This window comes from Paraliobacillus sp. PM-2 (genome assembly GCF_001368815.1).
Lineage (GTDB): Bacteria > Bacillota > Bacilli > Bacillales > Amphibacillaceae > Paraliobacillus.
On record NZ_CTEI01000001.1, the window covers coordinates 980,411 to 1,037,959 of the forward strand.

69 protein-coding genes and 1 riboswitch (1 of these 70 running past the window's edge) are annotated in these 57,549 nt (G+C 34.2%); of the genes, 5 read left to right on the forward strand and 64 right to left on the reverse strand.

The window, feature by feature from the left end; genetic code table 11:
- The 31 genes from BN1058_RS04515 to prsW form a co-directional block, all read right to left on the reverse strand.
- On the reverse strand, window positions 1-206 hold the 5' end (the start) of the coding sequence (locus tag BN1058_RS04515) for a sporulation protein YpjB (RefSeq protein WP_090853468.1). 550 nt of this gene lie to the left of the window's left edge; the window shows 206 of its 756 coding nt (coding positions 1-206); the start codon lies at window positions 204-206; its stop codon lies beyond the left edge, outside the window.
- A 69-nt stretch (window positions 207-275) separates the two neighbouring features.
- On the reverse strand, window positions 276-866 hold the full coding sequence (locus BN1058_RS04520; RefSeq protein WP_090853471.1) for a lipoprotein heptaprenylglyceryl N-acetyltransferase LhaT: 591 nt from the start codon (window positions 864-866) through the stop codon (window positions 276-278).
- A 105-nt stretch (window positions 867-971) separates the two neighbouring features.
- Window positions 972-1,526: a ReoY family proteolytic degradation factor gene (locus tag BN1058_RS04525; protein WP_090853474.1), complete on the reverse strand. Its 555-nt coding sequence runs from the start codon at window positions 1,524-1,526 to the stop codon at window positions 972-974.
- 81 nt (window positions 1,527-1,607) lie between these two features.
- Complete coding sequence (locus tag BN1058_RS04530; RefSeq protein WP_090853477.1) at window positions 1,608-2,870, reverse strand: tetratricopeptide repeat protein; 1,263 nt, start codon at window positions 2,868-2,870, stop codon at window positions 1,608-1,610.
- A 173-nt stretch (window positions 2,871-3,043) separates the two neighbouring features.
- The gene (gene aroA, locus BN1058_RS04535) at window positions 3,044-4,333 is read right to left on the reverse strand and encodes a 3-phosphoshikimate 1-carboxyvinyltransferase (protein ID WP_090853480.1); all 1,290 of its coding nucleotides are present in this window, start codon (window positions 4,331-4,333) and stop codon (window positions 3,044-3,046) included.
- A 15-nt stretch (window positions 4,334-4,348) separates the two neighbouring features.
- Window positions 4,349-5,449 (reverse strand): prephenate dehydrogenase, encoded by a 1,101-nt coding sequence (locus tag BN1058_RS04540; RefSeq protein WP_176694446.1) that lies wholly within the window; start codon window positions 5,447-5,449, stop codon window positions 4,349-4,351.
- On the reverse strand, window positions 5,446-6,552 hold the full coding sequence (hisC, locus tag BN1058_RS04545; RefSeq protein ID WP_090853486.1) for a histidinol-phosphate transaminase: 1,107 nt from the start codon (window positions 6,550-6,552) through the stop codon (window positions 5,446-5,448). The genes BN1058_RS04540 and hisC overlap by 4 nt, the downstream gene beginning before the upstream one ends.
- Window positions 6,553-6,566: 14 nt before the next feature.
- Entirely contained in the window at window positions 6,567-6,932 is a 366-nt protein-coding gene (gene aroH, locus BN1058_RS04550; protein ID WP_090853489.1) for a chorismate mutase, read from the reverse strand.
- Window positions 6,929-8,008 (reverse strand): 3-dehydroquinate synthase, encoded by a 1,080-nt coding sequence (gene aroB / locus BN1058_RS04555; RefSeq protein ID WP_090853491.1) that lies wholly within the window; start codon window positions 8,006-8,008, stop codon window positions 6,929-6,931. Before aroB ends, aroH begins: the two co-directional genes overlap by 4 nt.
- On the reverse strand, window positions 8,008-9,171 hold the full coding sequence (gene aroC, locus BN1058_RS04560; protein ID WP_090853495.1) for a chorismate synthase: 1,164 nt from the start codon (window positions 9,169-9,171) through the stop codon (window positions 8,008-8,010). The genes aroB and aroC overlap by 1 nt, the downstream gene beginning before the upstream one ends.
- 97 nt (window positions 9,172-9,268) lie before the next feature.
- Entirely contained in the window at window positions 9,269-10,054 is a 786-nt protein-coding gene (locus BN1058_RS04565) for a CheR family methyltransferase (protein ID WP_090853498.1), read from the reverse strand.
- Between the two features lie 162 nt (window positions 10,055-10,216).
- The gene (gene ndk / locus BN1058_RS04570) at window positions 10,217-10,618 is read right to left on the reverse strand and encodes a nucleoside-diphosphate kinase (RefSeq protein WP_090853501.1); all 402 of its coding nucleotides are present in this window, start codon (window positions 10,616-10,618) and stop codon (window positions 10,217-10,219) included.
- A gap of 23 nt (window positions 10,619-10,641) precedes the next feature.
- The gene (gene hepT, locus BN1058_RS04575) at window positions 10,642-11,610 is read right to left on the reverse strand and encodes a heptaprenyl diphosphate synthase component II (protein WP_090853504.1); all 969 of its coding nucleotides are present in this window, start codon (window positions 11,608-11,610) and stop codon (window positions 10,642-10,644) included.
- A gap of 53 nt (window positions 11,611-11,663) precedes the next feature.
- Window positions 11,664-12,374, reverse strand: coding sequence for a demethylmenaquinone methyltransferase (locus tag BN1058_RS04580; protein ID WP_090853507.1), 711 nt, complete (start codon window positions 12,372-12,374; stop codon window positions 11,664-11,666).
- Between the two features lie 3 nt (window positions 12,375-12,377).
- A complete protein-coding gene (locus BN1058_RS04585) occupies window positions 12,378-13,172 on the reverse strand; it encodes a heptaprenyl diphosphate synthase component 1 (protein WP_090853511.1) in 795 nt (264 codons plus the stop codon).
- Window positions 13,173-13,283: 111 nt separating this feature from the next.
- A complete protein-coding gene (gene mtrB / locus BN1058_RS04590; RefSeq protein WP_090855986.1) occupies window positions 13,284-13,499 on the reverse strand; it encodes a trp RNA-binding attenuation protein MtrB in 216 nt (71 codons plus the stop codon).
- A 94-nt stretch (window positions 13,500-13,593) separates the two neighbouring features.
- Entirely contained in the window at window positions 13,594-13,866 is a 273-nt protein-coding gene (locus BN1058_RS04595) for an HU family DNA-binding protein (protein WP_090853514.1), read from the reverse strand.
- 327 nt (window positions 13,867-14,193) lie between these two features.
- Window positions 14,194-15,672 carry a stage IV sporulation protein A gene (gene spoIVA, locus BN1058_RS04600; RefSeq protein ID WP_090853517.1) on the reverse strand — a complete coding sequence of 493 codons (1,479 nt, stop codon included), beginning with the start codon at window positions 15,670-15,672 and terminating at the stop codon, window positions 14,194-14,196.
- A 357-nt stretch (window positions 15,673-16,029) separates the two neighbouring features.
- The gene (locus tag BN1058_RS04605; RefSeq protein ID WP_090853520.1) at window positions 16,030-16,290 is read right to left on the reverse strand and encodes a stage VI sporulation protein F; all 261 of its coding nucleotides are present in this window, start codon (window positions 16,288-16,290) and stop codon (window positions 16,030-16,032) included.
- A 63-nt stretch (window positions 16,291-16,353) separates the two neighbouring features.
- The gene (locus BN1058_RS04610) at window positions 16,354-17,394 is read right to left on the reverse strand and encodes an NAD(P)H-dependent glycerol-3-phosphate dehydrogenase (protein ID WP_090853523.1); all 1,041 of its coding nucleotides are present in this window, start codon (window positions 17,392-17,394) and stop codon (window positions 16,354-16,356) included.
- A 12-nt stretch (window positions 17,395-17,406) separates the two neighbouring features.
- Window positions 17,407-18,717, reverse strand: a complete 1,311-nt coding sequence (gene der, locus BN1058_RS04615) for a ribosome biogenesis GTPase Der (protein ID WP_090853526.1) — start codon at window positions 18,715-18,717, stop codon at window positions 17,407-17,409.
- 127 nt (window positions 18,718-18,844) lie between these two features.
- Complete coding sequence (locus BN1058_RS04620) at window positions 18,845-19,030, reverse strand: capping complex subunit for YIEGIA (protein ID WP_090853528.1); 186 nt, start codon at window positions 19,028-19,030, stop codon at window positions 18,845-18,847.
- Complete coding sequence (locus BN1058_RS04625; RefSeq protein WP_090853531.1) at window positions 19,027-19,926, reverse strand: YIEGIA family protein; 900 nt, start codon at window positions 19,924-19,926, stop codon at window positions 19,027-19,029. The genes BN1058_RS04620 and BN1058_RS04625 overlap by 4 nt, the downstream gene beginning before the upstream one ends.
- On the reverse strand, window positions 19,919-20,518 hold the full coding sequence (locus tag BN1058_RS04630; protein ID WP_090853534.1) for a YphA family membrane protein: 600 nt from the start codon (window positions 20,516-20,518) through the stop codon (window positions 19,919-19,921). The genes BN1058_RS04625 and BN1058_RS04630 overlap by 8 nt, the downstream gene beginning before the upstream one ends.
- A 110-nt stretch (window positions 20,519-20,628) precedes the next feature.
- Window positions 20,629-21,768, reverse strand: coding sequence for a 30S ribosomal protein S1 (gene rpsA, locus BN1058_RS04635; protein ID WP_090853536.1), 1,140 nt, complete (start codon window positions 21,766-21,768; stop codon window positions 20,629-20,631).
- A gap of 101 nt (window positions 21,769-21,869) precedes the next feature.
- Window positions 21,870-22,451 carry a lysophospholipid acyltransferase family protein gene (locus tag BN1058_RS04640; protein ID WP_090853539.1) on the reverse strand — a complete coding sequence of 194 codons (582 nt, stop codon included), beginning with the start codon at window positions 22,449-22,451 and terminating at the stop codon, window positions 21,870-21,872.
- Entirely contained in the window at window positions 22,448-23,134 is a 687-nt protein-coding gene (cmk, locus tag BN1058_RS04645; protein WP_090853541.1) for a (d)CMP kinase, read from the reverse strand. The genes BN1058_RS04640 and cmk overlap by 4 nt, the downstream gene beginning before the upstream one ends.
- Before the next feature lie 109 nt (window positions 23,135-23,243).
- The gene (locus BN1058_RS04650; RefSeq protein WP_141652119.1) at window positions 23,244-23,897 is read right to left on the reverse strand and encodes a flagellar brake protein; all 654 of its coding nucleotides are present in this window, start codon (window positions 23,895-23,897) and stop codon (window positions 23,244-23,246) included.
- Window positions 23,898-24,026: 129 nt separating this feature from the next.
- Complete coding sequence (gene ypeB / locus BN1058_RS04655; RefSeq protein ID WP_090853547.1) at window positions 24,027-25,367, reverse strand: germination protein YpeB; 1,341 nt, start codon at window positions 25,365-25,367, stop codon at window positions 24,027-24,029.
- An 18-nt stretch (window positions 25,368-25,385) separates the two neighbouring features.
- A complete protein-coding gene (sleB, locus tag BN1058_RS04660) occupies window positions 25,386-26,141 on the reverse strand; it encodes a spore cortex-lytic enzyme (protein ID WP_255307039.1) in 756 nt (251 codons plus the stop codon).
- 254 nt (window positions 26,142-26,395) lie between these two features.
- Window positions 26,396-27,085: a glutamic-type intramembrane protease PrsW gene (prsW, locus tag BN1058_RS04665; protein WP_090853553.1), complete on the reverse strand. Its 690-nt coding sequence runs from the start codon at window positions 27,083-27,085 to the stop codon at window positions 26,396-26,398.
- An 84-nt stretch (window positions 27,086-27,169) separates the two neighbouring features.
- Here prsW and BN1058_RS04670 point away from each other — a divergent pair, with 84 nt between their 5' ends.
- Window positions 27,170-28,129: an asparaginase gene (locus BN1058_RS04670; RefSeq protein WP_090853556.1), complete on the forward strand. Its 960-nt coding sequence runs from the start codon at window positions 27,170-27,172 to the stop codon at window positions 28,127-28,129.
- Window positions 28,130-28,151: 22 nt separating this feature from the next.
- On the opposite strand, the gene BN1058_RS04675 is transcribed toward BN1058_RS04670, so the two are convergent.
- The 3 genes from BN1058_RS04675 to BN1058_RS04685 form a co-directional block, all read right to left on the reverse strand.
- The gene (locus tag BN1058_RS04675) at window positions 28,152-29,147 is read right to left on the reverse strand and encodes a YpdA family putative bacillithiol disulfide reductase (RefSeq protein ID WP_090853560.1); all 996 of its coding nucleotides are present in this window, start codon (window positions 29,145-29,147) and stop codon (window positions 28,152-28,154) included.
- A gap of 34 nt (window positions 29,148-29,181) precedes the next feature.
- Complete coding sequence (locus BN1058_RS04680; RefSeq protein WP_090853563.1) at window positions 29,182-29,760, reverse strand: genetic competence negative regulator; 579 nt, start codon at window positions 29,758-29,760, stop codon at window positions 29,182-29,184.
- A gap of 226 nt (window positions 29,761-29,986) precedes the next feature.
- On the reverse strand, window positions 29,987-30,622 hold the full coding sequence (locus tag BN1058_RS04685; RefSeq protein ID WP_090853566.1) for a CBS domain-containing protein: 636 nt from the start codon (window positions 30,620-30,622) through the stop codon (window positions 29,987-29,989).
- 158 nt (window positions 30,623-30,780) lie between these two features.
- Between BN1058_RS04685 and BN1058_RS04690 the strand changes: the two genes are divergently transcribed.
- From BN1058_RS04690 to BN1058_RS04700, 3 genes are read left to right on the forward strand one after another with little or no spacing between them, the layout of a single operon-like run.
- Window positions 30,781-31,005: a spore coat associated protein CotJA gene (locus BN1058_RS04690; RefSeq protein ID WP_090853569.1), complete on the forward strand. Its 225-nt coding sequence runs from the start codon at window positions 30,781-30,783 to the stop codon at window positions 31,003-31,005.
- The gene (locus tag BN1058_RS04695) at window positions 31,002-31,271 is read left to right on the forward strand and encodes a spore coat protein CotJB (protein ID WP_176694447.1); all 270 of its coding nucleotides are present in this window, start codon (window positions 31,002-31,004) and stop codon (window positions 31,269-31,271) included. Before BN1058_RS04690 ends, BN1058_RS04695 begins: the two co-directional genes overlap by 4 nt.
- A 15-nt stretch (window positions 31,272-31,286) precedes the next feature.
- Window positions 31,287-31,856, forward strand: coding sequence for a manganese catalase family protein (locus tag BN1058_RS04700; protein WP_090853572.1), 570 nt, complete (start codon window positions 31,287-31,289; stop codon window positions 31,854-31,856).
- 106 nt (window positions 31,857-31,962) lie between these two features.
- On the opposite strand, the gene BN1058_RS04705 is transcribed toward BN1058_RS04700, so the two are convergent.
- Genes BN1058_RS04705 through BN1058_RS04715 form a run of 3 tightly spaced genes read right to left on the reverse strand, consistent with a single transcriptional unit; the run spans window position 31,963 to window position 35,176 of the window.
- The gene (locus BN1058_RS04705; RefSeq protein ID WP_090853575.1) at window positions 31,963-32,523 is read right to left on the reverse strand and encodes a LysM peptidoglycan-binding domain-containing protein; all 561 of its coding nucleotides are present in this window, start codon (window positions 32,521-32,523) and stop codon (window positions 31,963-31,965) included.
- Between the two features lie 59 nt (window positions 32,524-32,582).
- On the reverse strand, window positions 32,583-34,112 hold the full coding sequence (locus BN1058_RS04710) for a RecQ family ATP-dependent DNA helicase (protein WP_090853578.1): 1,530 nt from the start codon (window positions 34,110-34,112) through the stop codon (window positions 32,583-32,585).
- Window positions 34,109-35,176, reverse strand: coding sequence for a YpbB family protein (locus BN1058_RS04715; protein ID WP_090853581.1), 1,068 nt, complete (start codon window positions 35,174-35,176; stop codon window positions 34,109-34,111). The genes BN1058_RS04710 and BN1058_RS04715 overlap by 4 nt, the downstream gene beginning before the upstream one ends.
- A gap of 171 nt (window positions 35,177-35,347) precedes the next feature.
- Here BN1058_RS04715 and BN1058_RS04720 point away from each other — a divergent pair, with 171 nt between their 5' ends.
- Window positions 35,348-35,596, forward strand: coding sequence for a ferredoxin (locus BN1058_RS04720; RefSeq protein ID WP_090853584.1), 249 nt, complete (start codon window positions 35,348-35,350; stop codon window positions 35,594-35,596).
- Between the two features lie 66 nt (window positions 35,597-35,662).
- On the opposite strand, the gene BN1058_RS04725 is transcribed toward BN1058_RS04720, so the two are convergent.
- From BN1058_RS04725 to BN1058_RS04855, 27 genes are all read right to left on the reverse strand, one after another.
- Window positions 35,663-36,874 carry an adenine nucleotide alpha hydrolase family protein gene (locus BN1058_RS04725; protein ID WP_090853587.1) on the reverse strand — a complete coding sequence of 404 codons (1,212 nt, stop codon included), beginning with the start codon at window positions 36,872-36,874 and terminating at the stop codon, window positions 35,663-35,665.
- Between the two features lie 16 nt (window positions 36,875-36,890).
- A complete protein-coding gene (locus BN1058_RS04730; RefSeq protein WP_090853590.1) occupies window positions 36,891-37,403 on the reverse strand; it encodes an RNA polymerase sigma factor SigX in 513 nt (170 codons plus the stop codon).
- Window positions 37,404-37,465: 62 nt separating this feature from the next.
- Window positions 37,466-37,969 carry an ECF transporter S component gene (locus tag BN1058_RS04735; protein ID WP_090853593.1) on the reverse strand — a complete coding sequence of 168 codons (504 nt, stop codon included), beginning with the start codon at window positions 37,967-37,969 and terminating at the stop codon, window positions 37,466-37,468.
- On the reverse strand, window positions 37,969-38,349 hold the full coding sequence (locus BN1058_RS04740) for a DUF4430 domain-containing protein (protein ID WP_090853595.1): 381 nt from the start codon (window positions 38,347-38,349) through the stop codon (window positions 37,969-37,971). Before BN1058_RS04740 ends, BN1058_RS04735 begins: the two co-directional genes overlap by 1 nt.
- Window positions 38,350-38,437: 88 nt before the next feature.
- A riboswitch (cobalamin riboswitch) is annotated at window positions 38,438-38,613 on the reverse strand.
- A 2-nt stretch (window positions 38,614-38,615) separates the two neighbouring features.
- Entirely contained in the window at window positions 38,616-40,367 is a 1,752-nt protein-coding gene (locus tag BN1058_RS04745; protein ID WP_141652120.1) for an ATP-binding protein, read from the reverse strand.
- Window positions 40,364-41,080, reverse strand: coding sequence for a response regulator transcription factor (locus BN1058_RS04750; RefSeq protein ID WP_090853599.1), 717 nt, complete (start codon window positions 41,078-41,080; stop codon window positions 40,364-40,366). The genes BN1058_RS04745 and BN1058_RS04750 overlap by 4 nt, the downstream gene beginning before the upstream one ends.
- A gap of 243 nt (window positions 41,081-41,323) precedes the next feature.
- On the reverse strand, window positions 41,324-42,061 hold the full coding sequence (locus BN1058_RS04755) for a pseudouridine synthase (protein WP_090853602.1): 738 nt from the start codon (window positions 42,059-42,061) through the stop codon (window positions 41,324-41,326).
- Window positions 42,062-42,151: 90 nt separating this feature from the next.
- Complete coding sequence (locus tag BN1058_RS04760; RefSeq protein ID WP_090853605.1) at window positions 42,152-42,685, reverse strand: spore maturation protein; 534 nt, start codon at window positions 42,683-42,685, stop codon at window positions 42,152-42,154.
- Window positions 42,682-43,272, reverse strand: coding sequence for a nucleoside recognition domain-containing protein (locus BN1058_RS04765; RefSeq protein ID WP_090853608.1), 591 nt, complete (start codon window positions 43,270-43,272; stop codon window positions 42,682-42,684). The genes BN1058_RS04760 and BN1058_RS04765 overlap by 4 nt, the downstream gene beginning before the upstream one ends.
- A 1-nt stretch (window position 43,273) precedes the next feature.
- Window positions 43,274-44,293, reverse strand: coding sequence for a D-alanyl-D-alanine carboxypeptidase family protein (locus BN1058_RS04770; protein WP_090853611.1), 1,020 nt, complete (start codon window positions 44,291-44,293; stop codon window positions 43,274-43,276).
- Window positions 44,294-44,493: 200 nt separating this feature from the next.
- On the reverse strand, window positions 44,494-45,351 hold the full coding sequence (locus tag BN1058_RS04775; protein WP_090853614.1) for a superoxide dismutase: 858 nt from the start codon (window positions 45,349-45,351) through the stop codon (window positions 44,494-44,496).
- 85 nt (window positions 45,352-45,436) lie between these two features.
- Window positions 45,437-46,012, reverse strand: a complete 576-nt coding sequence (scpB, locus tag BN1058_RS04780; RefSeq protein WP_090853617.1) for an SMC-Scp complex subunit ScpB — start codon at window positions 46,010-46,012, stop codon at window positions 45,437-45,439.
- Between the two features lie 97 nt (window positions 46,013-46,109).
- Window positions 46,110-46,844, reverse strand: coding sequence for a segregation/condensation protein A (locus tag BN1058_RS04785; protein ID WP_090853619.1), 735 nt, complete (start codon window positions 46,842-46,844; stop codon window positions 46,110-46,112).
- Window positions 46,845-46,975: 131 nt separating this feature from the next.
- Entirely contained in the window at window positions 46,976-47,341 is a 366-nt protein-coding gene (locus BN1058_RS04790; RefSeq protein WP_090853621.1) for a GNAT family N-acetyltransferase, read from the reverse strand.
- Window positions 47,342-47,557: 216 nt separating this feature from the next.
- Window positions 47,558-47,995, reverse strand: coding sequence for a peptidylprolyl isomerase (locus BN1058_RS04795; protein ID WP_090853624.1), 438 nt, complete (start codon window positions 47,993-47,995; stop codon window positions 47,558-47,560).
- A 17-nt stretch (window positions 47,996-48,012) separates the two neighbouring features.
- Complete coding sequence (lysA, locus tag BN1058_RS04800) at window positions 48,013-49,311, reverse strand: diaminopimelate decarboxylase (protein ID WP_090853627.1); 1,299 nt, start codon at window positions 49,309-49,311, stop codon at window positions 48,013-48,015.
- Between the two features lie 237 nt (window positions 49,312-49,548).
- On the reverse strand, window positions 49,549-51,009 hold the full coding sequence (locus BN1058_RS04805; RefSeq protein WP_090853630.1) for a spore germination protein: 1,461 nt from the start codon (window positions 51,007-51,009) through the stop codon (window positions 49,549-49,551).
- Entirely contained in the window at window positions 50,975-51,571 is a 597-nt protein-coding gene (locus BN1058_RS04810) for a stage V sporulation protein SpoVABEA (protein ID WP_090853633.1), read from the reverse strand. Before BN1058_RS04810 ends, BN1058_RS04805 begins: the two co-directional genes overlap by 35 nt.
- A gap of 30 nt (window positions 51,572-51,601) precedes the next feature.
- Window positions 51,602-52,021 carry a stage V sporulation protein AB gene (locus tag BN1058_RS04815; RefSeq protein WP_090853637.1) on the reverse strand — a complete coding sequence of 140 codons (420 nt, stop codon included), beginning with the start codon at window positions 52,019-52,021 and terminating at the stop codon, window positions 51,602-51,604.
- Entirely contained in the window at window positions 52,008-52,628 is a 621-nt protein-coding gene (locus BN1058_RS04820) for a stage V sporulation protein AA (protein WP_255306993.1), read from the reverse strand. Before BN1058_RS04820 ends, BN1058_RS04815 begins: the two co-directional genes overlap by 14 nt.
- A gap of 141 nt (window positions 52,629-52,769) precedes the next feature.
- Complete coding sequence (gene sigF, locus BN1058_RS04825) at window positions 52,770-53,525, reverse strand: RNA polymerase sporulation sigma factor SigF (RefSeq protein WP_090853641.1); 756 nt, start codon at window positions 53,523-53,525, stop codon at window positions 52,770-52,772.
- A gap of 12 nt (window positions 53,526-53,537) precedes the next feature.
- Window positions 53,538-53,978 carry an anti-sigma F factor gene (spoIIAB, locus tag BN1058_RS04830; RefSeq protein WP_090853644.1) on the reverse strand — a complete coding sequence of 147 codons (441 nt, stop codon included), beginning with the start codon at window positions 53,976-53,978 and terminating at the stop codon, window positions 53,538-53,540.
- Window positions 53,975-54,328, reverse strand: a complete 354-nt coding sequence (gene spoIIAA / locus BN1058_RS04835; RefSeq protein ID WP_090853647.1) for an anti-sigma F factor antagonist — start codon at window positions 54,326-54,328, stop codon at window positions 53,975-53,977. Before spoIIAA ends, spoIIAB begins: the two co-directional genes overlap by 4 nt.
- Window positions 54,329-54,501: 173 nt before the next feature.
- Window positions 54,502-55,668, reverse strand: coding sequence for a D-alanyl-D-alanine carboxypeptidase family protein (locus tag BN1058_RS04840; RefSeq protein ID WP_090853650.1), 1,167 nt, complete (start codon window positions 55,666-55,668; stop codon window positions 54,502-54,504).
- Between the two features lie 90 nt (window positions 55,669-55,758).
- On the reverse strand, window positions 55,759-56,646 hold the full coding sequence (gene xerD, locus BN1058_RS04845; RefSeq protein ID WP_090853653.1) for a site-specific tyrosine recombinase XerD: 888 nt from the start codon (window positions 56,644-56,646) through the stop codon (window positions 55,759-55,761).
- Window positions 56,647-56,648: 2 nt separating this feature from the next.
- The gene (locus BN1058_RS04850) at window positions 56,649-56,867 is read right to left on the reverse strand and encodes a DUF4227 family protein (protein ID WP_090853657.1); all 219 of its coding nucleotides are present in this window, start codon (window positions 56,865-56,867) and stop codon (window positions 56,649-56,651) included.
- A 137-nt stretch (window positions 56,868-57,004) separates the two neighbouring features.
- A complete protein-coding gene (locus BN1058_RS04855) occupies window positions 57,005-57,463 on the reverse strand; it encodes a ferric iron uptake transcriptional regulator (protein ID WP_090853660.1) in 459 nt (152 codons plus the stop codon).
- Window positions 57,464-57,549: the final 86 nt, after the last annotated feature.

Sequence of the window (57,549 nt, forward strand, 5' to 3'; positions counted from 1 at the left end):
ATTAACGCTTCTATTTCTGAAGTATGATTTTCTAGCCACTGTTCTGCTCTGTCATATCTTTTTTCAGACACGTATCGTTCATATGAATAAGAAACAGAAGAACTCTCCATAGCATTTGTTACAGCAACAAATCCAAGTCCAATCAGAGTTGTGGCAATGACGATAAAAATTAAACGATAAAATTGACTATTTAAATACCTATTCATAGAGATCCCCTTCTCTCATCAGTTCTTTAATAAATGTATGAGAAAAAGGACAAGCATATAACTAGTAATTCAATAAGTAATGAAAGTATTTTTACGTACACTTAAAAAATAGGTGAGACTTATCGCACAAACACTTAGCCAAAAGGTAAAATAACCAATTTCGTTCATATAAATATTTAAAGATCCGTAATGCGGCATCATCTCAAACACGTAATCAATCACGTCATTATGTAACGTCCAAATAGCGGCAACAAGCAAGTGTTTCATCTTAATTTTATAAAAAGGGGCATATAATAATCCTTGAATCGCCATCGCACCGTGTGAGACAATTAACATATAACCTGCCCATGAAAGGGTTCCATTAAAAATCAATAGTAAGAAATTCATCACAACAGCCCATATACCATATTTAACTAATGTTACCATGGCGAGTGCTTCAATATAGGGCACGTGACGTTTAAAAATAAAAAAAGCTAAAAAAATAGTAAAAAAGAGACTAGCAGTCGGACTATCAGGAACAAATAATAAGAACTTAGTTGGTGTTCCTGCTAATTGATCCCCATACCAAATATAACCATATATTGTCCCTAGTAAATTAACAAAAAACAAGATTAGCAAAAAGGTTTTATCTAGTAAAAGTTGTCTTAGATTAAGTATCATTGTATTCTCTCCACTCACAATAAGAAATCCCTGATAACAGTGTCACAGGGATCTTCTTTCATCTTTATTTAAGATTAGCATTTGTTTTAAAAATTAACAAGTGTCTTAATTATCAGACGGATAGGTTAGTCTTTGCAATTGATCAACGTATTGATGAAATAGCGTTTCATCTTTCCAATCCAATGCCTGGTTAATTTTCGCTTGCAAATACTTTTTTTGCGCTTGATATAAGGTATATTCTAGCACTTCTCTTGCTATTTCTTTTTCGCGTTTTGTAATAAAAAAATCATCGGGTAAATATGGATTATCTTCTAATACAGCCACATAATTAGCAGTTTGATGTGCATTTTCAAAGCTTAATTGAATATAAATTGGATCGCTTCGATTTAAGCGTATATCGTGAAATGATTTTTCCGCATCCGTTGTAACGATATGATTTTTATAGAAACGAAATGGAACGTCATTCGAGCAATGAGTTGATATGACGATACCTCTTGGACAATATCTGGCCTCACGAATAAAATGAACTTGAGAAAGTAGTGCATCATGATTGGTTAAATAATTTAAAATCCAAACACTTTCTCTCTTTTTTAATTGGTAATGTTGTAAAAACCATTTTATAAACGTTTTTTTATCTTGCACTGAAACAGACGTATTCAAATTGTTCCCTCCTAAACGAACAATAGGAAAGCAATACACAAGATGTTTATACTAAGTTAAGTTAAGTATCCCATTAAATCTCTAATCGTCAAATGTTTCTTTTAATCGTTCAACATATTCTTCTATTTCAATATCACTCGGGTCAATCATTAAGTATCTTTCAAATACTTCAATTGCTTCCTTACGCCTCCCTTCTTCTACAAGGAAATAACCATATTCTTTTAAGAAGTCCTGATCGTCTTTAAAGGTAGTATATGCTTCTTGGTAGGATTTTAATGCTTGTGCAAATGATTCTTCTTCTTCATATGCTTTAGCAAGTTCCCACAGGTAATAACCATCTTCTTCACCTAGTTCTATAATATGTGTAAGCAAATCAATTATTGCCAGAAAATTTTGATCTTGCTTATAATTTTGAACTAAAAATAGAACACCTTCTTTAAAACCTGGATCGATACTGACCGCTTCTTTGACGAATTGATAACCTTCATCCACATTACCCACTTTTCTAGCTAGTGAACCAGCTAATAAAAATAAGTCTTTATTTAATTCATCAACTGCTAGTCCATTTTTAGCCGTTTTATATGCTTCTTGTACCCTACCTTCTGTGTCATACGTTTCAGCTAAATAGAAATAGACAGATTGAAAATCGGGATCCATCTCAACAACTTGTTCCCATGCTTGGATCGCAATATCTGCTCGGTCTGCTTTTTTGGCGATAAAACCATAGCGGAACAATACTTCTACATTATCCGTTTCAATTTTTTCGTAGTATGCTAGTGCTTGTTCAAATTCACCTACTGCTGCTAAACATTCCCCTAAGCGAACTGGTATTTCTACTTCTGCATAGACTTCTTGTTGTTGATACACTTTTTCATAATACGGGATAGCCTTTTGATATTCTCCATTTGATAAGGCTAATTCACCTAGTGCAAAGTCGATCAATACTTCTGATGGGTCTAATTGCTTTGCTTCTAACAATTTTTGTTCTGACACCTCAAATAATCCTTGCGTCTGATATAAGTCAGCTAGTTGAACTAATACTGCTAAATAATCTTCGTCATTTGGATCAAAACGATTTAATAATTCAATTGCTTCTTGGTCTTCATCTAAATCAATATGAATATCGGCTAGCATTAACTTCAATTCCGACTCCTCTGGATATTGTTGTACCAAGCCTAATAGAATCATTTTTGCTTCTTCTAACATTCCCCATTGTTGATATAGTTCTGCAATTGTATATTTCTCTTCTTCATTAGCTAATGGTAAGTAACTTTCTAATACTTCAATTGCTTCTTCTGTCTTTTGCTCTTCCATAAGTGTAACGGCCCGAGATATTTCTTCCATTTATTAAGACATCCTTTCAAAATACTTTCCAATAACAAAATACAATATTTCTATCATATCTAACTTTTTTTCATACTTCAATTTTAATGCAAAAATTATATAGACCAAATAATAGTTAAAAAACACCTTTCTATTCAATTTTACATGGTTTGAATGAAAGGTGTTTCGTTTGATTATGTTTGTATGCTGGCTAAATCTTCAAAGAATGATGGATAAGAAATATTGATACATTCAGGATTAACCAAATGGGTATCATGCTTAGCAATTAAAGAAGCAATTGCAATCATCATCCCAATACGGTGATCACCAAATGAATTCACAACTCCTCCTGATATAGTAGAATTACCTTCAATAATCATGCCATCTTTTGTAGCATGTATGGAGGCTCCTAGTTCTTTAAGTGTATCTACGACGGATTGAATTCGATCTGATTCTTTATATCGTAGTTCTTCTGCATCACGAATAACCGTTTTTCCATTCGCTTGTGTAGCTAATAATGCCACAATAGGGATTTCATCAATCATTCGTGGAATAAGATCGCCGCCTATCTCGATTCCGTTTAGTTTCGATGACTCGATTGTAATCGAACCAATGATTTCTCCACCAATATGTCGTTCCTCTACAACTTCAATCGAAGCTCCCATGTTTCTTAAGACATCAATAATACCTGTTCGTGTATGATTTAATCCTACATCACGCAGTATCAATTTACTATTTGGTACCATTGCAGCAGCAACTAAGAAAAAGGCAGCAGAAGAAATATCACCCGGAACATCAATTGTCGTTCCTTTCAATTCTTGTTTAGGTGATACGGTAATGTTTTTTTGATTAATTGCTATGGTTCCACCAAATGCCTGCAGCATATTCTCCGTGTGGTCCCGAGTGGTTGTTGGTTCAATAACTGTTGTATCACCATCTCCAAAGAGCCCTGCTAGAAGCACGGCTGATTTAACTTGGGCACTTTTAACTGGTGGAATAAAAGTTATCGATTGTAAATCGCCACCTCTAATAGAGATAGGTAAATAGTTACCATTTTCACGGCCATCAATTTGTGCGCCCATTTGTCTTAACGGTCGTACCACGCGATCCATCGGGCGATTAGTAAGCGAACTATCACCAAACACGGTCGTATGAAAAGGCAGTCCTGCTAAAACACCTAACAATAATCGAGCAGTTGTACCAGAATTACCTAAATCAATTGGTTGTGTTGGTTCTTTCAAACCATTTACGCCTTCACTATCAATCATTACATGCTGCCCATCTTTTTGTATAGAAACTCCCATTGCTTTAAAAGCATCTATGGTTCGCAGACAATCTTCACCGTCTAAGAAATGAGATATAACCGTTCTTCCTTTAGATAGAGATCCAAAAATAATGGCACGGTGAGAGATTGATTTATCTCCTGGCACCGTTAGCTTCCCTTGTAACCCTGATTGAATAGATTGTAATAGCTTTTTAGTCAATACATCAAACCTCCCTTACTCTTGAAGCATGGTCTCATAACCATTTTTAATTAATAGACGATGGGCTTGTAATTGCTGCTCTTGTGTTACTAAGCTTAAACGAAGCACACCGGTAATACCTTCACGAATCTCTAAAATTTCAATATTCTTTATACTAATATCCTTTTCAGCCAATAAGGACACAACTTTTAATAAAGCTCCTGTTTGGTCAAAAATATCAACATACACATCGTAAAAAGAGGGAATAGCCCCTTTTTTCTTTGCATCTAAACCATCTCGATATTCTCGTGCTTGCTCTAAATAATGATACATGGATATTTTGTCATTGGTTACAAGAAGGTTTTGCAACTCTGTCATTTCGCTAATCCAATCACTCAATAATCGATTGATAATTTCTTTATTTTGAAAAAAAATATCCTGCCACATAGAGGGATTACTAGATGCAATACGTGTGATATCGCGAAAACCACCAGCAGCTAAATTGGGAATTCGATCATGCTTTTTTTGCCACTTTTTTGCTTGATGCACTAAAGACGATGCAATAAGATGTGGAAAATGAGAAATGACACTTGTCATCTCATCATGTTCTGTAGGATCTAATTCTAAAAATGAACATTTCGTTTCAGCTAATAATTGTTTTAATTCCTCTACTTGCTCCGTTTTCACGTCTGATTCAGGTGTAAGAATATATATAGCATTTTCAAATAAATGACCTTTTGCCGCTTGAATCCCTTTTTTATGAGAGCCAGCCATTGGGTGACCCCCAATAAATGTAATATTCGGCTGTTTAATTTCTTGTGCCGCTTGCATTATTGGTTGTTTTACAGAAGAGACATCTGTAATAATTAGCTGTTTGCTAACAGATACATGTTTTAGTTGATCAATCAATTGAATCGTTTTTGAAACAGGTGCAGCTAAAATACAAAAATCCGCATCGGATAAGGCTTCCGTGAAATTAGTAGTAACCTCATCGACGATACCATGTAATAACGCATAATCTAATGTTTTAGGATTCGTATCATAACCAATAAGTTTGGTATTTGACTGTTTTTTTATATTTATCGCTAAAGAACCACCTATTAAACCTAATCCGACAATGACTACTCTTTTACTCACGATTTTCCCTCATCTATCACTGGTCTAAGATACGTATCCATTAATTCTTGTAATTCTTTCATATCTTGCTCGTGCCCAATGGTAATACGAACCCCGTAAGGATGACCTAATGCTTCGCCTGATCGAACAATGAAACCTTTTGTTAGCAGATGTTCAAATAGCTCGTCTCCTGTAATTGGGAGCTTTACAAATACAAAATTAGCTTCAGAATCATAATAAGACAGTCCTAAATCCTCTAAAAAGGTTAAAAACTGTTTTTTGTTTGTTGTTGTTTTATTTACAGAATTCTGTAAAAATTCTCGATCTCTTAATGCGATCACAGCAGCCTGTTGTGCGACAGTCGTTGTATTAAATGGGCCTCTAGTAATATTAAGTAAGTTTGCAATTTCTTCTGTTGCGACACCATATCCTACACGTAATGCAGCAAGACCATAAGCTTTTGAAAAAGTCCTTAAAACAACTAGATTAGGATACTTATTAATCCATTTAATTGTCTCTGGTGCATCTGTTGCTGTAACGTATTCATAATACGCTTCATCTACAACGACTAATACATCTTCAGGGCAATTTGTCATAAAATATTCTAATGATGCATCCTTTATCAGACAGCCAGTTGGATTGTTTGGCGTACAGAGCCATACCACTTTTGTATTAGAATCAATTGCTTGGAGCATTGCTTCTAAATCATGATATCCATCTATAACAGGTACTTCTTTTACAGTAGCCCCCTGTATGAGCGCATTATGCTTATATTGCGGGAACGTTGGATTGGCAATAACTGTATTCGTTCCTGGCTCTAAAAAAGTGCGACAGATCATATCAACTACCTCATCAGAACCACATCCAAATACAAGCTGATCTTTTTCTACATTTAAGTTTTCCGTTAACTCCTCACGTAACTGGGTAGCATAACCATCAGGATACAACTCAAAATGCGTCGCTAAAGTTGGTAATGCACTTTTAACTTTATCTGAATAACCAAAAGGATTTTCATTCGATGCCAATTTAATAATACGACTTAGTCCATATTCTTTTTTAACATCCTCTATTTGCTTTCCTGGTTTATAAGGCTTCATTTGTTTTAATACTTCTTTACCGTTCATAGAAAACGCTCCAATCACTCATTCATTAAATCAGGTCTTAATTTTTTTGCTTCGTGATGATATATATGTTGAATTTCTGATTGTTTGGTAGTGGTATTAACCGTTATCATTACCCGAATACAATTATCTAAGCTTCCAGGTACGTCAATTTCTTGCATACACATGACTGGTACATAATTCCACCCTTCAAGTTCACGTATCGATTTTGCTGGAAAAGCTGCATTTAATTCTGCCGTTACAGAAACAAAAACAGATGCTACATTTTCAGGAATAATGTTATTTTTATCTATCATGTCTTTTACAAGCACAGCAGTATTGTTTAGTATTTCGCTTTTCTCATTTGTGGTTACTGTTGTTGCACCTCGTACTCCACGTATCACTTTTCCACCAACTCTCGCATGAATTTTTCTAATAGATAGGCTAAATCACGATCATCGACCGATGTTACAGTAGGCTCACCTAGTGATTTTAACAGTACCATCTGAATGCTTTGATTTTTAGTTTTTTTATCTTTTTTCATCCGTTTAATTAGCTTAGTAATAGGTACAGAAGGCAAATTGGTTGGAAATTGATTTTTCTTAATCCAAGTAAATAGTTCATCATAAGGTAATGAAACATTATATGTGTATGAACTAACACGAAATGCAAATAGCATCCCTATCGCTACAGCCTCACCATGCGTGATTTCTCCATAGCCAAGCTCTGCTTCAAGCGCATGCCCCAATGTGTGCCCAAAATTCAAATATTGACGAATATTCGTCTCTCTCTCGTCTTCTTCGACAATTTTTGCTTTTACTGAAATGCCTTTTACTAAGTGTTTCATTAAATCCTCATCATATAGCGGTTTAGTAACATTTACAGTCTTCATTTCATCCCAAAAAGAAGGGGTATGAATGAGGCTATGTTTGACAATTTCAGCATAACCTGAACGCAATTCCATCAAAGGTATCGTGTGTAATGTTTCCACATCATAGATAACTGCTTGTGGTGGGTGAAAATTACCAATTAAATTCTTTCCTTCTGGATGGTTAACGGCTACCTTGCCTCCAACACTACTATCGTGTGCTAAAACAGTAGTAGGCATCTGTATGTAATCTATTCCACGCATAAATGTAGATGCAACAAATCCAGCAAGGTCTCCAACCATCCCTCCACCAAGCGCAATAATTAACCCTTGACGATCTAACCCGCACTGAATGGCTTGTGTGATAATATCAAAGTAGACGCGAATACTCTTAGAGCTTTCTCCAGCTGGAACAATCGTATAATTGACAGTATTCGCTTTCTGCAGTGTAGATACCACATCATCCAAATAGAGAGCTTCGACATTACTATCCGTAATAATAAAAATACTGCTATACTTTTTTTTAATAAAATCATTCACTTTAAATCTTATTTGCTTATCGATAGAAACCTGATAGCTATTCGTACTTGTTTGAACAGAAATTACTTCCATTAAAAGCACCTTATTTCTTCACGATAATCTTCCACTGCTTTTTGTAATTTTGGAAATTGATCATGTGGAAATTGTTCAAGTAAAGCTTTTGCAACTTCAAATGCTACTACATGCTCCATCACAACAGCAGCAGCAGGTACAGCACATGAATCAGATCGTTCAATGCTTGCATTAAATACTTCTTTTGTTTCAATATCTACACTTTGTAATGGCTTGTACAATGTCGGAATAGGTTTCATAACACCCTTTACAATGATTGGCATACCGGTTGTCATTCCACCTTCAAAGCCACCAAGACGATTTGTTTTTCGATAGTATCCTTTATCTGCTTCCCAAGCAATTTCATCATGTACTTGACTTCCATTTTTTCTTGCTGCCTCAAAGCCAATTCCAAATTCTACACCTTTAAAGGCATTAATACTTTGAACGGCACCAGCTATTCTACCATCCAATTTCCGATCATAATGAACATAAGATCCGATACCCGCAGGCATTCCTTTAACGAATACTTCGCAAACCCCACCAATAGAATCACCGTCTTTTTTGGCTTGATCAATGGCATCCATCATTTGTTGACCTGCCTCTTCATCTAAACAACGCACTGGTGAAGCTTCTGAGATATCTATTCTTTCTTTAACGGAATAATCTGTTTCTTTGGCTTTAATACCGGCTATTTCATTAACATACCCTACGATTTCGATTCCTAAATGATGAAGTAATGTTTTAGCAACCGCTCCAGCAGCAACTCGTGCAGCGGTTTCTCTAGCAGATGATCTCTCTAATATATTTCGCATATCTCTATGTCCGTATTTCATTGCTCCATTTAGATCAGCATGTCCCGGTCTTGGTCGAGTAACCTTTCTCCGGATATCCTTATCTGGATCAATTGGATCTTCGCCCATAATGTCTTCCCAATGTTTAAAATCATCATTGTGAACAACCATCGCAATTGGTGAGCCTAGCGTATATCCATGCCTAACTCCTCCAGCAATATCTACTAAATCTTTCTCTATCTGCATTCGTTTTCCACGACCATGCCCTTTTTGGCGTCTTATTAGTGATTCATTAATGTTCTCTGTTGTTAATGGCATTAAAGCAGGAATACCTTCAACAATTGTCGTTAACTGTTTTCCATGCGATTCTCCCGCTGTTAAATAACGCATTAAAATCCCCCCAGTTTATTTCAATTTTGTATTACTATATCATACCTTTACGAATCTGTGTGAAGCAAATTGATAGATTATTCTATTTTTTCGAAAATTAATTATAGGTTTTTTCAATTTTTTGATAAAAAAAAGTATCTAACACTTTAAATCCGTATTTTTCAGGTGTAAATATTTGCTCTGTACTACCTACGAAGAAAACCCCCTGTGGATGTAGTGAAGCATTAAAATTATAATAAATATTTTCTTTCGCTTTTTCAGTAAAGTAAATAAGAACATTACGACAAACAATCAGATCAAAACCTTTTGGATAAGGGTCTGACAAAAGATTATGCTTTTTAAATGTTATCGATTTTTTTAATTTTTCATCAATGATGTAGTCAGAATCTTGTTGTACAAAAAATTTTTTCTTTAAATCTTCGGGTACTTCTTTTAATGCTCGCTCAGTATAAACTCCTTTTTTCGCACGCTCAAGTATCTTTTCATCTATATCTGTTGCAAGAATATTCACCCGTGAAAGATCAATATACTGACTTAACATCATGGCTAATGTATAAGGTTCATCTCCCGTTGAACAAGCTGCACTCCATATTTTTAGCTTCTCTTTTTTATTTAACAGCTGTGGTATTACTTTCTTTTCTAATACATTCCATCTTGCTGAATTGCGATAAAATTCTGAAACATTTATGGTTATTTTATTTAAGAATTCGTCCATCAATACGTTATCAGATGTTAGTGCTTTGTAGAATGAATTAAAATCCTGATATCCTTTTTTATCTCTAAGCGAAGTAAGTCTACGTTTCATTTGTACTTCCTTATATTGAGATAAGTCAATACCTGTTTCTTTTTTGATTAATTGACTAAACGATTGATAATCACTCATTTCTATCCCCCTAATTTTGAACACAGATAGTAAAAACCTCGTCAATGACGAGGAAAGGAATATTATTTCCATTTATATGAAACACGACGTAAGTCATTTACCTACGTCGCTGCAAGAAGATATTTATAATGAAGCATTAAAAACATTCATTTTTAAAAAATTTTATGAATGAAAGAAAAGGTCAATCTCTCTAATAGCATTTTCTTTGGAATCTGAACCATGAATCACATTATTACTAATACTTGTACCAAAATCAGCGCGAATGGTACCTGCTTTCGCTTCTTTAGGATTGGTTGCTCCGATTAATTCACGTGCTTCTTCAATGATATTCTCTCCCTGCCAAACCATTGGGAAAACAGGTCCGGAAGTGATGAAGCTAACTAAATCATCAAAAAAATCTCTGTCTTTATGTGCTTCATAATGTTTTTTTGCTAATTCCTCTGAAATTGTTAATACAGAGGCATGTACTAATTGGTATCCTTTTGCTTCAAATCGTGAAATGATTTGGCCTATAACCGCTTGCTCCACACCATCTGGTTTTACCATAATAAATGTTTGTTCCATCTTACGAATCAACTCCTAAATAATTATGATTTTCTTTTTCCAATATAATTTGCTATATCTTCAAATGTTTGTTTTGCTTTTACATCAGGTAATTCATTTAATGCTCGTGATGCTTTTTCCAAATATTGATTACTCAAATCGAAAGCCTTATCAATTGCATCTGAGTTTTTTATGTAGTGAATAAGCGGATCAATTTGCTGTTGATTTATCTTTTGATGTGAAAATAAGTCCATTAATTTATTAGAAAATGATGGATCCTTCATGGCAATCAATGCTGGAAGTGTAATATTTCCTTGCATTAAATCGCTTCCTGCAGGTTTGCCTAACTGTTTTGCAGATGAAGTGAAATCAAGAATATCATCAATAATTTGATAAGACATGCCAATATAATAGCCATATCGCTTTAATTGCTTTTCCTGCTCGATTGGAACATCGGCTGCAATTGCACCTAATTGACAACTTGAGGAGATTAGTAAAGCTGTCTTACGTTTAATTCTTCTTAAATAATGACGTAAATGTTGATCAAGATTATATTTATCCTTAATTTGTTCTATTTCACCAACTGTTAAATCAATCATGGTCTTAGCTAAGATCTGGTGTGCCCTGGGATTGTTAAGATCAGATAAATACTCTAATGATCGGGCGAATATATAGTCACCTGTGTACATGGCAATACGATTGTCCCATTTGGCTTTAACAGTAGGCATTCCTCGTCTTAACTTAGCATCATCTATAACATCATCATGAACCAAGGAAGCCATATGAATCAATTCTAGCGCCACTGCGACAGATTTTAGTTTTGAAAGGTTATAATTACCAAATTGAGCGGCTAGTAATACAAAGATGGGTCGCAATCTTTTCCCACCAGCTTTTAAAAGTTGCGTAGAAGCTTCATTCAAAATCGGGTGTTTTGCTTGTATTGTTTCTTCTAAGGCCTGCTCAATGACCTGTAAATCAGGTTTTAAATAGGAGTAAGTCATCGCTAATTTCATTATTTACTTCACCTTTATATTCGTTTTTCACAACTTAGTTGTAACGTTCATATTTAGTCTTTTTTTTCGCCCATATGCATTGCTGCAACACCACCTGTATAGCTCTTAACTTGCACAGATGTAAGTCCAGCATCTTCAAACATCTTTTTTAATTCCTTTTTCCCTGGAAAAGTTTTAGCTGATTCATGCAGCCAAGCATATTCTTTATAACTACGCGCCAACAATCTCCCAAATACAGGCATAATAAACTTAAAATAAAAATAATATAATTGACGAAAGATTGGTAGAGTAGGCTGAGATGTTTCTAAACAAACAACTTTCCCTCCAGGTTTTACTACTCTTGCCATTTCATTTAGTACTTGTTGATAATCTGGAACATTTCGTAATCCAAAACCAATTGTTACATAATCAAAGGTATTTGATTCAAACGGCAATTGCATGGCATTCCCTTTCATGAAAGAAAGCTGTGGCTGAATTTGTTTATGATGTTTTTTAGTTGCAACAGACAACATATTCTCACTAAAGTCTAATCCGATTACTTTCCCTGATCGACCAGATTGTTCAGCTAATGCATAGCTCCAATCACCAGTCCCACAACAAACATCTAATGCGGATGATCCTCGTGATACCATCATTTTTTTCATTACATCTTTTCTCCAAGCTTTATGTCGGTTAAAGGAGATAATAGAATTCATAAAATCATAACGTTGATAAATTTTTTCAAATACATGATGTACTCGTTCTTCTTTTGTATGTTCTTTCACCTATTACCCTTCTTCCATTGCAAGACTATTATAATTATGATTTTCTGCAAAAAAACGCTGTGCATCCTTTTTTAACAATTGAAAATGTATAGGCAAGTCTTGAACAAGTTCTTCTGAAATGAACAAATGCTTACGTATTATCGCATCAATTGCTTGTACCGGTTTGTTATATTGCGAATACTCTCCCATCACTTGATTAAGTAGCACTTCAAATAGCGGGGAGTGTTGTTCAGAAGTATATAAATCTTTCTCGCGTAGTAATTTTTTTGTTAAAAGCCAATTTTGAATAAATGGGTTAATTGATGTTTCACTGACATGGTTAGCAACGTGGATAATAAGGATAGACTCTAATGCTTTCATCTCCTCAATAAATTCATGCATTGAGTGATTTTTTTCATAATACAAAATCATTTTCAATTCATTAATTTCTTTAATTGCAGAGGCTAATGTAGCAATCATATCTATATCATCAAGTTTAGACAGCATATAATAGTATAAACCACTATAGTAATCTCCAGCTAACACTGTCAATTGTCTATTTTTTGTTAGTTGTTTCGATTCATTTTCCAGTCTTTCTGATACTAAATCATGTGTGTCAAGCGCAATTTGCACTAACATGGTTGTTAGGATATAATTTTTCTTTTTTTTATCTGAATAGGATGTCTGTTTTATTAAACTATATAAGATCACAAGCTTATCATTATTTATAACAGGTTTTTGAATAAACTTTTTTAAGTAAGCATGTTGAAGCTTATCTTCTAACTCTTCTTGTATATTACTAAATGATAAAGCTGACATAGGATCACCTAAACCCTTTCTTCAAAAACCGATACAGGAAAGATTTTTTCATAAAAATAGTATAACATAAGTTATCTTATTTCGCTTTTTTATGTATGTATTTATCATTCACTATTGATCATTGCGCATTTGACCAACACTAGACTCGATCATAGCTTTTCCTTTTATTTTAATAGCTGAGGTATGTTCTGTAAATTGAACCACTAATATTTCATTTTCATCTAGCTTTTCAGAATGATGAAACTTTGTATTCGTACCTCTTGTCAATCCAATGACTTGTACACCATTCTCTAATGCTTTTACAATAAAATAATCTCCTTGAGCCATCTCTTTCATGATAATCCCTCCAATTCTTTTACATATATATATAATAGAAAAAGGGTGCACGATGCACCCTTTTTTCTTGCCCATATGTAAATGCTTATTTCACACTATCTTTAAGGGCTTTACCTGGTTTAAACGCAGGAACTTTGCTAGCTGGAATTTCAATTTCAGCACCTGTTTGTGGGTTACGACCTTTACGAGCAGCGCGTTCGCGTACTTCGAAGTTACCGAAACCAATTAATTGTACTTTTTCACCGTCTTTTAGTGAATCCATGATAGTTTCAAAAACTGAATCAACAGCTTTTGTTGCATCTTTTTTGGATAGTTCGCTTTTATCAGCGACTGCATTAATTAAATCTGTTTTGTTCATGACATTCACCTCCTCCCAAAAATCAAATACCTCTGAAGCATTCGAACTTAAATGGTTTATATACCATTTGTTCACATAATAAGTAGAACTTATACTTCGAATCATCATTAAAATGATGACAAGGCTTATAATAAACGACTTTTCCCTTAAATTCAACAAAAAATAGCAAGATTTATAATAATTTGTTCTTTTGTCCTAGTTTCAACCTTACTAATTTCCTTTGAATCTTATCATAACAACATCCCTTTTGCAAGTGTTTACAAGTGTTGATAAATTAACATTTTCAATTCATTTCAGTAAATAAAAAACGACTTGGTTTACAAGTCGTTAAAGAATAATTGCTATTAGTCCTCCAGAACCTTCATTTATGATTCGTTCTAAGGTTTCTTTTAGTTTATATCTTGCATTCTCAGGCATGAGTGAAAGTTTTGCTTGTATACCTTCTCTTACTATTGAACTTAAAGATCTTCCGAAGATATCTGATTGCCAAATAGATAATGGATCCTCTTCAAAGTCTTGCATTAAATATCTAACTAATTCTTCACTCTGTTTTTCGGTCCCAATAATAGGTGCAAATTCTGATTCTACTTCTACTTTTATCATATGAATGGATGGTGCAACAGCCTTTAATCTGACGCCAAAACGTGCGCCTTGTCGAATAATTTCTGGTTCATCTAGACGCATATCAGCAATAGATGGTGCAGCAACACCATAGCCAGTTTGTTTTACCATTTGTAGGGCTCCGGATACTTGATCATACTCCCGCTTTGCTTCAGAGAAGTCTTGCATCAATTGCAACAAATGATCTTTCCCTCTAATTTCTTCCCCAACTATTTCTTTTAAAACTTGATCATATAAATAATCTGGTGCTTCTAAATCAATTTCAGCTACACCTTCACCCATTTGAATACCAGCAATTTTAGCTTGATTAATATAATCATAATCATCAAATTGCCCAACGACCCGATCAACATCACGAAGTCGTTTTATATCTTTCACTGTTTCTTGAATAGCTGCTTGATAACTTTCTCTTAACCAATGATCTTCATTTAAAACCATTACCCAGCTTGGTAGATTCACATTAACTTCTAACACAGGGAATTCATATAATGCTTCTCTAAGTACATTATAGACATCATGTTCGCGCATACTTTCCACACTCATAGATAAAACTGGAATATCATACTGTTCTGTTAATTCTTGACGTAAAAGTTCCGTATCTTGGTGATATGGTTGTACAGAGTTAATCACCATAATAAACGGTTTACCTACTTCTCTCAGCTCTTCTACAACTCTTTTTTCTGCTTCCAAATAATCTTCTCTTGGAATATCACCAATTGTCCCGTCTGTTGTTACGACTACTCCCATAGTGGAATGCTCTTGAATTACTTTTCTTGTGCCAATCTCAGCTGCTTCATGGAATGGGATTGGTTCTTCATACCATGGTGTATGAATCATTCGTGGACCATTTTCATCTTCAAATCCTTGCGCACCATCTACAGCATAACCAACACAATCAACTAACCGTACATTAACATCTAAACCATCATCGACTTGTACACTAACAGCTTGATTTGGAACAAATTTTGGCTCAGTTGTCATAATTGTTTTTCCAGCTGCACTTTGAGGTAGTTCATCTTGTGCTCTTGCTCGGTCTCCATCATCTGAAATATTGGGCAAAACAACTTGTTCCATGAACTTCTTAATAAAAGTTGATTTACCGGTGCGTACTGCGCCTACAACCCCTAAATAAATATCACCATTCGTACGTTTCGAAATGTCTTTAAAAATATCAACTCTTTCCAAGTGATCCCCTCCTGATCTCCTTAACACCTACACGATTACGAATCTTTGACATTTTCATTCTATGACATTGTCCCACTAAAATATGACTTGATAATATTAAAAACTTGTTTTTTATTGAGTAGCTGTATTGCAACACATCTACCTTGAACATTTTTTCTCCATCTCTTTTAATAACTATGCTTTTTTGATTGTAAATAGAAGAAGAGTTTAAAAATTACTCCTATAAAAATAGAGATAGGGTAATGAATCCCTATCTCGGTATGACTAAATAATACCCAAGCAACCCTAAAATGAATGCCTGTGCGCTTTATTTTATGCTAATTCTGGAGAGTTTGTATCCTCATCTGCCCAGTTTGGTTACTTTTTAAATAATTGTCCTAAAGCGTTAATATCCTTTGGTACATTATTTTTTGTAATGGATTGCACTAGTTTATCTTCTTTTTCTTTTGAGATTGGTTTATTTGCCATCTTCGCTAATTGTTTAACAAGATTACGAACTGTTTTCTCATCAGAAAAATCTGCATTTTGTACGGAGTTGGCTATTTTTAAAATTTGTTCAGGACTTATACTAGAATTTTTTTGGATTTGATCAAACATATTTTTTTGAAAATCGCTCACATGCTCTCCTCCTTGGCTAATATCTTCTTGATACTATATGCAAGTTGGGAGAGCATTGTTCATTTATAGCTTATATCTGTTAGATAAAACGTTAGAGATATCTTCCATTTCGTGTCGGCGCATACGTTTCATTAATTGATCAACCACATCTTTGGGATTAGCACCTTCAAACAACACTTTATATAATCCATTCGTAATAGGCATCTCGATATTTTCTATTTGAGCTAGTTCATAGGCTGCTTTGGTGGTACGAACACCTTCTACAACCATTCCCATCTCTTGTAAAACATCATCAAGCCTTTTTCCTTTCGCTAAGAGATTTCCGGCTTTCCAGTTCCTACTGTGTACACTAGTACAAGTCACAATTAAATCGCCAACACCACTTAGGCCAACAAAAGTTAATGGATCTGCCCCTTTCGTTGTCCCTAAGCGAGCAATTTCCGCTAGACCTCTAGTGACCAATGCAGCTTTAGCATTATCCCCGTATCCCAAACCATCGGTAATACCTGCACCTAATGCAATAATATTTTTAAGAGAACCTCCTAGTTCAACACCAATCATATCTGCACTCGTATACACTCTGAAATGTTCATTAATAAACAGATCCTGTGCCTTCTCCGCTTCTGTCATCGTTCTTGAAGATACTGTAACGGTTGTAGGATGTCTTAAACTTACTTCCTCTGCATGACTAGGTCCGGATAAAACAACAATATCTGTATACCATTGACGAGGTAGTTCTTCTTCCATCATCTCAGAAACACGTTTTAATGATTTCGGTTCGATCCCTTTTGTGCCATGGATAATAGTAACATGATGGTCTAATACCTCAGAGACTTTTTGGCATACTTCTCTTATAGCTTCTGTTGGCAGAACAAAAACTATTGTTGACACATCCTGCAATACTTCCTTCAATGAGGTGTATGCTTTTAAATCTTTGGGTAATGTAATATTTGGCAAATAATCTTTGTTAGCATGTGTTTGATTAATTTCATCCGCATGTGATTGATTATGTGTCCAAAGTCGGACATCATGACCATTATCCTTTAAAACCATCGCTAAGGCAGTTCCCCAACTACCCGCTCCTAAAACCGCTATTTTTTCCATTCTTATCCCCCTTTATTGTCTACGCCTAGCAAAAATTTTGATAGGTGTTCCTTCAAATCCAAATGCTTCTCGTATTCTGTTTTCTAAAAAACGTTCATATGAAAAATGTAATAAGTCAGGATCATTCACAAAAACAACAAAGCTTGGTGGTTTTACACCTACTTGTGTTGCATATAGAATTTTTAATCGCTTCCCTTTGATTGTTGGTGTCGGATTGACCGCAAGTGCATCCATAATGACATCGTTTAAAATATTTGTTTCTACACGTTTTGTATGATTTTCACTAGCTCGTAACACTTGTGGAAGAAGCGTGTGGGTTCTTTTTTTCGTTTTAGCTGATAAAAATACAATGGGAGCGTAATCTAAAAATGGAAAATGAACTCTAATTTTTTCTTCAAATGCTCGCATTGCTTTCTCATCGCTATCTACGGTATCCCATTTATTCACAACAATGACTACTGCTTTACCTGCTTCATGCGCATATCCAGCGATTTTTTTGTCTTGTTCTATAATACCGGTTTCAGCATCTATTAACGTTAGTACAACATCTGAACGTTCAATCGCTTTTAATGCACGTAGTATACTATATTTTTCTGTCGTTTCGTAAATTTTACCTCTTTTTCGCATTCCTGCAGTATCAATAATAACATAATCCCGTTCATCACGAGTAAATGGCGTATCGATTGCATCTCTGGTGGTACCAGCAATATCGCTGACAATTACTCTTTCTTGTTGTAATAGAGCATTGACTAGCGAAGATTTCCCTACATTTGGTCTACCGATTAAACTAAAGTAGATGGTATCTTCCTCAACGTTTTCCGTTTGCTTTGTTGGAAAATAACTTACTACTTCATCTAACAGATCGCCTAACCCCAAACCATGCGTCCCCGAAATAGGAAAAGGCTCACCGAAACCAAGTGAATAGAATTCATATATTTGGTCCTTCATCTCTGGATTATCTACTTTATTTACCCCAAGTACAACAGGTTTATTTGATTTAAATAAAAGTTTAGCAACTTCTTCATCCGCTCCAGTAATGCCTTCTCTTCCATTTACCATAAAGATAATGACATCTGCTTCATGAATTGCTACCTCTGCTTGTTCACGCATTTGAACAAGTAATGGCTCGTCACCTAACTCAATTCCACCCGTATCAATAAGATTAAAAGTGGTTGTTAACCATTCCGCTTCTGCATATATACGGTCTCTTGTTACGCCTGGCGTATCTTCAACAATGGAAATACGTTCTCCTACAAGTCGATTAAAAATTGTCGACTTTCCTACATTTGGTCTACCTACTATTGCTACAATTGATTTTCTCATGAAAGGTACATCCTTTCTTTTGTACTCGCATATTTGTTCATGATAAGTAATTTTAATTAGTTAAAATTTATGGATCTTAACTTATACATTTTAGCAAAAGCAGTGCATAGACACAACATTGTTTTCCTTAATGTTTCACAATTATGTACAATTCGTCACTTAAGGCATGACTAATTCCGTCAAGAATAGCTTCCAAATTCGCTGCCACTTTGTTCATTTCATCTTTTGTCTCACAATAAAAAATGGGGGCGCCACCATCTACCTTTTGCTCGTTCGTTGTGATAACTGCTAAAATTGCTTTATCAATCGTCATTTTTCTTCGCCTCGATTTCTTTTACTAACTTTTGATTCTGAAGGCATACGTATGGCGTTCTCTAAAACAGGAACAGCACCTATAATTTCTGCAGCCTTTTTTGGATCTTGATTTTGCGGTAGAATAAATACACCAATCCGTCCATCATCCAAATCTCGCTTGATCAATGGAACTAAAGCTGGTGTACCAGAATCTCTAAAAACACCTAGTGAAACAGACACATCATGTAATATTGCTTGACGTTGTCCTAAATTAGCAATCGTTGAACGAACATCAAAATTCTTCGGGGTCAACACAAACCCCATTCCAAATCTCCCAATCTCTTCTTGCCTTTCAGGTAACCCAATATTCATAATGTAGATATTATCAACATATAAACCCGCCCCATCAAAATGAACTTCTGATAAGGAGATGTCCACAATATCTTTTAATGTCGACCCACTCATTAACTTCCTCGAAACGGCATAACAAATGATTGTTACAACAATTGCAATACTCCAACCAGCTAAAAGATAAGCAAAGGTCGTTAGAAAGGAAGTAAAAATTACTAGATAATTTCTACTTTCAAACGCAATCGCAATTCCTTCTATATATGTATTTCCTCTTGGAACAAGTTCATAGCTATCCAGTTCTGTCAATGTATTTCTTTCCATATTTCTTACTTCTCTAAATTGAGAAGCCGCAATCGTTAGAAAAGTAACTGCAGTAAATTCCTTTTCCATAATAGCAGGAATTGCTACAGCCCCCAAACCGGCTGCAATAAAGCCTAATGCTAAATGGATTACTTTACCGTGTAAATAGGTTGGATATTGACGATAATCTGTCCGTAGCATGATGGCCCGAGCGATTGTACCTACAGTAACTCCAAATATAATTGGTAATGTATATTCATTCATTTGTCCACCTCTTATTATGCTGTTCTACCAATTGTAGTATGTCCTGAAATTTCATTTTTATTTCTATCATAAAACGATAGAATAAAATGGCACCCGATAATACACCAAGCAACAGCATCATTGATTGATCCCCAATGATAATCTCCCAACCTAAACCAACAACAATTAAAGCATAAATAACCTCCCCAATAATGACAGATAAACTGGTTATAATAAAGCGTTCCAGGATGTTACTAGAAGTGAGTACAAGTAAGCATAAAAAAATAGAACTGTATATTATTATCTTAGGTAAAAAAATCCACACTGGACTTACAATTTCCCACAACTTAAGACCTGCGTAAATATGTGATAGTAATAAACAAGCAATAATTAGAAACAATTTTTTTTTCGAATGAGCTAATAACATAATCCCGACTATTAAAAGAATAATGATGGAAACATTTATTGAAACATGCTTTAAAGGAATGGTTAAAGAACTACATGTAATGAACAATAAAATAAAGATAGCTATTCTATTCCTGCTCTGTCCTTTTTTCATAAGAAATGTTGCAATTATCCAATATATCCAAAGTAACCAATAAACAATAATCATTTTTCATCACCATTAAAGAAGTATAGCTAAAAAGCATGATTCTAAACCATTTCTTGCAAAAAAAACAGAGGATAACACGTCGTGTTATCCTCTGTTTCTCTTACGTTATTTTACTTATATTTATCTAATTTATTACCAATCATATCTCCTAATTGAAAACCAGCACTATCTTCTTCTTTTTCATATGCCTTAAATGCTTGTTGGTTTTTTTCAGCTTCAACCTCTTTAATACTTAAAGATATACGTTTGTCTGCTTCACTAACTTCTAAGACCTTCACTTTTACTTCTTGACCAACCTCTAAAACTTCTTGTGGTGTTCCAATATGTTCAGTAGATATTTGTGAGATATGAACAAGACCTTCTACCCCAGGTAATACTTCAACAAATGCTCCAAAGTTAACTAATCGCTTAACCGTACCTTCGATCATACTGCCAACTTGTATTTTGTCATCAATATTTTCCCATGGTCCTGGTAAAGTTTCTTTAATTGAAAGTGAAATACGTTCATTTTCCTTATCAACAGATAACACTTTTACTTTAACCGTTTCACCTTCTGATACTACTTCACTTGGTTGTTCAACATGATCATGTGACAGTTGAGAAATATGGACTAATCCATCTATTCCACCTAAATCAACAAATGCTCCAAATGAAGTGATACGAGCTACTGTACCTTCTAATATCTGTCCGTCTTCAATAGAAGTAAGTAATTGTTGTTTCTTTTCTGTCTCCTCTTCCTCTACAACAGCACGGTGGGATAGAATAACACGGTTTTTAGATTTATCTAATTCAACAACTTTTAAAGAAATTGTTTTATCTTGATAATCTGAAAAATCTTCAACATAATAAGTTTCGATAAGTGAGGCAGGAATAAATCCTCTTATACCAACATCGACAACTAATCCACCTTTAACAATTTCTTTTACCGTTGCGTCAAAGATCGTACCTTTGTTAAGTTTATCTTCTAAATCATCCCATGCTTTATCTGCAACAATTGCTTTTTTTGAAAGAATAATTTCTTCATCTTCAATTTTTTTAACTTTTAATGTTAATTCATCGCCTTCATTTACTACATCACTTGCCTTTTCTATATGAAGACTAGATAGTTCACTTATTGGCACAATTCCATCTACTTTGTAATCGATATCAACCAATACCTGCTTTTCTTCTACCTTTACTACTTTTCCTGTTACTGTTTCACCTTCTGTTAATGCTTTGAATTCTGATACTTCTTTATTTAACTCATCCATAAAAAAGGCCTCCTTCAATTTACGACAAAACTTCAAACAACTTGTCCTTTTGTCTAACTTCTAATATTTTCACTTATTTGTCAAGCAATAGACAAATAAAATTATGAATATTTTTCTTTTAATTCTCTTATATTTTCCATAATTACATCCGTTACTTCACTTGCTTTTGCTTTATTTTTTCTTAATTGATCCATTTCAATCGCTTCTCCATAAACCACTTTTAATCGTTTACCTTTTTTATAAGGTCCAATAATTGCACATGGTATAACGGTTGCTTGTGATCGCAAAGCAAAAAAACCAACTCCTGAAAGCCCTTTACCAATCTTACCAGTCTTACTTCTCGTTCCTTCTGGAAATAATCCTAGTGTATTTCCTTCTTTTAAAATGGCTAATGCTTTTTTAAGCGCATCTCTATCCTGCATGCCTCTTTTGATTGGAAAAGCTTTTACTCTTAAAAGCAAACCACCTAAAAGCTTATTTCTAAACAATTCTTCTTTTGCCATGAAGTATATCTCTCTAGGACAGGTAATTCCTACAACTGGTGGGTCTAGGTTTGATATATGATTAGAACAAATAATTACAGGTCCATTTTTAGGAATATTTTCTTTTCCTATTACATGAAAACGATAGATAGGACGTAAAAATAGATTCACGACGGATGTGACAAATCGATAAAAACTCATAGTTTACGCTCCTTTTTATCGCATACAATTTTCAAGATTTTTTGTGTCACTTCATTGATGGACAGTGCTGTTGTATCAATCTCAATTGCATCTTTTGCCTTGATAAGCGGAGAAATCTCACGCTCCGAATCCAATTTATCTCGTTTAGCAATTTCATCTTTTAATTTTTCTAAATCAGAAGCAAAACCTTTAGATGTGTTTTCTTCGTGTCTTCGTATTGCCCGTTCCTCTACAGAAGCAATTAGAAATATTTTTACTTCTGCATCTGGTATGACATGTGTTCCAATATCTCTACCATCCATTACCACTCCACGTTCAGCTGCTAATTCTTGCTGTTGTTTAACCATTTCCTCTCGAACTAAACGATGTTGTGCAACGATGGAAACATGATTAGTAACATTTTCACCTCTAATAGCATCTGTTACATCCTCATGTCCAACAAATACCTTTTGTCCATCGGCAGTCTGCTTTAGATCAATTGATGATTCTTTTGCCAAATGGAACAGCGCATCACCATTAGTTAATGGTGTATTAGTCTGTAATGCTTTATAAGTCAACGCACGATACATTGCTCCTGTATCAATATATATGTAATCTAATTGATGTGCTACTTTTTTTGCAACTGTGCTTTTTCCAGCTGCTGCTGGTCCATCAATTGCAATAGCAATTTTATTATTTCTCATTTTTCTATTCTTCCTCTCTTAAACCAACAACCAAAGATATCTAACGATGAATTACCTAATTAAAGGATAACATATTTTTTTTAAAATGTTAGGTTACTTTATTTGAAAATCAAAATTTCTGCCTGCGATCTTTAACTTGTACTTCAAAACAATGACGAATAATGAGCTCACGATCGTTTTCTGAAATGTTGTTATATTCGACTGTAAGTAAAGAAATATTTGCATCTTCCTTTTTAAATATACGAATAACCGTTGCCTCTGCATGGACATATTCTATTCTCTCATTTTCCAATGGAATTACAACACAAATATCAACCATATCTCCTATATTATAAATTCCATCGATCGGTAATAGGATACATAACCCGCCACCACTTATATCATTTGTAACGGTAGTGAAGGGCTCTTTCAAACCCTCATGATCATGAATTGCTACATCTAAGGAACTGTTAACTCTTACGTATTTCCTTCTTTGAATGCGTACCATTTCATCTTGTGAGAAATGAATCATCAACATCGGGACATTTCCCGTTTTTTTACCTGTGATTTCTGTGATAAACTGATATACTGATTGATTTTCGTCAACAAGATTCACTTTAAATATTGTTCCTTTTGGGAAAATATTCGTTCTCCCTGTCATTTCGTTGATTGGATAATCAATATAGATCGTAGTTCCTTCCTGCCCAACAATTTTACTACGATAACTTGATGTTTCCTCCTCTTCTAATGCTTCTAGCTTTAATGTTGCACCTATTTTAATCAACCTACACGTACCCTCCCCTAAAGCATTAGTTTTACTTCCACCATATCCTACTAAGATAGAATACTCCTTATAGTTATACAATATTTTTAGCTAAAATAAAAGAAAAAGGGAAGGATTTACATCCACTCCCTAATCAAAATTCCACTTAGTCTCTACCGCCTTCAATTTTTCTACTTGAAGTTCTCTGCCTGTATTAGCATCAATAAATATTCGATAGGTTTCTTCCTCCATCGTTCCTAAAAATGCATATGCCAATACCTCTTGCATGACATCATTTTCTATTACCGCCATGTGTTGATCTTGAATGGTAACGGATGGATTAACCTTTTCTTTTGCATCTTCTATAGATAGATTGGGTGCTTCGATGGTTCGATCATGATGATTTCGATAAAAATCATTGGCCATATAACCTAATATTTCACCTGTATCTAGCGCTACTTTTAATTGCACCTTATCAGGATAGATGCGAATATCGTCTTGGTTATACAGAAATTGGAATACTCCGACATGGTCATACTGACTACTTTGGAAAAGTTCCATTTTTGATAAACCATTTTTCTTTAAAAAATCTGTTGCTTTTGTTGCCGCTTCATTTAGACTCAGTTTTTGTTCCTTAATCTTTCGGTTCAACATAAAGGAAAGAATATTTCCTCCCTTTTTAGATATATCAATATATCCATGTACGTTATTTGATTTAAAAGAACCACTATACGTTTGAAGGGTTGCTCCTTCACCACTTTCAGCAATTGTGACCTCGGTATCATTAGATAATGAGAACAAGTCGCGAATTTTCTTTTCTGCATTCTTTTCACTGACTTGCTTTCCAGTAATATATTGATAGTCATGATTTTCATTTGAAATGCCGGTAATGTTGGGTGAGAGCGTACTTTCTGAATACTCCTTAGCAGCTTCTTCAACCGTTTTAAAACCATCTATGATCGTATTATCTTGTTGTTGATCATTATTGACTAATGCTAGTTGTACATCCATCCAACGTAAGTTTTCTTCTAATACAACATGTTGTACCTTACGAAGCTCACTCTTAATATCTCCAGCAGTTTGATATAGATCTTTTAATTTATCTGTTTCTTTATCAGATAATGGGTTTTCTTCTAGATCACGCACAGCAGTCTTGTAAGTGAAATCGCCAATACTCGACAAAAATTCTTCTGTTTTGTTAAATGGTAATAATGCTAATGGTAATTGACCAACATCCGTATTTGCTTCTGAAGTGATCCTCCATATCTCTACTAATTGAGGGGATAACGTTTCTTTTGTATTTATTGCAAGTGTAGTTCCAATTTTATCGTGTAATAAATCAATTTTATAGGTTAGATCATGAAATGCACGTTGATAATTATTTTCGGCTTGAACTAAAATCGCATTTTTCTCTTGATGTTCTTGATACCCCCAAGCAGCTGTTGCAAAAATAAAAATACTTAGTAATGTAATAGCAATCCATCTAAACATAGTAAGTATGCTCCCTTCTTACATGCAAAAAACATGTTTTCCTATTCGTTTTATTTGTGGTCTCGACCAAATCCAGCTCGAAGTAGCCGTATCTGGATTAAAATAATAAATTGCATCTCCCGTTGGATCCCAACCATTTATTGCGTCGACCACTGCCTTTTTAGCAGATTCATTTGGTGTAAGCCAGATTTGCCCATCCGCAACAGCTGTAAATGCTCTTGGTTCAAAAATAACCCCGGATATTGTATTGGGAAAAGAAGTACTTTGAACGCGATTTAGAATAACTGCTGCCACAGCAACTTGACCTTCATATGGCTCTCCGCGCGCTTCACCATATACGGCATTTGCCATTAGCTGTATGTCATTTTGAGAATAACCATTTGGAACGTTAACAGCAGTCGGTTCCATTGATGTGTCCTCTTTTTCTGTTGTGCCTTCATTATCTTTCACTTGTTCCTCTTTCGGTGTCCCGCCATAATACGTAAACTTATTACCGGCCTCGATGTTTTTCTTTATAAATTGTTTATCATATTTTGTTGCTTTAACTAATTTGTTTTTAACGGTTTCTCCTGCCAACCCATCGATTTCCATTCCAAATTCATATTGAAAATTACGAAGTGCCCAATACGTCCCCCATCCAAATACTCCATCAATTTTCCCGTTATAGAAACCTAAATATTGTAATCTCGCTTGTAACTCAATGACATCTTCACCTGTTGCACCATGTTGAATGACTTGTGGACTAAAAGCATCTACTTTTTCAATTGGCTGCATAACGGATAGAAACGCAATAAATAACAAGCTAAATAAGCATATCTTTTTTGTTTTTATAGACATAATAAGCCTCCTACACTCTAAAATGTTATTCATACATTTGTTAGTGGTATTTTTAGGCTTATTTCTTTTTTTATTCATCATTTTAATTGAATTAAATTTAATGGATGATTCCGTGTATCTGGGTTAAACGGTTTATTCGGTTGCATAAAAAAAAGTGTGTGTATATGATTAAACAATCATGTACACACACGCTATGATACATCCATATTTTGATTTACAATTGAAAGTCTCTCTCTGTTTACATATTGATTAGCTTGCTTTACTTTTTTTATAGCATTTAACCATAAAAGAATCATAAAAGGAGTCAAAATGTATATCCAATTTCCATCACTTGTTTGTAGGATATAATCATAAAAACCGTGCAGTAAAAAAGGAAACAATAATGCAAAAAACATCATCAGTCGTGGTTTTACAGGATTAAACCTTGCTTTACCCAGATAGTAACCCATCACCACACCAAATAAAGCATGGGATGATACAGGGAAAAAAGCTCTTGCAAAAGCGTACTCTATACCATGAGCAACTAAATATAATATATTTTCAACAGTTGCAAACCCTAAGCTAATTGCTACACCATATATTATTCCATCATAAAAAGAATTAAATGTTGTAAATTTATATACTGTATATACGAAAATAAACCATTTGAAGAACTCTTCTAAAAAACCTGTTAAGATAAATGATGAAATAAAAAAATCTTGATCTATTCCCTCAGTAGTAAATGCATATTGAATAAACATAATTGGGAATACTAGTAAAGCACCATAAACAAATGATTGAACAATAGGTAGGATAGGTTCTGTATTGAAACGATCCTTTAGATAAAAAAATGTCATCAATGCTACTGCTGGAGCTATTCCAGACGATAAGAGTGCTAACATTCTAATGACACCCTCTTCCATAAAAATTACTTTCATCGTATCATGAAGTTAGAAAAATGAAAATATAAAAAGTTGGTGAACAAATTGAAAAAAATATTACTTATTCATACAGGTGGAACAATTGCGATGTCAGAGGATCAAAAAACTGGCACAGTGACTACTACAGCATCGAATCCTCTTACACAAGTGGAAACAATTATAAATCAATTTGCTGCATTAGATGAAGAAGTGTTCTATCATTTACCCTCTCCACATATTACACCAACTCATATGCTTGAAATAGGCAAATACATTGAATCTAGAATGGACGACTTTGATGGCATTGTGATCACGCACGGAACGGATACTTTAGAAGAAACTGCTTATTTTTTAGATTTATATATTGCAACAAAAAAACCAATTGTTATTACCGGGGCAATGCGTTCCAGTAATGAAATTGGCTCGGATGGACTTTATAACTTAATTTGTGCAATCCGCGTAGCAATAGCAGATGAATCCTATGAAAAAGGGCTACTAGTTGTTATGAATGATGAAATTCACACAGCCGCATATGCAACAAAAACAGCTACTAGTAATGTTGCTACATTCAAAAGTCCTCAGTTTGGCCCAATTGGTATGGTTACGAAACAAGACATTTGCTTTTATCACAAATGGATCTCTTATGAAAAATATAAAATAGAAAACATCTCCAAACAAGTACCTTTACTAAAAGCTTATGCAGGAATGGATAAATCACTGATTAATGCAATACTTAAGATGAATATAGATGGTTTAGTGATAGAAGGTCTAGGCCAGGGAAACTTACCACCTACAATGGTCGATCCATTAAAACAATTACTTCATAATAATATTCCTGTTGTGTTAGTGTCTAGAAGTTTTAAAGGAGTTGTTCAACCTACCTATGATTATCTTGGTGGCGGAAAGCAATTACATGAAATGGGCATTATATTTGCCAAACGCTTAACCGGTCAAAAAGCTCGTATAAAGTTATTAATGGTTTTGGAAGCTTCTTTAAATAAAGACATTCATTCCTATTTCAACTAATAATAAAGAGCAGTATATGGTATTATACTGCTCCACTTTTTTGTATTTTTCTTGCTATGTCATTGGCAATTAACGGACCATGATAACGGCCATTTTCAATAAATATTTCATTATTATTATAACCTGCAGCAATTACACCTGCTATATAGATGTCTTTCACATTTGTCTCCATTGATTCCATATTAAATGCTGGTCTGCCAGTTTCTGGTTCAATATTTACCCTCATAGACTGAAGAAATGTATGATCTGGTTGATAGCCAGTCATCGCAAATACAAAAGATGCTTCTGCCGTTTTTGTTTGATCATTTACTTGATAGATCACTTCATTATTTGTTATTTCTTTTATAGTTGCATTAAATTCCATTGAAATTTCATTTTTTTCAACTAAAGCTCTGAACTCTGGTAAAATCCAAGGTTTCACACTTTTAGAGTAATCACACCCACGATATAAAACGGTTATATCTGCTTCTGCTTTATGTAACTCTAATACTGCATCTACTGCCGAGTTTTTGCCACCAATAACAACTACTTTTTCCCGGTAAAATGGATGTGCTTCTTTAAAATAGTGATACACGTGAGATGAATCTTCACCTTTCACACTCATTTTATTTGGTTGATCATAATAACCTGTTGCAACCACAATAAATTTAGTTTTATAGGATTGATTCTCATTTTTACTAGTTAAAGTATTGACAATAAAGTCATCACCGTCTCTAACAACATCAATAACCTTTTCAAAACTATTAATTCGTAATGATCTACGACTTGCCACTTCACGATAGTATGCTAAAGCTTGATTGCGAACCGGCTTCTTTCTTTCCGTTATAAACGGAATATTCCCAACTTCTAAGCGATCGCTAGAACTAAAAAACGTTTGATGTGTTGGATAATTATATATGGAATTTGTAATGTTTCCTTTTTCAATTATTAATGGATCAAACCCTTTATCTTGAAGTGACAAAGCCGCTGACATACCGCAAGGGCCAGCACCAATAATAATAACCTGTTCTTTCTGCATCATTATCCTCCTACTATAAAACAAAAAACATAGATCAATGATTAAAAAATGTAGTTAATTGTTTAATTGCATCTTCTTTCATTATTATTTTACCATACTCAAGTAATCGGTAAGAAGTAACTATACTTGGTGAAGCATACTCTGATAAAAGAGCAATAATATTTTCTCGATCTACTTCTTCTACATCTTTGTCTGTAAACAGCATATAATAATGATTGTCAAAATAAATAATTGAACCACCATTTATACCAGCTTGAAGCATGGATCTTGATAGCTGTATGATATCCTCAAACGTATCAAACAAAAAGATTAATTCATTACTCTCATCGAGGGTTACTTTCATTTCTAAATATTCCTCATCTTCTTGTTCAATTTCATTTTGTGTAACAATAATCAGCATACCTTGAGCTTGGAGCACATGAACTTGAACTAATAAGACGCCTTCTAATTCAAATCCTAACTCATCACTTGCTTCAAACATCATGTCATGAAACAGTGCCTGCATGCTAGGTAAGTCTTGCCATAAATCATCTTTGGTTAATCCTCTTTCAATTAAATCATCAAATGTAAGAAAAATCTTAAATTGATTAGAAGAAAGCCGCTCCAAACGCATATTCATATCCCCCTTTTTTCAATAACTGTCTTTAAATAGTATATGTCTGCAAAAGTTAATTTGAGACGGATATTTGTTTATATTCATATAGTGTAAACAACGAAATGTTGCAACAAAGGAAAGAAAAAGAGTACTTCTTCATACCAAAGTACTCAGTTACTGATTCTATATTATACAATATTATATTTTAAAAACCAAAATTATAATATTACCTAATTGTAGAAAATTAAGCATTTGTTATGTCAAGCACACGAAATCCGGCCTTTTCCAATTTATTTTTTAACTTATCGGTTCTAACATCCTCATCAACTTTGAGAACAATTCTTCTGGCTAATTTATCAGTTTCATCAAATGTAGTAATTGAAATAATATTTGCATGCAAATGCTGTAATATGTCTGCAAGTTTTGCAAATCGCCCAGATGATTCTTCGGAGGTAAATGCAATCCTCACTCCTGATTTATTCATACCAAAAACACTTTCAAACTGTTCTAAAACATCATAACGTGTTACAATTCCCAGAAATTTTTTATTGTCATCCACAACAGCAAGTATAGGATAATCTTTAAAAGTGGTTAATGTTTTTTCGAATACTTCATTGTTTAGAATAAAGAGATCAGCATGTGTCATGATTTCCGAAACTTCTGTGTTAGATAAAAAATCTTCCTGTTGCTGTCCCGTTAGAAATGTCGATTTATAAATCGTCTGAGCAGAGATCATACCTAAAAATTTTCCCGCTTCATCAACAACTGGCATTGCTTGAATATCTTTTTCATTTAGCTTGGCTAATGTCTTTTTTAAAGACTGACTCGGTGTTGCAACATGACATTGATAAATTGATTTCATTGTACTACGAACAAACATAGCAAACACCCCACTTCAAATAATTAATTTTTTCCACTACCCCTTTATTCCCTCTTTGCAAATTGTTAAACAATAGCAGTCACTTACATTATATACATAAGTCAAGCTTCTATGCCATACAATCAAGTGATGTAAAAAATAATAAAGGAGGTTAGTAAATGCATCAAACTAACACCAAATATTTTTATCCATATATTAGTCCGTTTGATCCTTGTCCTCCTATCGTTAGAAAAAGCTATTCCACTCCACCACAATTGTACATGGGTTTTCAGCCACCTAACTTAGCACAATTTCAAACGGCAAAAGAAGCACTTTATTGTGGAACACTATGGCCAGCATTCCATGATCCATATCCCCCAAAAGAAGGGAGAGAAGATAATTGAACACACCTAAGCAAGTGCCTCAAGCCTATTACGATTTATTAGAAGAAATTCAAGCAGTTGATTTTGTTTTGGTTGAACTAAATCTTTACCTTGACACGCATCCAAATGATGCGAATGCGATTCAACAATTTAATCAATGCACTTATGAAAGTAAAAAATTGAAGAAAAAGTTTGAAAAACAATTTGGTCCACTCATGCATTTTGGTCGTAGTTACTCAGGGTATCCTTGGAATTGGGATGATACTCCTTGGCCATGGCAAGTGTGAAAGGAGGAATGAAAATTGTGGTACTACGAAAAAAAGTTGCAGTACCCTGTTCGTGTCAGAGAATGTAACCCTAGACTTGCAAAATACCTAATTGAACAATATGGGGGAGCCGATGGAGAACTATCTGCAGCATTACGTTATTTAAATCAACGCTACACAATTCCTAATAAGGTTGTTGGATTACTCAATGATATCGGCACAGAAGAATTTGCCCATTTAGAGATGATTGCTACGATGGTTTATAAATTAACTAAAGATGCTACACCTGAACAAATGAAAGCAGCAGGATTAGCGACACACTATGCAAACCATGATAATGCATTGTTTTATCATAATTCAGCTGGAAATCCATGGACAGCTACTTATATTGCATCAAAAGGCGATCCAATTGCAGATATTTACGAAGATATCGCAGCAGAAGAAAAAGCGCGAGCTACTTATCAATGGATCATTAATTTATCCGATGACCCAGAGTTAAATGATAGTCTTAAATTTTTAAGAGAAAGAGAAATTATTCATTCACAACGATTCCGAGAAGCCGCACAAATATTAATTGATGAAAAAGATCAGAAACAGTTTTTCTAGTTATCTATAAATTAAAAAACACATTCTATTATATATGCAATGATGAAAAATATCAGGCATAGGGTTCAGGAAAAGCTAGAAAACGATTATATTTTCTAGCTTTTTCTTATGACTCATATTCATCAATGGTAGGAAGAAATAATTTTTCTCCAGGTTCAATGGGGTCAGACTTTAATTGGTTCACCCGTCTAAGTACATCTAAAACTTCAAGTGTATTATAATAATCCATTGCGACTGTTTGCAGTGTATCACCCTTGGAGACAAGATAATATCTACCTGTGAGCTCAATCTTTTCTGTAGTGTCCTCTCCAATAGATAGATTAACCGTTACCTCTTCAGATAACTTTTTTGTTGGAGAAACAACTTGAACGGTTTCACCAGCAGGATTTTTTTGATGATCTTGAACCGTCTTATCCAAAAAATCTTTTCCCCAATATTGATAGGTTACGACTAAGATAATTACTAATAAAAATAGTAATAATAAAAATCGCAGAAAAATCAAATTAATTTTCCATTTTGTTTTTTTATTTTTGTCTTGATGAATTTCTTTCCTTGGTGGTAATTCTAGTACATTTATGTTCTCTTGTGCTAAATCGTTAGGATCCTCTGCATTTTCATGTTGCATATGTTCCCTTAAATTTGCTGCTTGATCTTTTTGTTCATTCATGACTGTACTCCTCCGATAAAGTAATAGCAGACATTCCCATTTAAATATATTTTCCGCATTCAGTCGTTACTACTTTGCAAAAATAACATGGCTAATTCTGATTTCCAACCTTTGATCGTAGCTGTTTTTGTTTTTTCTTGTATTGGTGCCCAATCATCAAAACGGAAATCACAATAATCACAGCAAGCGTACGTTGGCTCTTTAAGTGTCGTTTGAAATGATCGAAATAAAGCTTTTCTTCGGCAGTTTGTCGTATTGATCCATGTGACCATTTCTCTTAACTTCCTCAACTTATACTGAGATCGATTGCTTATTACTTTTTCTATTTCTTTTAAAAAAACTCCTCTTCTATCATATATCGGCAAGATCTGATTTTCTTTAAGTATAGCATGATTTTCTAAATGATATATGATAAATCGATACTGCACCTCATTTAAACTTAAGTACATCATCATTTCATGCTTATTTATTGTTACACTGTTTGTTTCATACTTCTTCTCTAAAAATGAAACAAAAGAACGTACTTGCTCCATTGTTGGAAGTTCAGATTCAATTAATCGCTTTGGTAATAATGTATCAAAAGGTGCATGTAAGACAACGGATACACTCGATAGACCATCTCTACCCGCTCGTCCGACTTCTTGAATAAACGACTCAATTTGTGTTGGGAAATGATAATGAATAATTAATCTAACGTTTTGTTTATCAATCCCCATACCAAACGCACTCGTACAACATATAATATCTAATTGATTTTCCATAAATTGTTGTTGAATTAATGTTCGGTCGATTCCATCCATTCCACCATGGTAAAAAGCAACCCTTAATTCTGGTAGATGATAGCTTAATTGGCTAGCTACGTCCTCTGCCTCTTTCTTACTTGAAAAATAAATCATTGTTGGCACACGAAACTTTTGTAACAAATCAATCATATAGCTTACTTTTTCCTGTTTATTCTCACACTGCTGCATGGTAAAAGCTATATTTTTACGGTCCATCGGATAGATATGTTTGATCATGCTAGGTTTATTTAAGTATTTTATAATATCTTTTTGTACATCAGGGGTTGCTGTCGCACTTAAAGCTAAAACAGAAGGGTCATTTAGTTGCGCGATAACATCTACTAACTTTAAATAGTCGGGGCGAAATTCATGCCCCCATTGCGAGATACAATGCGCTTCATCTACGACAAACAATGAAATATTCATATGACTTAAACGTTCTAATAATTGTTTGTTTTGAATCATCTCAGGCGAAACGTATATAAGCTTGTAACGAGAAAGCTGTTGGAGAACTTGTTGCTTTTCTGCTCTATTAACAAAACTATTTATAGCGACGATATCTTTCATTCCTTTTGCCTTTAATTGTTTTACTTGATCCTCCATTAAAGACAATAATGGAGATATGACAATGACACTGCCTTTTAATAAAAGAGATGGCAACTGATAACAAATTGATTTACCTGATCCTGTTGGTAAAACCCCTAAAACAGACTCTCCGTTTATTAAATCATCAATTATCTCCTTTTGCCCTTCACGAAAATAATGATGACCAAAGTAATTATGTAATACTTTTTCTAGTTGACTCATTGCTTTGTACTCCTTTTATGATCCTTAACATAAGAAAAAACTAAGCGGATTTTAAAATAATCATATTGATTGTCTAGTGCTTCTTTTATCTCTTTTAATTTGGTAGTTTTTTGCTCCTCAATAGCTGTCAAAATTGTCCGATACGTGAGATTGTCTATGAATTTTGTTATATCAAATTGCGGATCAACATACGCTATCTCTATAATATGGTCTTCAATCGTACTTCTTTTTAAATTTCTAATCTGCGCTATTTGATCAATAGTGAAGCCTTTTGCTAACCATTGATTTGTTTTATAAGCGGAATGAGTGACAAGTAGTGTATGATTGTTTAAAGGGACAAACACAGCTAAATTTGATGAGCGAGTTCTATCATTTTTTATGTAAGAAAGGAGCCGATGTAGGATACTAGTTAGATTTAATGCTACATCCATGGTTGACAGATTGTTTTTCTTTGCTAATTGATCTAGTGATAAACCAATTTTCCCATAACCACTTATGCGATCAACAAATAATTGTGCTTGTACTGTAGACAGTTGCTCTAAAAAAACATATAACTCTTGGTGTACATCCTTCAACCATTTATTCACATCACCAACATGGGAACGGTAATGTTCTTTCACCCATTGTTGTACACCTAAATCATCCGTAATCGGAACAAAATGATGAGACTGATGAGCTAAATTAGAATATGTTTGAATAGCTAGTTGCAATCTCATATAAAAGACATCCATTTCTCCAGAGAAATCTATTCCATTTAGATATTCAACAGGAAACAAGTTTTTATGTGACTGTAAATACAACCCCCCTTTTTCAGTTACACAGGCGACGTTATTTTCTTTCATTACAATCCATTCATTTTCTTCTAACGTCAACATTGCCTGTTCAAAAATAGACCGTTTCATCGTTTTTAGAATACCGAAATAGCTTGAAAGTTGATAGATATTAGTATCTTGTATCGTTTGACTCGATCGTTTTCCTTTTAACAAATGAAAGACAGAAGCAGTCGTTCTCTCTTGATTTATCTTTTTAATACATTCTAATAGGATGTAAAAGAACAGTAACATCACCTTCTTAATCAATAAATTTTATCAGATTAAAAGATATATCTCATTCTAGCAAAAATATACGATATAAATACCATATCACGAAGCGTGCGATAAGTGAATATTGCAAAACAAAGCGATCAGATGTAAAATTGGACAAGATAACTTCAACACACTGAAAGGTGCATCATTATGGCTTACTATACAATTGTTGATAAAGAAACCTGTATCGCGTGTGGAGCTTGCGGTGCAGCGGCTCCTGATATATATGAATATGACGATGAAGGCATTGCATATGTTTTATTAGATGATAACCAAGGAATGACTGAAATTCCTGAGGTGTTGGAAGATGATATGCTTGATGCATATGAAGGCTGCCCAACTGATTCAATAAAAATAGCTAAAGAAAGTTTTGATGGAAAGCCATTAAAATTTGAATAACTATTAGACTAAAAAAGCAATCAATTGAGTTATCAAAAAGGGAAAACTCAAATTGATTGCTTTTTTCTAATGGAGAATAATTGGGTTTACTCCATCAGGGACTGGTATTTTTTCATTTAGAGCATAATCCTTAACTGCTTTGATATTAACTGGTAGATCAATTGAAATAGATTGAAAATCATATGATTTTGCTGTCATTAGAATCGCTTCAATCATAGAAGCAGTTGAATGATTATTTCCTAATGATGAACCATCTGAAAAACGAATAGTCAAATTATCTTGGTTAATAGAAAGTTCATAGGTTACATCTTCCGGGATTGGACCATCAATATCAAATGCAGGTTCATCTCTTTGCATAGCCTTTAGTGCCGTCTCAATCGTATTATTTTGACCAGTATGTGTGGGAACTAATAATTGTTTATTATCTTCATATTGGTATATTTTATATATAAATCGATTCGTTTCACCTAAAGAAAATGCATCTATATTACCAAAAGGCCCCAAATTTACAGGTCCTCCATCTTCAGATTGAACAATAACCTCATCGAATCCAAGTGGTTTAAACATAATCGTTAACATCTGTTCAAAAACATGAGGTAAACTTGATCCTTCTGGAAAGGAGTAATCTTTTGCGACCGTCATGAGCACTTGCTTTTCATCTAATGACACGTTAAAAGTTAACCCTTTAAAGGGAAATTGATTTATGCCAAATGCAGCTTTTTGTTCTTCTGAAAAGAAACTATTTATACGATTATAATAAACATTAGGATCTCCAGACGAAGAAGGATCAATTAATGTTATCGGTATTGCCTGGTTACTATACTTATCGACTGAGGCAATCGTATATAAACGCTCTTGCTCTACCTGTTTATAATAAATCATACTTGAATCTGTTTCTTCGTTTGTCATTGTAAATTGTTGAACGGCATCATCATTTTTCGTTGCATCTTGCTCATTATTTAAAGCATCACTTTTTTCTTCTTGCTGTTTTAATTTCGCACTATCGTTTTCGGCTTGCTCCATCACCATATCTTGGGACTTTGATTGATCAGCATTTTGAAAGGAATGATTCATGTTATCTTGAATAATTATAAAAAGTAATGCAATAACAACAACACTAGCAAATGAAGGAATGACCCAAGACCAACGGCGACTTACTTGTTTGGATTCCATACGATTTTCTATTTTCTGATAAAGCATGTCTTTTGACTGATTATCTGTTATCGTAGGCATTTTCTTTAATTTTTCTTCTAGTTGTTTCGTTTGCTCGTTGTCCATATCTACTTCCCCCTTCCTATGAATCATACAAAAGCGCTTGTAGTTTTTTTATTGCTCGATGTTGTGTCGTTTTCACTTTACTTACTGTCCATCCCATAATATCTGCTGTTTCTTGAATAGAGAATGATTGAATGTAGCGCAATATAATAACCTGCTTTTGATCCGCATTACATTCATTTAATTTATGATAAATTCGTTGCATTTCATCATTTAACATTACAATTTCTTCAGGTAATGCATTTTGATCTGGCAAAGTTTGCTCTTCAGTCTCCTTAGAAAAAAAGTCAATTAGTCGATTGCGCTTTCGCTTTTGTTTTCGAAAGAAGTCCAGCGTTGTATGCCTAGCAATTGAAAATAACCAAGTTTTCTCACTACTATCACCACGAAATGTATTATACGATTTTAGAACCTTAATATACACTTCCTGAATAATATCTTCTGTTTGACTTCGATCTTTAACCATATAGAAAATATACTGAAACAGATCGTGATGATAGTTATCGTAGAGTGATTCAAACGCGGTCTTCATTCATGAGACCTCCCGTCATTCATTAATTAGTCGTTATACATAAGTCTAAAGTTACATTATTTTTATATTTGATGATCATACTTATATTTATTTGCTAAGTAAGCGAATGGTTTATAACTAATAAGCATGAATAGTACATTTCCAAAAGCATGATAACAATCGAAAATCAGACCACTTAAATAATACCCCCAAAAGAATCCAGAGATAAGATAGTTTGTTAATGCAAAGAACAAACCATATAAAAAACCTGCTGCAATTGCGATAATTATTAATACAATAAACGCGTGTTTCTGTATCTTCAATCCAATCATTCCACTTACTATACCAATAAGGATATATGCTGCTATCTGCCCAAAAGTCCATATACCCATACCCATAAATAAATTAGAAATATATACTGAAATTGCACCTAAAAAAGCTGCAGAAAGTGGTCCGAAAAAAAAACCAGCTAAAATCACAAGTGATGTTACTGGTTGAACGTTAGGTAAAAATTGAAATATAAATCGACCACTGATTGCCAATGCACAGAGCATTGCAATCAATGTTAATCGATACGTTTTAAACATTAATAACTCACTTCTTGCAAATCGAAATTCACTTTATCATTCGGTGATAATTCAAAATCGCTTGCACCGACATTTGCTTGCTCACCATTGACTGTATACATCCAATAGAGATTATTGTCAGGTACCTGTTCCTCTCCTTCAATTGCGGTAATAAATCCATCGCCTTCAACCACAATATCAAAGTTTTCTTCCATTAGAGTCATTAAATTTGTCTCATCATTTAATTCAATTTCTTTGGTGGCTATGATTTCTTCTTGCTTATTTTCAGAAATGGTAATTGTAACGGTTCCATTCGTGTTACTTGTTTGATCGTTCGCTTGACACCCAACAATAAACATACTCAATGTTAATAATAAAAAGATCCAATTAAATTTTTTCATTTCTCTTCCTCCATCATATATAGTGGAGGATTAAACGTTTATTTTCATATATATTAATTTCAATCAAACGCTCAATCCTCGAAGGTTTGATACATTACGATGTGTTGGTAGGTCTACTGACTTATACATTGATCTACTAGGAACCCTTCCCATATCCTATTGATACAGTGGTCATGTTCCGTTCGTTTGTATTTACAGTTGCGAGGACAGTTCTGGATTTTCACCAGATTCCCTGTTATAGTCACCAACCACACCGTTTAAATTATTTACTTTTCAGGTATAACGAAGGTAAAAGTTGTTCCTTCTCCTTGTTTACTTTGAACAGAAATAGATCCATCATGTGCTTCCACAATATTTTTAGCAATCGATAATCCAAGACCTGTCCCTTTACGTTTTTCTGTTTTCATTCTTGATTTATCAGCTTTATAAAAACGCTCAAAAACAAAAGGAAGATCTTCTTCTGAAATACCAGAACCAGTATCTATTACAGAAAAACGCACTTTCTCCTTTTCCTTTTCAACTAGCAGCTTCACATTTCCCTTTAGTTGTGTATGACGAATTGCGTTATCAATTAAATTCGTCAATACTTGCTCGAGTCGATCTTGATCAATATAAATCATTTGTAAACCTGTTCTTAATTCCAACTCTAATTGTATGTCCTGATCATTAGCAGGTCCTTGGAATTTTCGTATGATTCGATCAACAAAAGCCTTTAATTCTACTTGTTCTTTATTAAGTTGTACATGTCCTGCCTTAATACGTGCTAAATCAAGCAACTCATTTACTAAACGGCCCATACGTAATGATTCATCTCGAATAATAGAAGCTAATTCATTCTTCTCTTCGATGGTGGCGGCAATATTATCCACGATTGCCTCGCTATATCCTTGCATCATTGAAATAGGTGTACGTAATTCATGAGATACATTAGCTATAAACTCTTCTCTTAGCTGATCCATTTTACGCTCATCTGTCATATCACGTATAACAGCAACAACCCCACGCACTTTTGTTTCATCATATAAAGGAGTCATTACCATCACCCAATTTCGTCCTTGAACCGTTACTTCTTGCATTTGTTCGGTTTCTAAATGAATAACATTTTTTAACATATATAGTATGTCATCAGGTAAAAAGTCTTCTGAATCTACATCTGATTCATAACGCCAATCATTTAAAAATTTCTGAGCAGGTGGGTTTGAAAGGATTATCTCAGCTTCCCTATTGAATGTCATGACACCATCAGCCATGGATCGTAATATACTATATAATTGTTCTTTTTCTTGACTGAGTGCGTCGATATGATAACTTAATTGACGTCCCATACGATTAAATGCCATGGCAAGCTCACCAATTTCATCATGGGTTAAGATTGGTACTCTTGTCTTAAATTCTCCTTTAGCTAATTCTAACGCGCCTTCTCTCATTTTAATTAATGGCTCAGTGATACGTGAAGATAAAAAGAAAGCAAATATGGTCATTAATATAATTGCAATTCCCGCTGCTAATAAAATAATATTACTCGTTTGTTTCGTTGTTTTAGCTACTACTTCAGAAGACTGATAAGCAAATACTGAAAACTCACCATTATTTACACTAGTTCCAACCATTAACACTTGGACATTAGGTTGAAGTGTTACTTGTCCACCTACATCTTCTTCATTTGTTAACACCGAATGAAACGAATCATTTCCAGTAATCCATTCTAAAGTTATCATTGGTAAATTTTCATCAACGCTTGTAGAGGACCAACTTGTTCCATCATCAAAAATAATTGTAATTCGACTACTGTCATCTTTCACTGTCTCAACGATTTGGTCAGTATCTAATTGTTGTTGATTAATTTCGAGTAATTCAGCTATTTTCGTTGCTTGATTAAGTAGACGATTTTCTGCTTGCTTTAAATGATAACCATCAAAAAATTCTAGTAATAAAAAACTAATAATAGCTAAAACAACGAAAATAACAATTAAAAAAGTAAACCATAATTTAACGACAACACCACGCCAAAACATCATTCATCTGTCACTTCAAACTTATAACCTACACCCCAAACAGTAACAATCATTTTGCCGGCGCCTTCTGATACTTTATTTAACTTTTCACGTAGTCGCTTAACATGTGTATCTACCGTTCGTAAATCACCAAAAAACTCATATTGCCAAACTTCTTTTAATAATTGCTCTCGATCAAATACTTTATCTGGAGCACTTGCTAAAAAATGCAGTAATTCATATTCTTTAGGTGTTAAGCTAACCTCTTCGCCATCTGCTAGTACTCGATGGGCATCATTATCAATTTCAATATGTTCAAACTCTAATACATCTTTTGTTGTACTGTTTACAGCTGGTAACGATGTAGCAGTAGATCTACGTAATAATGCCTTTACTCTTAGTACTACTTCTCGGGGACTAAATGGCTTTACAATATAATCATCTGTACCTACCTCAAACCCTTCCACACGATTAGATTCTTCTCCTTTAGCTGTAAGCATTATGATTGGTGTTACTTTTTTCGTTCGAATCGTTTTACAAACTTCGATACCATCCATCTCTGGTAACATCAAATCCAAAAGAATCAAAGAATAATTATTTTCCATTGCTAGCTCTAAGCCGCTTTCACCATCACCAGCTTCATCAATTTCATAACCTTCTCGTTCAAGATACATTTTTAGTAATCTTCGAATCCGTTCTTCATCCTCGATGACAAGAATTTTGTTTAATTCATCCATCCCAATAACCCCTTCCTAGCTAACCCCTTTATATGTTTGTTTATCTATTTTTATTCCCACAAAACAAATGATTGATTAATATCATTGCAAGAGTGGGTCATTTTGTAATTTATTTTATAAGAGGGAGTATTTAAAAATCTGGCTCACAGCAAGCGATTCCAACATGTGTCAAATTTCGACAAACGCACATTGCTTTTCCTTCAAAAAAGTCAGACCTTCTACACTTATCTTAACTCCAATCACTTATTTAGTTTTTAATGCTTCATGTCTAAGTTGCTTTATTTCATGAGGAGTTAATTCACGAAAATCACCTGGTTGTAAACCATGAAGAGTCAAAAAGCTGTATCGTTCTCGTTTTAACTTCATTACTGGATGATCAATTTTTTCAAACATTCTTCTAACTTGACGATTCTTTCCTTGATGCAGTGTTAATTCAATGATAGCCGTGTTTTTGGTTCTATCTGTAGAGAGTATTTTAATCTGTACAGCTTTTAATTTTTCTCCATCTGCTTGTACACCTTTTTTTAACTGTTTTAGCGCATCATTTGTTGGTATTCCTTTAACTTTTGCAATATACACCTTATCTATTTCATGACTAGGGTGCATCAAAAGCTGAGCGAATTCTCCATCATTGGTGAGTAAGATAATACCAGAAGTATCATAATCCAGTCGACCAATTGGATAAACTCGCTGATCAATATCTGGTAAATAATCTAATACAACCTTACGTCCCTTTTCATCTTTCACACTTGAAATGACTCCTCTAGGTTTGTAGAGCATATAGTATACAGGCTCTTCTTTTTCTAATGGAATATTATTCACTTCAATTTTATCATCTGGTAACACCTTAGTGCCTAGTTGATTAACAACTTTTCCATTTACTTTTACCTTACCTTCTTCAATTAATTTTTCTGCTTTTCTTCTGGAAGTTACACCACTTTGTGCAATTACCTTTTGCAAACGTTCTTGATTATTTGTCATTATATCACCACTGTACCCTTCTATAGTCACATATACATTTTGCCAGAAACTTTTATACAAAACAATAGCGTTAACACATACGTTAACGCTTCAATTCGAAAATACCATTGAAACAATGATAATCGATGTTATTATACCAACAAAATCTGCTATAAGTCCAACTTTTAATGCATCTCCCATTTTCTTAATTCCTACAGCACCAAAATAAACCGTAATAATGTAAAAAGTTGTATCCGTACTTCCTTGCATAGTAGAAGCTAATCTTCCAATAAAGGAATCTGGGCCATACACTTTAATTAAATCGGCAGTGATTGCCAAAGCTGCAGTTCCCGAAAGTGGTCTAGTAAATGATAAAGGAACAATTTCACTAGGAATACCGATAAGTCTAAGTATCGGCTGAAATCCATCTATTAACGCATCCATTGCACCAGAGCTACGGAAAATTGTAATAGAAACGATCATTCCTAATAAATAAGGTAATAGCGATACTGCCATTGATATGCCTTCTTTTCCACCCTCAACAAACAATTCATAACTTGGGAGCTTTTTCACCACTGCAGTTAGTAGAATTGACATAACAATAATAGGTATAATCCATACACTTATTGTTGAAATCAAACTCATTTCTTTTTATTCCGCTCCCTTCTTAAATGAAACATGCGATCCACGAATATAGCGAATATCGTGGTTATAAATGTTGCAATAATCGTTGTCCCCACGATTTCAGTTGGAGCAGCTGAATCATATTGAATTCTGATAGCTATAATGGTAGTCGGAATAAGTGTCAAACTTGATGTATTAATTACTAAAAAGGTAATCATTGACCGACTTGCATGATTAGAGTTTGAGATTTTTTTCATTTCTTCCATTGCTTTTATCCCCATTGGTGTAGCGGCATTCCCCAAACCAAAAAGATTAGCAATAAAATTGGATAAGATATAGCCCATCGCAGGATGGTCTTTTGGAATTTCAGGAAACAACCTTGTAATGAAAGGTTTAAATAATGTTGCTAACATAGATAAGATGCCAGCTTTTTCAGCTATTCGCATTAAGCCAAGCCAAAAAATTAAAACACTAACTAAACCTATAACTAAGGTTACTGCTTCTTGTGCACTTGAAAATAATGCTTGATTAACTTCTTCCATTGTCCCATTAAACATAGCATAAATAATTCCAATGATAGCTAACCCTGCCCAGATATAATTAACCATTTTAAAACACACCTATTAAATGTTTAAAAGTTGTTACCACTTGGTTCCATAAGGTATTCGTTTCACTAGATTCATTCGGTGACGGATAGAATGACGTCTCTGTGTATTGATCAAATGCCCAATCATATAGTCGAATATGATCTTGCCAATCATCAGGATCTTGTAAGGTTACTGCTATCAACGTCACATCATTCTTTTCTGCTATCGAAATTAGCGTTCTACCTGCCGCTTTTGTATAACCGGTCTTCCCACCAATTGCATATGGATAATAATGGGTCAATAACTTATTTTTATTTCCCCATGCATACGTACGTTGTTCTGATCGGTAAGATTTAGCACCAGTTACAAGGGAAAATGTATCATTGTTCATTGCATACTTAGTTAAAAGTGCCATATCATATGCCGTAGAATAATGGGTGTCTGAATCAAGCCCATGTGGATTTTCAAAATGTGTCTTCTCCATACCTAACCATTTTGCTTTTTCATTCATTAAATAGGCAAATCCACCTATACTTCCCCCCACATATTCTGCAATCGCTGTAGCAGCGTCATTACCAGATCGTAACATCAATCCATACACTAAATCTTCTAATGATATCTTTTCTCCTTTTTCGAGATAAATAGAAGATCCTTCTGTATTGACAGCTTCTTGACTTACTGTAACGATCTGATCCATTTTGCCAGATTCAATAGCAATAATTGCTGTCATCATTTTTGTAATACTGGCTATAAGATGCTTATCATGTGCCGCTTTTTCATATAATACTTCTCCATTCTCTTGGTTTATTAATATAGCATTTCTGGCCGAAATATCTGGTTTAGCATACGAAGAAGTTGGTAATAAAAAAATTAAAACTGTAACAAAGACACATACAACTCTACGCAATATTCTTTCACCCTCTCCACACCTTTCTATAACAGTATATGCAAAAAGGACAAGCGTATGATAAGGCACAGTAATACATTTCGTATTAATTAAGTTGCCATAGATTGCTTGTCCTAGCACCTCAAAACTTGACATAACGATCAGCTCGTCCCTCCGATACACCAGAAAAATGGAATATAGTCCGATCTCATGATAATTAGCGCCAACAAAAATTTTTGCCCCAAAAACGCGTAGTACGTTTCCAGAGCAAAGGGCTAAAATGTTACTTATGTGAAGTATTTTAAACATAGCTTTTAATTGTACATACAGTAGTTTAATTCCGTGACATATTATTATTAGAATGGTTCCCATTTAACTTTATTACCCTGCATATAGCGCTTATTGACATTATCCCAATCAACAACATTCCACCAAGCTTCAATATACTCTTTGCGAACATTTTTGTATTGTAGATAATATGCGTGCTCCCAAAGATCTAAAGCTAACAAAGGAATCGTATCAGCCAATGCAAAGTGCTGATGCTTCTCCAATATATGAATGACTAATCTTCTGGCACGAGGGCTCCATGCTAGGATTGCCCAACCACTTCCTTCTACAGCATTGGCTGCATCTGTAAACCTCTTTTTAAATTCTTTGAATGAACCGAAGTCTTTATTTATCTGTTGCAGTAAGGCTTGATTTTGTTTTGGTGTTCCACCGCCATAAGGAGACATGCTAAACCAAAAAATAGTATGCAAATAATGTCCTGATCCATGAAATGCTTGTTCTCTTAACCAATGCTTTTGTTCAACTGAATGATTATTCTCTTTATATAAGGCTAGTTCTGCACGATTAAGACCATCAACATATGATTGATGATGTTTTTGGTGATGCAATTTCATAATTTCTTCGGCGATGTATGGTTCTAAAGCATTATATGCATAAGGAAGTTTTGGTAGTTTATGCTTTCCGATAGGTACTGTCTGCTCGTTCATTCTTTGCATCCATTTATCATAATACAATTCTGCTTCTTTCTTTATTTGTAATAAGTCGTTATCAGACAACGATTCATGTAACAAGGCTTCGTTAATTGAGCTTTTCCAACGATTCCAATCTTCTATAACTATATTTTCATTACGCGCAAGTAATAAATCCTCCACCTTTTCTGTCCATGTAATTAATTTTTTTAGATAATCTTTTTTCTGATCTTGCATTTACAATCACCTCAAGTTAGCCTATTCAACAAAAAAAAGTTAGTGTCATGTTGACACTAACTTTTTAGTAGCTAAACGATTCTTTTCACTCATTTTCAAATTTATTAAAAAATAAATCCGCTTCTTCAGATACATCTGTATCCGTTATGTTTTCTGGAAGAGGTGGCAATTCTTCAATAGACCGTAGCCCGAAATAAGTTAAGAATTCAACAGAAGTTCCAAACATAATTGGCCTACCTATGCCTTCCTTTCTTCCCACCTCTTCAATTAACGCCCTTGATAATAAAGTCTGTAGTGGTCGATCACTTTTTACTCCCCGAATGTCTTCAATTTCCGTTCTAGTTATCGGTTGATTATAAGCGATAATTGCGAGTGTTTCTAATGCAGCTTGAGATAATTTCGAAGCCTGAGGTGAATCCATTAATTTTTGAAAATAATGTGTATGCTCTGGTTTAGTCGCAAGATGATAAATTCCTTTTGCTTCGACCAACATAATACCTCTATCACCGTGTTCATAATCATACTTTAATTCATCAATGACACAATGAACCGTTTCTTTGTCTAACTCTAAAACAGATTTTAATTGCCGTATACTCAATCCTTCGTCTCCTGCTGCAAATAGTAACCCCTCTACAATAGCTTTAAAATTGATATTGTTCACAAATCGCTCCCCCAAGTCGTACTTTTATCTAGCATTTTTAAAAATTATATAAATATATTGATCTATAATGTAGGATATCTATACCACTCTACTATTTTTATGTGGCTGGATAAATGGTAAGTGTTTCAAAATGATTTTCTTGTGTGCAAGAAATCTCCTTATTTTTCATTAATTCTAAAACAGCAACAAACGTAACAACAATATGCGCACGGGTTGGGTATGGAAATAATGTGTCAAATGTTACACCTTCTGTTTGATTTTGAATCTGCATTAAAATCTCTTCCATACGTTGCTTAATTGGTATCTCTGCTCGTTGAACAGTAGTCCTCATCGGACGATTCCACTGTTTTCGTGTGAATACCTTTTGCATAGCTGCAAGCATATCATAAATGGAAACCTCGCCATTATTCTTTATAGGTACCTGTTGTTCACTTTGAGAAAAAGGTTGCGGCGGTCGTGTATAGCTAAAACTAGCTTCTAATTCTTTCTCTTTAAACTGTGTCGCAGCTTCCTTATATTTTCGATACTCTATTAAACGCTGCATTAGCTCTTCACGAGGGTCTTCTTCATATGTATCCTCATCTTCATCAAGTCCTTGGTTCGGCAATAAAAAGGCACTTTTCATGGCGAGCAAGGTTGACGCCATCACTAGGTATTCACTAGCAATATTTAACTCTAATTTCTGCATGGTATGAATGTAATGCATATATTGTTCAGTAATTTCAGAGACAGGAATATCGTAAATATCAATTTCATAGCGATTAATTAAATGCAACAATAGGTCCAGCGGGCCCTCAAAAGCATTTAATTTTACCTGATACGTCTGGTGCATGGCTTCCTTCTCCTTCTTTGGTTAATTATTTCTGTTCTTTCATTCTACCATAATTATTATGTTAAATTTTAGTTGATTTTCAAACGTTATTGTCTAATATGAAGCATAACTAGACAAAAAAACCAACTCAATTAGAGCTGGTTATGATTATCCCTACATTTATCTAGAAAGTGGTTGGTTAAATCATTTGCACATATGAAATACTTCTCACTATATAGTTCTCTAATCTCTTGGACCATCTTTCGACCTATACCTGAATTACGATGGGATGGGTTAACTGTAATATGTTGTATCATTAACTTCTTCTCTTGATCATCTACACGTACACCAATAGCACCTAAAATATCTTCTTCTTTCCAAAGGTATAATAACCAATTTTCATTATCTTCATATTCCTTAATTGTTTGCTGAAGTTTTTTTACATCTTTCTCTTCAGGCATAAAAGATAAAAGCCCCATGGCGATTTTTTCTAACGATTTTTTATATCGAATTAACATAATTACCCCTCATCATATAAATCTTTTATATAGTATAACGAAAATACAGGAGAAAACGTTCCATTACTAACTATTTTATTTATCATTTATTTATTACATCTAGAATCATACTACTTTTTTAGTTAATTGTCATGGTTTAAATATATGTCCATATGAAAAATTCAACAATTTTATGACATTGTCACATAACAATAGAAAAAGTAAGCCTAGAACGACTTACTCTTTTTCCGTTACTGTTACTTTTTCCATACGATCCCCTTGTTTAATTCTAAGAACTGTATCCATTCCCTCGATTACTTGTCCAAATACTGTATGAACGCCATCTAAATGTGGCTGAGACTCATGTACAAGGAAAAATTGACTTCCTCCGGTATCCTTTCCTGCGTGAGCCATTGATAGAGAACCAGCAACATGTTTGTGCGGATTTCCTTCTGTTTCACATTTAATTGTATAACCTGGGCCTCCAGTACCATTTCCAATAGGACAACCACCTTGTGCAACAAAACCAGGAATTACTCTATGGAACGTTAACCCATCATAAAAACCACTATTTGAAAGTTTTTCGAAATTAGCCACTGTATTTGGAGCAGCTTCTTCATACATTTCAATTGTTATATTTTCACCATTCTCGAAAGCAATTGTTGCTATTTTCATTTTTAAACATCCTCCTGTTATTCATATGATAAATCATTTCTAAGCATATCTTGGTATGTTTCTCTTTTTATAACTAGCGTATCGTTGCCATTTTCAACAAAGACTACTGCAGCTTTAGGAAATCGATTATAATGGCTAGACATAGAATATCCGTAAGCTCCTGTGCTAAAGACTGCTAAAATATCTCCTGAAGTAACTTCTGGAAGGTTCACATCCCACAATAGCATATCACCTGATTCACAACATTTACCCGCAACGGATACTACATTAGATGTTGCTTGATTCATTTTATTGGCAACTACTGCGTCATATTTTGCCTGATATAAAGCAGGTCGAATATTATCAGTCATACCACCATCTACAGCTATATAATCCCTCACATTTGGAATGTGTTTTTCAGCTCCAATAGTATATAATGTTAACCCTGCATTTCCAATAATAGCCCGACCAGGTTCAATCCAAATTTCCGGAAATGCAATATTTAAATCTTTGACTTGCTGATCTATTTCTTTAATAAGGGCTTTAACATATTCTTCTAAGGCCAATGGCTCATCTTCACTAGTATATTTAATCCCAAATCCGCCACCGAGATTGAGAACATCTGGAACAAAACCATATGCTTTTTTCCATTTTCTTAGCGATTCAAATAATCGACGAACCGCCATGATGAAACCGTCCGTTTCAAATATTTGAGAACCAATATGGCAGTGAAGACCTTTAACATGAATATGATCGTGATATTGAAGTTCCTTAAATGCCGCTTCAGCCTGTCCATTAGCTAAATCAAATCCAAATTTTGAATCTTCATTACCAGTTAAAATATAATCATGTGTATGAGCTTCAATTCCAGGTGTTACTCGAAGTAAAACATCCATTTTCTTGTTTTCCTTCAACAAAACTTCATTTAATAATGCTATTTCATAAAAATTATCTACTACAATACACCCTATGTTATTTCGGACTGCCATTTCGAGTTCAGCTTTACTCTTATTATTACCATGCATATGAATTTTGTTTGTAGGAAATCCAGCTTGTAAAGCAGTATAAAGTTCACCTTCTGAAACAACATCAAGACTTAGCTTCTCTTGTTTAGCAACTTGTAACATAGCAATAGATGAAAATGCTTTACTTGCATATGCAACTTGAGCTCTTACACCAAACTTTTCAAATGTGTTTACGAATGCACGTGCATTTTCCCTGATTTTCCCCACATCATAAACAAATAATGGTGTACCATATTTTTCAGCTAGATAAACAGTATCTATATTACCAATTGTTAAATGTCCTTGACTATTGACGTTCTGATTTTCATACATACATACACCCCCGCACACCCCATATCTCCAATAAATCATAAAAATCCCTTACCGCTTTATACAAGGACTAATTATCACATTTGCATAAAGGAAGGGATTAAGATTAATTCCCGACATTAGCTTCGTGTAGCATTTGATTGCCACAATTAAATCCAATATCGTTAATTTACCACAAGTTCTCATCCTATTCAACAGTATATTAAAGAGATAGGATCTAATTTATAATATATTGATCTTTTAACGCTGCTTATAATTATTTTTAGGATGTACAATGCTTGGCCGCTTTTTCGACGTTGGTACAGCAAAACGAAACAAAATTTGAATTAAAGCTTTACCGTTAAATGGAATGAACGGCCAAAGATAAGGTGTATTTAATGATTTTGTCCTAATTAAATGCATGATATAAAGCGTGAATCCAATAATCATTCCTTTAATCCCAAATAATGCAGTGGATAGGACTAAAAGTACTCTACTAATTTTATTGGCAATGCTCAATTCATAACTAGGGGTAGCATAGGAACCAATGGCACTAATAGCTACGTACAAAATGACTTCGGCACTAAATAATCCCACATCAATAGCAATTTGACCAATTAGTACTGCCGCAATTAGACCCATAGCAGTAGATAGAGGTGTAGGCGTATGTATTGCGGCCATACGCAATAATTCAATTCCAATATCAGCAAATATTATTTGAACAACTATTGGGATATTCCCTACCTCATTCGGTCCAATAAAATGTAGTGCTTCAGGTAATAAGTTTGGCTCCATCGTCAATAGTAGCCATAATGGTAACAAAAAAACAGAAGCTAAAATACCTACAAACCGAATCCACCTGATAAATGAACCTACTGCCGGTGACTGACGATATTCTTCCGCATGCTGCACATGATGAAAAAATGTTGTTGGTGTGATAATCATGCTTGGTGAAGTATCTGCCATGATTAATACATGGCCTTCAAATAAATGGCTTGCCGCCACATCTGGTCTTTCCGTATAACGTACTAAAGGAAACGGATTAAGTCCTTGTGTCACAAGGTATTCTTCAATTGTTTTGTCCGCCATTGCTAAACCATCAATATCAATAGACTTTATCTCCTTAATAATCGTCTTTACTAATCCATCATCAGCAATATCTTTTATATAAGAGATACAAATATCTGTTTTTGACCTTTCACCTACTTGAAAAATACGATTGCGCAAACGCTCATCACGTACGCGTCTTCTAGTTAATCCTGTATTTTCTATTATATTTTCTGTATAACCATCACGAGAACCCCTTACTACTTTTTCGGTATCTGGTTCTTCTGGACTTCTACCAGGATAGTTTCTTACATCAACCACAAATGCATAATCCGTGTTTTCTACAAAAATAACGATTAATCCAGACAATAATTGAGTGATGACTTGATTAAATTCTTGCTTTTTTTCAACTTGTTGATGTACAAGTCTATTTTCAATGATACTTGGCAGTTCTTTTTTATTCGGTTCCTCATCATTGATTGATGTTAATTTTTTTAAAAGCTCGACCACGATTGATGTATCACAAAGTCCAGTAACGTAATATAATTGAACTTTTTGATCTAATAGAATGATCTCTCGAAAGCCGATATCAAAAGATGTACCTAGGCCTAACCTTTTGGTCAGTTCTTTCTGATTTTCATTAATATCTGAGGTTATTGGGGTTTTTTTCGGCATATGCTAGTTGTCTCCTTTCCAAAATGAGTTCAATAGCTTTCTTCGTAATCGGACATCCTTTATCAACATCATCTCGCCTATTCATTTTACCTATATCTCCTATACCAACCACTGTAGGTATAGCTAATTGATCAAGTAAATAGACTGTGTCCCCATTTATACGACCACTCTCATAAATGGGGATTCCTTCTTTATTCACACCATTTTTTATGATATTTCCGTCTTGATCTATTGCAAAAGAGACGCGCGTCCATTCTTTATTTTTCGTATGAGCAGCAACTGCAACAGCACCAATAATGATCATATCTGGATCGTTCGCTAATGCTTGTAAAATTGCCTCGCCAGAACCGACACCAGAAAATCCTGCATCATCAATTAATACGTAAACAAGCTTTGTTTTAGCTTGCTTAATTGCATGAATCATGGTTGATGGAGTAATTTTACTTGGATTATCAGCTAAAGATAGTAACGCAGTACCTCCAAGTTGCTTAGAAACAGACTCCATTGCTTTTCTAGCAAAATGGTCACCATCTGTAATTATTATTATCTCTTTACCATTCATAACATTTCCTTTCCACAGCAAACACTATTACTATAATTTCACAAATAATAACCATTGAAATAAAGAGCCTGCTATTTTTCCAATTGTAATTGCCATCATCAGCCAAACAATTTGTTGATCAACATGTATTCGTCTTGCCAATATAGGGAATACATTTAGTACCTCTGTTAATGCCGCTGCAAGCATGCCAATAAAAATGCCATGAAACAATCCCCAAACTGCAACAATTAGACTACCACCATTAAAATGAAAAGGAGTAAAGGATAAATATGTACCAAACATCACACCACTTATAACCGCAAATTCATAAAAATGTAGATATTTGTTTGTTTTACTTAGTTGAATCAATCGAGGGATTATACCCAAAACAGTAATAAAAGCTACGAATCCAGTACCTACTACTAAACCAGAAGCTAAGCCTACAATCAGATCAATACTATGATTTATCATTGGACTTCTGATTTAATGGGTTTTCATAATATTGTACATATTGATCAATATCTTGTTGATATTTATACATTTCTATCTCCATCGGACTAGGCTCATCGTTTAACCTTTTTTTAAATAAATAATTAAAAAAAAGAACCATCCCTAATCCTAAACCAATCGAATAAGGTATTTGTAACCAAAGAGGAAATTCGGCTTCCTCTCCTGTTATAAGATAATGCAAGCGCTGTTGCACACTTTGCATACTGACATCATAATGAAAATTCATGATCGCCATTGCAGAACCAATGAATAATAATAACCACACTAGCAGAACAAGCATTAACTTAGAGGTCTGTTTTTTTTTGCTTTTATGAATAATACATTGATTAGGACCAAGTAGTTGAATATCCACATTGGGAAAGTATTGTTGAATAATTTGAATGATTGTCAATGCTTCTATGACTCGAATTTTATCTGCTGCTTTTGTTTGGTGTTGTACTATTATCTGATTACAGCTGGAAACAAGCTCTTCTGGACCTGTCAGAAATGCTACGTCCCTTACAGTGATCGCTTGTGGTGGCTTTATATAAACATATTTTTTTAGTCTCATGTATAAATTATTTTGCACAGCAATACTTCCTTTCCTATTCTCTAATTTAGTATGAGACAAGTACTAAAAATTCATACATTTAGTATGAAACGCTTAGTATTTAGTTGAATCAATTTCTTATCTATAACAAAAAAAACCATTGAAATTTAATTCAATGGTTCATTCTAATACACCTATTTGACTTTTCATCCACTCTAAAATTTTCTTTTCTAATCGGGAGACTTGAACCTGTGAAATTCCGAGTCGTTCCGCTACCTCAGATTGCGTTTTGTCTTGATAATAACGCAAATAAACAATTAATCTTTCTCTCTCGTTCATTTCGCGTATTACTTCTTGAATGGCAATTTTATCAAACCATTTACTGTCCTCATCTGAGATTTGATCGATCAATGTTATTGGATCTCCATCATTCTCGTATACGGTTTCATGAATAGAATGCGGTAACTTAGATGCTTCTTGCGCATGTACAACTTCTTCTATCGTAAGCTCTAACGCTTTAGCAATTTCAGATATTGTTGGTGCTCTTCCTAATAATTTAGTAAGTTCATCTTTTTTTCTTCTTACCTTATTACCAATTTCTTTTAATGAACGGCTTACTTTTAGACTACCATCATCACGTATAAAGCGTTGGATCTCACCAATAATCATTGGTACAGCATATGTTGAGAATTTGACTTCATAGGATAAATCAAATTTATCAATAGATTTTAATAAACCAATACAACCAATTTGAAACAAGTCATCTGGATCATACCCACGATTCATGAATCGTTGCACAACGGACCATACTAAACGAACATTACGTTCCACTAAAATATCTTTAGCTATCTGATCCCCTTCCTGACTTTGGCGAATATACTTTTTAACCTCTTCATCAGTTAGCTGCTTTTCATTTCGTTTATATTTCATCTCCATTGTCTCAACCCCTTAATTACATAAGGATTTGGACTTATTAAAGTATTTAACCAAACGAACCTTAGTTCCTTCTCCAGATTTTGATTCAATATCTACATTGTCCATAAAATTCTCCATAATTGTAAAACCCATTCCAGATCGCTCAAGCTCAGGTTTAGAAGTATATAACGGTTGTATAGCTTCATCGATATTGTCAATACCAATACCATTGTCTTCAATGGTAAGATCAACTTTTTTATCGTCAATCGTACAAGTCATATAGATTAGTTGATTCTCATCATTGTTGTATCCATGAATAATCGCATTGGTTACCGCTTCAGATACAACTGTTTTTATTTCAGTCAATTCCTCCATTGTTGGGTCTAATTGAGCTACGAATGCAGCAATGGTAACGCGAGCAAATGACTCATTAGAACTTACACTAGTAAAAGACAATTGCATGGAGTTCTTCATGATGCTACCCCCAATCTAATTAGGGCATGCATCTCGCTATCTTCCAATCGAATGATTTTAAATAATCCAGATAGTTCAAATAATCGTTTTACCGCTGGAGAAATGGAGCAAGCAATCATTTCTCCTCCCATCTGTTTTATTTCTTTATAACGTCCCAAAATCACACCCAGACCAGAACTATCCATAAAAGTTAAATCTCCTAAGTTCAAAACAACATGTTGCACCTCTACATCATGCAATATTTGTTGCCAGTCTTTTTTAAATTGTTCTGCTTCATGATGATCTAATTCACCAGAAAGTCGAACTAACAAAACATTTTCTCTGACACTCCAGTCTACCTTTAAACTCACGATTTCTCCTCCTCTTTGCCTTTTGATATACATATAACTTAGCTTACTTGTATCCATGCGAAATAAAAAGCAGATCTATATTGCGCACTTCCACTTTTTCTAATTGATGTTTTCTACTAAAAACATCCTGTTTCCTGCACACCGACAAAACTAGTGAATAAGTTACACAAAACTTAATTTTTCACCAATTCTTTCATTGAAAATTTAAATAATTTCCAAACACTTGCTTTTTGGATGGATTCCTCTAGTAATAATGGTGTTTCTGTAATTAGTTTTCCATTATGTTTCACTTGTAAAAGTCCAACTTTACTTCCCTTCTTTAATGGTAGTGAAATGTTCTGATCTATTTTAACTATTGTCTCAATTCCTGATTTATCCATTCCCTTTTCTAGCAATACTGATATAGAATCTCCAGTAATGACGTTGACTTTATTTTTGTCTGCTTTGACCATTGAGATTTGCGTTACAGGCTGATCTTTCTGATACAATAATTCTGTTTTATATTGTGAGAATGCATAGTCCAACATTTGTGTAATAGCCTTATTTCTTTTTTTAGGAGATTCAGCTCCCATTGCAACTGCAATTACACGCATATTATCTTTCTTTGCTGTTGCCGTTAAGCAATACTTTGCCTCGGAAGTGTAACCAGTTTTTAACCCATCAACACCTTGATAGAACTTAACAAGTTTATTCGTGTTAACTAACCAGAACTCATCGTCTGTTCCTTTTCTCAAATAATCTTCATAGATCTTTGTATAATTTGTTATTTTTTCATACTTCAATAGTTCTTTGGCAATCACTGCCATATCATAAGCTGTAGAATAATGATCATCGGCTGGAAGACCTGTTGGATTTTGAAATAAAGTATTTTCTAAACCTAAATCTTTTACCTTTTCATTCATCATGGTGACAAATGCTGCTTCACTTCCTGCAATTCTTTCTGCTAATGCTACACTAGCATCATTCCCCGAAGCAATCGCAATTCCTTTTAACAAATCGTCCACCGACATTTCTTCGCCTTCTTCTAAAAAGATCTGCGATCCACCCATAGATGCAGCGTGTTCACTTATACGTATTTTTTCATCCAACGTGATTTTTTCTTGATCTAATGCTTCCATTATTAATAATAACGTCATCATCTTTGTCATACTTGCTGGTGGTAATTGTTCATGTGCATTTTTTTCATACATGATTCCCCCAGAATCTCTCTCAATTAAAATAGCGGAGCTTGAAGATTCTGCCAAAGACAAATCATTCGTGTTATTTTCATTTGCATGTACCGTTTGAATGGACAACAGAGTAATTAACAATACAAAAAGTGAGCTCATTATTTTTTTCATGTTCGTACCTCCAAATATGTAATGTTCCTATTTTCTCCACAATCATCAATTTTTATAACAAAAAAACTCACTCCATTTAATGAAGTGAGCTTAGGCTCTGGGATGAAAATTAGTATAAATATCTTTTAATCTTGCCTTTGTTACGTGCGTATAAATTTGCGTAGTGGAAATATCGGCATGACCCAACATTTCTTGGACAGAACGAAGGTCAGCACCATTTTCTAGTAAATGCGTTGCAAAAGAATGACGTAATGTGTGCGGTGTAATTTCTTTTTTTATCCCCACTTGTTGTGCTAGTCCTTTTAAAATTTTCCAAAACCCCTGTCTTGTTAAAGGATTTCCATGATGGTTAACAAATAATTGATCCACTTTTTTTTGTTTAACTAATGCTCCTCGAGCGATATTCAAATAATTATCTACCGCTTCTTTTGCTAAATGCCCAAGTGGAACAATCCGCTCTTTATTTCCTTTTCCAACGCATCTAACAAAACCCATTGTTAAGTGCAAGTCTTCCATTTTCAATTGAATCAATTCAGAAACTCTTAAGCCTGTAGCATAAAGCATTTCTAGCATGGCTTTATTTCGAATCATCAAATGAGAATTACCTGATATAGACAATAAATTTTCTACTTCTCGCTTGGATAAAACTTTAGGCAATGTCCGTGCTTTTTTTGGTGTTTCAATATGTAAACTTGCGTCGTGTGGTAAATGATACTCACGCACCATGAATTGATGAAACAGTCGTAAAGTGGACAACATTCTAGCCATCGTGGCCTGTGAACGACCTTGATCATTTAAAAAATATAAAAATTTCAATGTGTGATTTCTCTCTACATGTTCCCATGTTTGTATATGTAACTCTTTCTGTAAAAAATTCATATATTGATTCATATCTCTCTGGTAGGATTGCAGCGTATTAACTGATAGTCCTCTTTCTATTTGCAGATAATGAAAAAAATCTTTTAATGCATCTTGCATTTCTATTCTCCTAATCGAAAAAAAATAGATATCCGATCAATCCATTGATAATCAGTTTGTTGATTTACTTTGACTGCATTACCCTCTGGGGCGTCATATCGATGATAGTCTTCATATTCTTGATGAATGGCTTGTAATCCAAAATAAAAAAGAGAAGTACACAAGATAAATAAAAAAAATAGTTTTATAACATCTTTAGTATATGCTAATAATGAACGCATAATAATTGCTCCTTTTCTAATATATCTTAAAAGTTAAATAAATTTTATCTCTTTTAAAAGATATGCCAAAAAGGAAACATATTATACATCTCTTTTATTAAAAATCAAAAACACAAAAAGCCTTCTAAAAAAAGGCTCTACGACGAAGCTTTCCATTCTTGCTCTTGACATTTTTTACAGATGCCATGAAAGGTAAGACGATGATCTTTCACCTTAAAACCCCAGTCATTTTCAACAATTTCTTCTACATCTTCTAATAAATCATCCATTATTTCTTCAACAGATCCACATTCCGTGCACACTAGATGGTGGTGAAAATGTGTAGCACCTTCCTTACGTAAATCATAGCGTGAAACGCCATCTCCAAAATTTATTTTATCAACAATCTTTAGTTCTGAAAGTAATTCCAATGTTCGATAGACAGTCGCTAACCCAATTTCTGGTGACTTCTCTTTTACTAATAAGTAAACATCTTCTGCGCTTAAATGATCTTCTTCTCTCTCCAGAAGCACTCTAACTGTTGCTTCACGTTGGGGAGTAAGTTTATAACTTTGTGCATGTAGTTGCTTTTTAATACGATCAATTCGATGTTCCATATACGAAACCTCCCTCACACCACAATTATAAGCACAGCTAGAAATGGTGTCAATTAAAATTATTATAAACCAAAAATAATAATCAC

What these genes read in the sequence shown, in the direction of transcription:
- BN1058_RS04755 (WP_090853602.1), bottom strand. Translation starts at nt 42,061, where the DNA reads ATGACAAATAATCAAGAACGTTTGCAAAAGGTAATTGCACAAAGTGGT.
- BN1058_RS04620 (WP_090853528.1), bottom strand. Translation starts at nt 19,030, where the DNA reads ATGACGATTGATAAAGCAATTTTAGCAGTTATCACAACGAACGAGCAA.
- xerD (WP_090853653.1), bottom strand. Translation starts at nt 56,646, where the DNA reads ATGCAAGATGCATTAAAAGATTTTTTTCATTATCTGCAAATAGAAAGA.
- BN1058_RS04675 (WP_090853560.1), bottom strand. Translation starts at nt 29,147, where the DNA reads ATGCAGAAAGAACAGGTTATTATTATTGGTGCTGGCCCTTGCGGTATG.
- BN1058_RS04730 (WP_090853590.1), bottom strand. Translation starts at nt 37,403, where the DNA reads ATGAAGACCGCGTTTGAATCACTCTACGATAACTATCATCACGATCTG.
- cmk (WP_090853541.1), bottom strand. Translation starts at nt 23,134, where the DNA reads ATGAGAAATAATAAAATTGCTATTGCAATTGATGGACCAGCAGCAGCT.
- BN1058_RS04815 (WP_090853637.1), bottom strand. Translation starts at nt 52,021, where the DNA reads ATGATAAATCATAGTATTGATCTGATTGTAGGCTTAGCTTCTGGTTTA.
- spoIIAB (WP_090853644.1), bottom strand. Translation starts at nt 53,978, where the DNA reads ATGAAGAACTCCATGCAATTGTCTTTTACTAGTGTAAGTTCTAATGAG.
- BN1058_RS04690 (WP_090853569.1), top strand. Translation starts at nt 30,781, where the DNA reads ATGCATCAAACTAACACCAAATATTTTTATCCATATATTAGTCCGTTT.
- BN1058_RS04595 (WP_090853514.1), bottom strand. Translation starts at nt 13,866, where the DNA reads ATGAACAAAACAGATTTAATTAATGCAGTCGCTGATAAAAGCGAACTA.
- hepT (WP_090853504.1), bottom strand. Translation starts at nt 11,610, where the DNA reads ATGAAATTAGCGATGACTTACTCCTATTTAAAACCTGATTTACAGGTC.
- BN1058_RS04790 (WP_090853621.1), bottom strand. Translation starts at nt 47,341, where the DNA reads ATGTTAATTCGATATAAAAAATCGTTAGAAAAAATCGCCATGGGGCTT.
- rpsA (WP_090853536.1), bottom strand. Translation starts at nt 21,768, where the DNA reads ATGGATGAGTTAAATAAAGAAGTATCAGAATTCAAAGCATTAACAGAA.
- BN1058_RS04855 (WP_090853660.1), bottom strand. Translation starts at nt 57,463, where the DNA reads ATGGAACATCGAATTGATCGTATTAAAAAGCAACTACATGCACAAAGT.
- BN1058_RS04785 (WP_090853619.1), bottom strand. Translation starts at nt 46,844, where the DNA reads ATGCACCAGACGTATCAGGTAAAATTAAATGCTTTTGAGGGCCCGCTG.
- BN1058_RS04735 (WP_090853593.1), bottom strand. Translation starts at nt 37,969, where the DNA reads ATGTTTAAAACGTATCGATTAACATTGATTGCAATGCTCTGTGCATTG.
- BN1058_RS04740 (WP_090853595.1), bottom strand. Translation starts at nt 38,349, where the DNA reads ATGAAAAAATTTAATTGGATCTTTTTATTATTAACATTGAGTATGTTT.
- BN1058_RS04805 (WP_090853630.1), bottom strand. Translation starts at nt 51,009, where the DNA reads ATGCCGAAAAAAACCCCAATAACCTCAGATATTAATGAAAATCAGAAA.
- BN1058_RS04685 (WP_090853566.1), bottom strand. Translation starts at nt 30,622, where the DNA reads ATGTTTGTTCGTAGTACAATGAAATCAATTTATCAATGTCATGTTGCA.
- BN1058_RS04745 (WP_141652120.1), bottom strand. Translation starts at nt 40,367, where the DNA reads ATGATGTTTTGGCGTGGTGTTGTCGTTAAATTATGGTTTACTTTTTTA.
- BN1058_RS04750 (WP_090853599.1), bottom strand. Translation starts at nt 41,080, where the DNA reads ATGGATGAATTAAACAAAATTCTTGTCATCGAGGATGAAGAACGGATT.
- sleB (WP_255307039.1), bottom strand. Translation starts at nt 26,141, where the DNA reads ATGCAGCCAATTGAAAAAGTAGATGCTTTTAGTCCACAAGTCATTCAA.
- BN1058_RS04720 (WP_090853584.1), top strand. Translation starts at nt 35,348, where the DNA reads ATGGCTTACTATACAATTGTTGATAAAGAAACCTGTATCGCGTGTGGA.
- BN1058_RS04715 (WP_090853581.1), bottom strand. Translation starts at nt 35,176, where the DNA reads ATGTTACTGTTCTTTTACATCCTATTAGAATGTATTAAAAAGATAAAT.
- BN1058_RS04710 (WP_090853578.1), bottom strand. Translation starts at nt 34,112, where the DNA reads ATGAGTCAACTAGAAAAAGTATTACATAATTACTTTGGTCATCATTAT.
- BN1058_RS04565 (WP_090853498.1), bottom strand. Translation starts at nt 10,054, where the DNA reads ATGAGTGATTATCAATCGTTTAGTCAATTAATCAAAAAAGAAACAGGT.
- BN1058_RS04840 (WP_090853650.1), bottom strand. Translation starts at nt 55,668, where the DNA reads ATGAAAAAAATAATGAGCTCACTTTTTGTATTGTTAATTACTCTGTTG.
- BN1058_RS04795 (WP_090853624.1), bottom strand. Translation starts at nt 47,995, where the DNA reads ATGAAAATAGCAACAATTGCTTTCGAGAATGGTGAAAATATAACAATT.
- prsW (WP_090853553.1), bottom strand. Translation starts at nt 27,085, where the DNA reads ATGTTAGCACTCTTATCGTCTGGAATAGCTCCAGCAGTAGCATTGATG.
- ypeB (WP_090853547.1), bottom strand. Translation starts at nt 25,367, where the DNA reads ATGTTTAGATGGATTGCTATTACATTACTAAGTATTTTTATTTTTGCA.
- BN1058_RS04775 (WP_090853614.1), bottom strand. Translation starts at nt 45,351, where the DNA reads ATGCAAGATCAGAAAAAAGATTATCTAAAAAAATTAATTACATGGACA.
- BN1058_RS04625 (WP_090853531.1), bottom strand. Translation starts at nt 19,926, where the DNA reads ATGAATGAATATACATTACCAATTATATTTGGAGTTACTGTAGGTACA.
- hisC (WP_090853486.1), bottom strand. Translation starts at nt 6,552, where the DNA reads ATGAACGGTAAAGAAGTATTAAAACAAATGAAGCCTTATAAACCAGGA.
- BN1058_RS04760 (WP_090853605.1), bottom strand. Translation starts at nt 42,685, where the DNA reads ATGAGTTTGATTTCAACAATAAGTGTATGGATTATACCTATTATTGTT.
- aroC (WP_090853495.1), bottom strand. Translation starts at nt 9,171, where the DNA reads ATGCGTTATTTAACAGCGGGAGAATCGCATGGAAAACAGTTAACGACA.
- mtrB (WP_090855986.1), bottom strand. Translation starts at nt 13,499, where the DNA reads ATGGCTCAAGGAGATTATTTTATTGTAAAAGCATTAGAGAATGGTGTA.
- BN1058_RS04680 (WP_090853563.1), bottom strand. Translation starts at nt 29,760, where the DNA reads ATGCGTTTGGAGCGGCTTTCTTCTAATCAATTTAAGATTTTTCTTACA.
- ndk (WP_090853501.1), bottom strand. Translation starts at nt 10,618, where the DNA reads ATGGAACAAACATTTATTATGGTAAAACCAGATGGTGTGGAGCAAGCG.
- BN1058_RS04630 (WP_090853534.1), bottom strand. Translation starts at nt 20,518, where the DNA reads ATGATTATTGTTTATTGGTTACTTTGGATATATTGGATAATTGCAACA.
- BN1058_RS04705 (WP_090853575.1), bottom strand. Translation starts at nt 32,523, where the DNA reads ATGAATGAACAAAAAGATCAAGCAGCAAATTTAAGGGAACATATGCAA.
- BN1058_RS04765 (WP_090853608.1), bottom strand. Translation starts at nt 43,272, where the DNA reads ATGGTTAATTATATCTGGGCAGGGTTAGCTATCATTGGAATTATTTAT.
- BN1058_RS04610 (WP_090853523.1), bottom strand. Translation starts at nt 17,394, where the DNA reads ATGGAAAAAATAGCGGTTTTAGGAGCGGGTAGTTGGGGAACTGCCTTA.
- lysA (WP_090853627.1), bottom strand. Translation starts at nt 49,311, where the DNA reads ATGTATGAAAATCAGAACGTCAATAGTCAAGGACATTTAACAATTGGT.
- der (WP_090853526.1), bottom strand. Translation starts at nt 18,717, where the DNA reads ATGAGAAAATCAATTGTAGCAATAGTAGGTAGACCAAATGTAGGAAAG.
- BN1058_RS04850 (WP_090853657.1), bottom strand. Translation starts at nt 56,867, where the DNA reads ATGCGTTCATTATTAGCATATACTAAAGATGTTATAAAACTATTTTTT.
- BN1058_RS04725 (WP_090853587.1), bottom strand. Translation starts at nt 36,874, where the DNA reads ATGGACAACGAGCAAACGAAACAACTAGAAGAAAAATTAAAGAAAATG.
- BN1058_RS04770 (WP_090853611.1), bottom strand. Translation starts at nt 44,293, where the DNA reads ATGTCAAGTTTTGAGGTGCTAGGACAAGCAATCTATGGCAACTTAATT.
- BN1058_RS04585 (WP_090853511.1), bottom strand. Translation starts at nt 13,172, where the DNA reads ATGTCAGCTTTATCATTTAGTAATATACAAGAAGAGTTAGAAGATAAG.
- aroB (WP_090853491.1), bottom strand. Translation starts at nt 8,008, where the DNA reads ATGGAAGTAATTTCTGTTCAAACAAGTACGAATAGCTATCAGGTTTCT.
- sigF (WP_090853641.1), bottom strand. Translation starts at nt 53,525, where the DNA reads ATGGAGATGAAATATAAACGAAATGAAAAGCAGCTAACTGATGAAGAG.
- BN1058_RS04640 (WP_090853539.1), bottom strand. Translation starts at nt 22,451, where the DNA reads ATGAGTTTTTATCGATTTGTCACATCCGTCGTGAATCTATTTTTACGT.
- BN1058_RS04810 (WP_090853633.1), bottom strand. Translation starts at nt 51,571, where the DNA reads ATGAATGGTAAAGAGATAATAATAATTACAGATGGTGACCATTTTGCT.
- BN1058_RS04520 (WP_090853471.1), bottom strand. Translation starts at nt 866, where the DNA reads ATGATACTTAATCTAAGACAACTTTTACTAGATAAAACCTTTTTGCTA.
- BN1058_RS04530 (WP_090853477.1), bottom strand. Translation starts at nt 2,870, where the DNA reads ATGGAAGAAATATCTCGGGCCGTTACACTTATGGAAGAGCAAAAGACA.